Annotated in this window: 60 protein-coding genes (2 of these 60 only partly in view); 32 read left to right on the top strand and 28 right to left on the bottom strand. The window is 69.6% G+C overall.

Going from position 1 to position 54,150, the window contains the following annotated elements:
- On the top strand, positions 1 to 177 hold the 3' portion of the coding sequence (locus tag ACLQ2O_RS09595; RefSeq protein WP_425829434.1) for a TetR/AcrR family transcriptional regulator. The gene continues 504 nt to the left of window position 1, outside the view; the window shows 177 of its 681 coding nt (coding positions 505–681); its start codon lies off the left edge, out of view; its stop codon occupies positions 175 to 177.
- On the opposite strand, the gene ACLQ2O_RS09600 is transcribed toward ACLQ2O_RS09595, so the two are convergent.
- Positions 178 to 651, bottom strand: a complete 474-nt coding sequence (locus ACLQ2O_RS09600) for a MarR family winged helix-turn-helix transcriptional regulator (RefSeq protein WP_425829436.1) — start codon at positions 649 to 651, stop codon at positions 178 to 180.
- A 79-nt stretch (positions 652 to 730) separates the two neighbouring features.
- Here ACLQ2O_RS09600 and ACLQ2O_RS09605 point away from each other — a divergent pair, with 79 nt between their 5' ends.
- Entirely contained in the window at positions 731 to 2,008 is a 1,278-nt protein-coding gene (locus tag ACLQ2O_RS09605; RefSeq protein ID WP_425829438.1) for an amidohydrolase family protein, read from the top strand.
- A gap of 198 nt (positions 2,009 to 2,206) precedes the next feature.
- On the opposite strand, the gene ACLQ2O_RS09610 is transcribed toward ACLQ2O_RS09605, so the two are convergent.
- Positions 2,207 to 3,475, bottom strand: coding sequence for an amidohydrolase family protein (locus tag ACLQ2O_RS09610; protein ID WP_425829440.1), 1,269 nt, complete (start codon positions 3,473 to 3,475; stop codon positions 2,207 to 2,209).
- Between the two features lie 141 nt (positions 3,476 to 3,616).
- Here ACLQ2O_RS09610 and ACLQ2O_RS09615 point away from each other — a divergent pair, with 141 nt between their 5' ends.
- From ACLQ2O_RS09615 to ACLQ2O_RS09630, 4 genes are all read left to right on the top strand, one after another.
- Complete coding sequence (locus tag ACLQ2O_RS09615) at positions 3,617 to 4,075, top strand: MarR family winged helix-turn-helix transcriptional regulator (protein ID WP_425829442.1); 459 nt, start codon at positions 3,617 to 3,619, stop codon at positions 4,073 to 4,075.
- 191 nt (positions 4,076 to 4,266) lie between these two features.
- Positions 4,267 to 5,136, top strand: coding sequence for a DUF4394 domain-containing protein (locus tag ACLQ2O_RS09620; protein ID WP_425829444.1), 870 nt, complete (start codon positions 4,267 to 4,269; stop codon positions 5,134 to 5,136).
- Complete coding sequence (locus ACLQ2O_RS09625) at positions 5,133 to 5,666, top strand: sigma-70 family RNA polymerase sigma factor (protein ID WP_425829446.1); 534 nt, start codon at positions 5,133 to 5,135, stop codon at positions 5,664 to 5,666. The genes ACLQ2O_RS09620 and ACLQ2O_RS09625 overlap by 4 nt, the downstream gene beginning before the upstream one ends.
- Entirely contained in the window at positions 5,663 to 6,319 is a 657-nt protein-coding gene (locus ACLQ2O_RS09630; protein ID WP_425829448.1) for a zf-HC2 domain-containing protein, read from the top strand. Before ACLQ2O_RS09625 ends, ACLQ2O_RS09630 begins: the two co-directional genes overlap by 4 nt.
- Positions 6,320 to 6,359: 40 nt before the next feature.
- Here the strand turns inward: ACLQ2O_RS09630 and ACLQ2O_RS09635 are convergent, their stop codons facing one another.
- Genes ACLQ2O_RS09635 through ACLQ2O_RS09655 form a run of 5 tightly spaced genes read right to left on the bottom strand, consistent with a single transcriptional unit; the run spans position 6,360 to position 11,239 of the window.
- Positions 6,360 to 6,965, bottom strand: coding sequence for an ABC transporter ATP-binding protein (locus ACLQ2O_RS09635; protein ID WP_425829450.1), 606 nt, complete (start codon positions 6,963 to 6,965; stop codon positions 6,360 to 6,362).
- A complete protein-coding gene (locus ACLQ2O_RS09640; RefSeq protein WP_425829452.1) occupies positions 6,959 to 7,759 on the bottom strand; it encodes an ATP-binding cassette domain-containing protein in 801 nt (266 codons plus the stop codon). Before ACLQ2O_RS09640 ends, ACLQ2O_RS09635 begins: the two co-directional genes overlap by 7 nt.
- On the bottom strand, positions 7,756 to 8,607 hold the full coding sequence (locus ACLQ2O_RS09645) for an ABC transporter permease (RefSeq protein WP_425829454.1): 852 nt from the start codon (positions 8,605 to 8,607) through the stop codon (positions 7,756 to 7,758). Before ACLQ2O_RS09645 ends, ACLQ2O_RS09640 begins: the two co-directional genes overlap by 4 nt.
- Positions 8,604 to 9,647, bottom strand: a complete 1,044-nt coding sequence (locus ACLQ2O_RS09650) for an ABC transporter permease (RefSeq protein ID WP_425829456.1) — start codon at positions 9,645 to 9,647, stop codon at positions 8,604 to 8,606. The genes ACLQ2O_RS09645 and ACLQ2O_RS09650 overlap by 4 nt, the downstream gene beginning before the upstream one ends.
- Positions 9,629 to 11,239, bottom strand: coding sequence for an ABC transporter substrate-binding protein (locus ACLQ2O_RS09655; RefSeq protein ID WP_425829458.1), 1,611 nt, complete (start codon positions 11,237 to 11,239; stop codon positions 9,629 to 9,631). The genes ACLQ2O_RS09650 and ACLQ2O_RS09655 overlap by 19 nt, the downstream gene beginning before the upstream one ends.
- A gap of 400 nt (positions 11,240 to 11,639) precedes the next feature.
- Here ACLQ2O_RS09655 and ACLQ2O_RS09660 point away from each other — a divergent pair, with 400 nt between their 5' ends.
- Positions 11,640 to 11,993 carry a hypothetical protein gene (locus ACLQ2O_RS09660; protein WP_425829460.1) on the top strand — a complete coding sequence of 118 codons (354 nt, stop codon included), beginning with the start codon at positions 11,640 to 11,642 and terminating at the stop codon, positions 11,991 to 11,993.
- 53 nt (positions 11,994 to 12,046) lie between these two features.
- Here the strand turns inward: ACLQ2O_RS09660 and ACLQ2O_RS09665 are convergent, their stop codons facing one another.
- Positions 12,047 to 12,343, bottom strand: a complete 297-nt coding sequence (locus ACLQ2O_RS09665) for a phosphotransferase (RefSeq protein WP_425829462.1) — start codon at positions 12,341 to 12,343, stop codon at positions 12,047 to 12,049.
- On the opposite strand from ACLQ2O_RS09665, the gene ACLQ2O_RS09670 reads away from it, so the two are divergent.
- Positions 12,342 to 12,860 carry an aspartate/glutamate racemase family protein gene (locus ACLQ2O_RS09670; RefSeq protein ID WP_425829464.1) on the top strand — a complete coding sequence of 173 codons (519 nt, stop codon included), beginning with the start codon at positions 12,342 to 12,344 and terminating at the stop codon, positions 12,858 to 12,860. The genes ACLQ2O_RS09665 and ACLQ2O_RS09670 overlap by 2 nt on opposite strands.
- On the opposite strand, the gene ACLQ2O_RS09675 is transcribed toward ACLQ2O_RS09670, so the two are convergent.
- Entirely contained in the window at positions 12,850 to 13,254 is a 405-nt protein-coding gene (locus ACLQ2O_RS09675; RefSeq protein ID WP_425829466.1) for a VOC family protein, read from the bottom strand. The genes ACLQ2O_RS09670 and ACLQ2O_RS09675 overlap by 11 nt on opposite strands.
- A gap of 83 nt (positions 13,255 to 13,337) precedes the next feature.
- Here ACLQ2O_RS09675 and ACLQ2O_RS09680 point away from each other — a divergent pair, with 83 nt between their 5' ends.
- A complete protein-coding gene (locus ACLQ2O_RS09680; protein ID WP_425829468.1) occupies positions 13,338 to 13,922 on the top strand; it encodes a TetR/AcrR family transcriptional regulator in 585 nt (194 codons plus the stop codon).
- A gap of 21 nt (positions 13,923 to 13,943) precedes the next feature.
- Here ACLQ2O_RS09680 and ACLQ2O_RS09685 read toward each other — a convergent pair whose 3' ends face one another.
- The gene (locus ACLQ2O_RS09685; protein ID WP_425829470.1) at positions 13,944 to 14,918 is read right to left on the bottom strand and encodes a GNAT family N-acetyltransferase; all 975 of its coding nucleotides are present in this window, start codon (positions 14,916 to 14,918) and stop codon (positions 13,944 to 13,946) included.
- Positions 14,919 to 15,056: 138 nt separating this feature from the next.
- On the opposite strand from ACLQ2O_RS09685, the gene ACLQ2O_RS09690 reads away from it, so the two are divergent.
- A complete protein-coding gene (locus ACLQ2O_RS09690; protein ID WP_425829472.1) occupies positions 15,057 to 17,258 on the top strand; it encodes a penicillin acylase family protein in 2,202 nt (733 codons plus the stop codon).
- 135 nt (positions 17,259 to 17,393) lie between these two features.
- On the top strand, positions 17,394 to 18,107 hold the full coding sequence (locus tag ACLQ2O_RS09695) for a hypothetical protein (RefSeq protein ID WP_425829474.1): 714 nt from the start codon (positions 17,394 to 17,396) through the stop codon (positions 18,105 to 18,107).
- 2 nt (positions 18,108 to 18,109) lie between these two features.
- Here the strand turns inward: ACLQ2O_RS09695 and ACLQ2O_RS09700 are convergent, their stop codons facing one another.
- Entirely contained in the window at positions 18,110 to 18,586 is a 477-nt protein-coding gene (locus ACLQ2O_RS09700) for a CGNR zinc finger domain-containing protein (RefSeq protein WP_425829476.1), read from the bottom strand.
- Between the two features lie 82 nt (positions 18,587 to 18,668).
- Here ACLQ2O_RS09700 and ACLQ2O_RS09705 point away from each other — a divergent pair, with 82 nt between their 5' ends.
- Positions 18,669 to 19,541: an alpha/beta fold hydrolase gene (locus ACLQ2O_RS09705; protein ID WP_425829478.1), complete on the top strand. Its 873-nt coding sequence runs from the start codon at positions 18,669 to 18,671 to the stop codon at positions 19,539 to 19,541.
- Here ACLQ2O_RS09705 and ACLQ2O_RS09710 read toward each other — a convergent pair.
- Positions 19,504 to 20,718 carry an MFS transporter gene (locus ACLQ2O_RS09710; protein WP_425829480.1) on the bottom strand — a complete coding sequence of 405 codons (1,215 nt, stop codon included), beginning with the start codon at positions 20,716 to 20,718 and terminating at the stop codon, positions 19,504 to 19,506. The two genes, ACLQ2O_RS09705 and ACLQ2O_RS09710, sit on opposite strands and share 38 nt — an antisense overlap.
- Positions 20,719 to 20,877: 159 nt before the next feature.
- Entirely contained in the window at positions 20,878 to 21,378 is a 501-nt protein-coding gene (locus ACLQ2O_RS09715) for a MarR family winged helix-turn-helix transcriptional regulator (RefSeq protein ID WP_425829482.1), read from the bottom strand.
- Between the two features lie 82 nt (positions 21,379 to 21,460).
- Here ACLQ2O_RS09715 and ACLQ2O_RS09720 point away from each other — a divergent pair, with 82 nt between their 5' ends.
- Entirely contained in the window at positions 21,461 to 21,901 is a 441-nt protein-coding gene (locus tag ACLQ2O_RS09720) for an ester cyclase (RefSeq protein WP_425829484.1), read from the top strand.
- A gap of 5 nt (positions 21,902 to 21,906) precedes the next feature.
- Here the strand turns inward: ACLQ2O_RS09720 and ACLQ2O_RS09725 are convergent, their stop codons facing one another.
- From ACLQ2O_RS09725 to snpA, 6 genes are all read right to left on the bottom strand, one after another.
- A complete protein-coding gene (locus ACLQ2O_RS09725) occupies positions 21,907 to 22,551 on the bottom strand; it encodes a LuxR C-terminal-related transcriptional regulator (RefSeq protein WP_425829486.1) in 645 nt (214 codons plus the stop codon).
- Positions 22,536 to 23,771: a histidine kinase gene (locus ACLQ2O_RS09730; RefSeq protein ID WP_425829488.1), complete on the bottom strand. Its 1,236-nt coding sequence runs from the start codon at positions 23,769 to 23,771 to the stop codon at positions 22,536 to 22,538. The genes ACLQ2O_RS09725 and ACLQ2O_RS09730 overlap by 16 nt, the downstream gene beginning before the upstream one ends.
- A gap of 144 nt (positions 23,772 to 23,915) precedes the next feature.
- On the bottom strand, positions 23,916 to 24,725 hold the full coding sequence (locus ACLQ2O_RS09735) for an amidase (RefSeq protein WP_425829490.1): 810 nt from the start codon (positions 24,723 to 24,725) through the stop codon (positions 23,916 to 23,918).
- Entirely contained in the window at positions 24,725 to 24,883 is a 159-nt protein-coding gene (locus tag ACLQ2O_RS09740; RefSeq protein WP_184795743.1) for a hypothetical protein, read from the bottom strand. Before ACLQ2O_RS09740 ends, ACLQ2O_RS09735 begins: the two co-directional genes overlap by 1 nt.
- 93 nt (positions 24,884 to 24,976) lie before the next feature.
- A complete protein-coding gene (locus ACLQ2O_RS09745; protein WP_425829492.1) occupies positions 24,977 to 25,729 on the bottom strand; it encodes a class I SAM-dependent methyltransferase in 753 nt (250 codons plus the stop codon).
- A 153-nt stretch (positions 25,730 to 25,882) separates the two neighbouring features.
- On the bottom strand, positions 25,883 to 26,521 hold the full coding sequence (snpA, locus tag ACLQ2O_RS09750) for a snapalysin (protein ID WP_425829494.1): 639 nt from the start codon (positions 26,519 to 26,521) through the stop codon (positions 25,883 to 25,885).
- 287 nt (positions 26,522 to 26,808) lie between these two features.
- Here snpA and ACLQ2O_RS09755 point away from each other — a divergent pair, with 287 nt between their 5' ends.
- From ACLQ2O_RS09755 to ACLQ2O_RS09765, 3 genes are read left to right on the top strand one after another with little or no spacing between them, the layout of a single operon-like run.
- Complete coding sequence (locus ACLQ2O_RS09755) at positions 26,809 to 28,245, top strand: GuaB1 family IMP dehydrogenase-related protein (RefSeq protein WP_425829496.1); 1,437 nt, start codon at positions 26,809 to 26,811, stop codon at positions 28,243 to 28,245.
- 44 nt (positions 28,246 to 28,289) lie between these two features.
- A complete protein-coding gene (locus ACLQ2O_RS09760; RefSeq protein WP_425829498.1) occupies positions 28,290 to 29,255 on the top strand; it encodes an iron-siderophore ABC transporter substrate-binding protein in 966 nt (321 codons plus the stop codon).
- Between the two features lie 4 nt (positions 29,256 to 29,259).
- Positions 29,260 to 30,276, top strand: coding sequence for a methyltransferase (locus tag ACLQ2O_RS09765; RefSeq protein ID WP_425829500.1), 1,017 nt, complete (start codon positions 29,260 to 29,262; stop codon positions 30,274 to 30,276).
- On the opposite strand, the gene ACLQ2O_RS09770 is transcribed toward ACLQ2O_RS09765, so the two are convergent.
- Positions 30,228 to 31,571, bottom strand: coding sequence for a TIGR01777 family oxidoreductase (locus tag ACLQ2O_RS09770; protein ID WP_425829502.1), 1,344 nt, complete (start codon positions 31,569 to 31,571; stop codon positions 30,228 to 30,230). The two genes, ACLQ2O_RS09765 and ACLQ2O_RS09770, sit on opposite strands and share 49 nt — an antisense overlap.
- Positions 31,572 to 31,712: 141 nt before the next feature.
- Here ACLQ2O_RS09770 and ACLQ2O_RS09775 point away from each other — a divergent pair, with 141 nt between their 5' ends.
- The 7 genes from ACLQ2O_RS09775 to ACLQ2O_RS09805 all read left to right on the top strand — a co-directional run bounded on the left by ACLQ2O_RS09775 (position 31,713) and on the right by ACLQ2O_RS09805 (position 36,869).
- Positions 31,713 to 32,540, top strand: a complete 828-nt coding sequence (locus ACLQ2O_RS09775; protein WP_425829504.1) for a DUF4397 domain-containing protein — start codon at positions 31,713 to 31,715, stop codon at positions 32,538 to 32,540.
- A 53-nt stretch (positions 32,541 to 32,593) separates the two neighbouring features.
- On the top strand, positions 32,594 to 33,121 hold the full coding sequence (locus ACLQ2O_RS09780) for a class F sortase (RefSeq protein ID WP_425829506.1): 528 nt from the start codon (positions 32,594 to 32,596) through the stop codon (positions 33,119 to 33,121).
- Between the two features lie 34 nt (positions 33,122 to 33,155).
- Complete coding sequence (locus ACLQ2O_RS09785) at positions 33,156 to 33,728, top strand: RNA polymerase sigma factor (protein WP_425829508.1); 573 nt, start codon at positions 33,156 to 33,158, stop codon at positions 33,726 to 33,728.
- A complete protein-coding gene (locus tag ACLQ2O_RS09790; protein ID WP_425829510.1) occupies positions 33,712 to 34,407 on the top strand; it encodes an anti-sigma factor domain-containing protein in 696 nt (231 codons plus the stop codon). The genes ACLQ2O_RS09785 and ACLQ2O_RS09790 overlap by 17 nt, the downstream gene beginning before the upstream one ends.
- 265 nt (positions 34,408 to 34,672) lie before the next feature.
- On the top strand, positions 34,673 to 35,269 hold the full coding sequence (locus ACLQ2O_RS09795) for a hypothetical protein (protein ID WP_425829512.1): 597 nt from the start codon (positions 34,673 to 34,675) through the stop codon (positions 35,267 to 35,269).
- A 63-nt stretch (positions 35,270 to 35,332) separates the two neighbouring features.
- Positions 35,333 to 35,941, top strand: coding sequence for a hypothetical protein (locus ACLQ2O_RS09800; protein ID WP_425829514.1), 609 nt, complete (start codon positions 35,333 to 35,335; stop codon positions 35,939 to 35,941).
- 289 nt (positions 35,942 to 36,230) lie between these two features.
- Positions 36,231 to 36,869, top strand: coding sequence for a hypothetical protein (locus ACLQ2O_RS09805; RefSeq protein WP_425829515.1), 639 nt, complete (start codon positions 36,231 to 36,233; stop codon positions 36,867 to 36,869).
- A 38-nt stretch (positions 36,870 to 36,907) separates the two neighbouring features.
- Here ACLQ2O_RS09805 and ACLQ2O_RS09810 read toward each other — a convergent pair whose 3' ends face one another.
- A complete protein-coding gene (locus ACLQ2O_RS09810) occupies positions 36,908 to 37,825 on the bottom strand; it encodes a serine/threonine-protein kinase (protein WP_425829517.1) in 918 nt (305 codons plus the stop codon).
- A gap of 272 nt (positions 37,826 to 38,097) precedes the next feature.
- Here ACLQ2O_RS09810 and ACLQ2O_RS09815 point away from each other — a divergent pair, with 272 nt between their 5' ends.
- The 7 genes from ACLQ2O_RS09815 (at position 38,098) to ACLQ2O_RS09845 (ending at position 45,839) form a co-directional block, all read left to right on the top strand.
- Entirely contained in the window at positions 38,098 to 38,751 is a 654-nt protein-coding gene (locus tag ACLQ2O_RS09815; RefSeq protein WP_425830933.1) for an HAD family hydrolase, read from the top strand.
- A gap of 105 nt (positions 38,752 to 38,856) precedes the next feature.
- Positions 38,857 to 39,669, top strand: a complete 813-nt coding sequence (locus tag ACLQ2O_RS09820) for a hypothetical protein (protein WP_425829519.1) — start codon at positions 38,857 to 38,859, stop codon at positions 39,667 to 39,669.
- Between the two features lie 238 nt (positions 39,670 to 39,907).
- A complete protein-coding gene (locus ACLQ2O_RS09825) occupies positions 39,908 to 41,482 on the top strand; it encodes a sugar ABC transporter substrate-binding protein (RefSeq protein ID WP_425829521.1) in 1,575 nt (524 codons plus the stop codon).
- 3 nt (positions 41,483 to 41,485) lie between these two features.
- Positions 41,486 to 42,484 (top strand): ABC transporter permease, encoded by a 999-nt coding sequence (locus ACLQ2O_RS09830; RefSeq protein WP_425829523.1) that lies wholly within the window; start codon positions 41,486 to 41,488, stop codon positions 42,482 to 42,484.
- Positions 42,481 to 43,377: a carbohydrate ABC transporter permease gene (locus tag ACLQ2O_RS09835; protein WP_425829525.1), complete on the top strand. Its 897-nt coding sequence runs from the start codon at positions 42,481 to 42,483 to the stop codon at positions 43,375 to 43,377. Before ACLQ2O_RS09830 ends, ACLQ2O_RS09835 begins: the two co-directional genes overlap by 4 nt.
- Before the next feature lie 15 nt (positions 43,378 to 43,392).
- Complete coding sequence (locus ACLQ2O_RS09840) at positions 43,393 to 44,376, top strand: LacI family DNA-binding transcriptional regulator (RefSeq protein ID WP_425829527.1); 984 nt, start codon at positions 43,393 to 43,395, stop codon at positions 44,374 to 44,376.
- Positions 44,343 to 45,839: an arylsulfatase gene (locus ACLQ2O_RS09845; RefSeq protein ID WP_425829529.1), complete on the top strand. Its 1,497-nt coding sequence runs from the start codon at positions 44,343 to 44,345 to the stop codon at positions 45,837 to 45,839. Before ACLQ2O_RS09840 ends, ACLQ2O_RS09845 begins: the two co-directional genes overlap by 34 nt.
- On the opposite strand, the gene ACLQ2O_RS09850 is transcribed toward ACLQ2O_RS09845, so the two are convergent.
- Together ACLQ2O_RS09850 and ACLQ2O_RS09855 are read right to left on the bottom strand one after the other, a co-directional pair.
- The gene (locus ACLQ2O_RS09850) at positions 45,832 to 46,536 is read right to left on the bottom strand and encodes a hypothetical protein (RefSeq protein WP_425829531.1); all 705 of its coding nucleotides are present in this window, start codon (positions 46,534 to 46,536) and stop codon (positions 45,832 to 45,834) included. The two genes, ACLQ2O_RS09845 and ACLQ2O_RS09850, sit on opposite strands and share 8 nt — an antisense overlap.
- A complete protein-coding gene (locus ACLQ2O_RS09855) occupies positions 46,536 to 47,048 on the bottom strand; it encodes a SigE family RNA polymerase sigma factor (RefSeq protein WP_425829533.1) in 513 nt (170 codons plus the stop codon). The genes ACLQ2O_RS09850 and ACLQ2O_RS09855 overlap by 1 nt, the downstream gene beginning before the upstream one ends.
- Before the next feature lie 151 nt (positions 47,049 to 47,199).
- Here ACLQ2O_RS09855 and ACLQ2O_RS09860 point away from each other — a divergent pair, with 151 nt between their 5' ends.
- On the top strand, positions 47,200 to 48,657 hold the full coding sequence (locus ACLQ2O_RS09860; protein ID WP_425829534.1) for a glycosyltransferase family 87 protein: 1,458 nt from the start codon (positions 47,200 to 47,202) through the stop codon (positions 48,655 to 48,657).
- Here the strand turns inward: ACLQ2O_RS09860 and ACLQ2O_RS09865 are convergent.
- The 5 genes from ACLQ2O_RS09865 to ACLQ2O_RS09885 are packed head-to-tail and all read right to left on the bottom strand — an operon-like array spanning position 48,654 to position 53,738.
- Positions 48,654 to 49,580 carry a threonine ammonia-lyase gene (locus tag ACLQ2O_RS09865; RefSeq protein ID WP_425829536.1) on the bottom strand — a complete coding sequence of 309 codons (927 nt, stop codon included), beginning with the start codon at positions 49,578 to 49,580 and terminating at the stop codon, positions 48,654 to 48,656. The two genes, ACLQ2O_RS09860 and ACLQ2O_RS09865, sit on opposite strands and share 4 nt — an antisense overlap.
- A gap of 21 nt (positions 49,581 to 49,601) precedes the next feature.
- A complete protein-coding gene (locus tag ACLQ2O_RS09870) occupies positions 49,602 to 50,483 on the bottom strand; it encodes an ATP-grasp domain-containing protein (RefSeq protein ID WP_425829538.1) in 882 nt (293 codons plus the stop codon).
- A 38-nt stretch (positions 50,484 to 50,521) separates the two neighbouring features.
- Positions 50,522 to 51,844 (bottom strand): glycosyltransferase 87 family protein, encoded by a 1,323-nt coding sequence (locus ACLQ2O_RS09875; protein WP_425829540.1) that lies wholly within the window; start codon positions 51,842 to 51,844, stop codon positions 50,522 to 50,524.
- Positions 51,841 to 53,082 (bottom strand): DUF2064 domain-containing protein, encoded by a 1,242-nt coding sequence (locus ACLQ2O_RS09880; RefSeq protein WP_425829542.1) that lies wholly within the window; start codon positions 53,080 to 53,082, stop codon positions 51,841 to 51,843. Before ACLQ2O_RS09880 ends, ACLQ2O_RS09875 begins: the two co-directional genes overlap by 4 nt.
- On the bottom strand, positions 53,079 to 53,738 hold the full coding sequence (locus tag ACLQ2O_RS09885) for a glycosyltransferase family 2 protein (protein ID WP_425829544.1): 660 nt from the start codon (positions 53,736 to 53,738) through the stop codon (positions 53,079 to 53,081). Before ACLQ2O_RS09885 ends, ACLQ2O_RS09880 begins: the two co-directional genes overlap by 4 nt.
- Positions 53,739 to 53,849: 111 nt before the next feature.
- Here ACLQ2O_RS09885 and ACLQ2O_RS09890 point away from each other — a divergent pair, with 111 nt between their 5' ends.
- Positions 53,850 to 54,150 carry the beginning of a response regulator transcription factor gene (locus tag ACLQ2O_RS09890; protein WP_425829546.1) on the top strand. 398 nt of this gene lie beyond the right edge of the window, so only the first 301 of its 699 coding nucleotides appear in the window; it begins with the start codon at positions 53,850 to 53,852; its stop codon lies beyond the right edge, outside the window.

Below are 54,150 nucleotides of genomic sequence, written 5' to 3' on the forward strand. Positions count from 1 at the left end.
GCGGAACGGGAGTGGGACCAACTCCGCCAGGCCCTGTCCGGAGCTGCCGGCGAGGTGCACCCGCACGTGAGCGCCCAAGCCGCCAATCTCGTCTCCGGTACGCCGGCCGAACGCCGCCGCTGGAGCTTCGAGACGCTCCTCAACGGAATCCTCGTCACCAGCCCGCACGTCGGGTAGTCAAGAGTGCTGGTGGCCGACCTCCGTGGTGCTGGTGGCGAGGTCTTCGTCCAGGTTGGTGACCAGCCGACCGAGGAGGTCGAGCAGGAGCTGGATCTCGCGGTCGCTGAAGCCTCTCAGTGCCTGATCGTTGGTGAGGAACAGCGCCGAGCGTACGTGCGGGACTTCTGCCAGCCCTGACTCGGTCAAGGAGATCAGGCTGACCCGGCCGTCGTCCGGGGAGGGTGATCGTCGAATCAGGCCGTCTCGCTCCATGCGGGCCAGGAGCTGGGCCATCGAGGGCTGCTCGATGCGGGCCACCGCCACGAGCTGCTTCTGCGAGAGCGCGTCGCCCTCGCCGAGCGCGGCCAGTACGGGCACCTGCGCGAAGGTCAGGCCCAGCGGGCGGAGCCGGCGGTCGTTGAGTCGGGTGAACACCCGGGCGGCGATGTTGATCAGCGCGGCGGGCGTCGAGTGGAAGCGGAGATCCCTCACGCCCAACAGCGTATAGGCTCCTATAGAATATTGAATAGGTACCTATGTTGTTTCCCTGAACTCGAGGTGGAGGTACGGCATGCGCATCCACAACGTGACCGTCATCGACGGCACGGACGCTGATCCACTGGCCGGCGCGGAGGTCGCTGTGACCGGCGGGCGGTTCAGCGCCGTCCGCCCGGCGGGATCGATCGATCGAGCCGTCGACGACGGTCCGGTGATCGACGGTCGTGGCGGCTACCTGGTCCCCGGCCTGTGGGAGAGCCACACTCATCTCACCGGGCAGGCCACCCTGAGGCCCGAGGGCGAGCGTCTTGGAGTCGTCTCCCGGCAACTGGCGGACTTCCTGGCGGTCGGGGTCACCAGCGTCGTCGACCTCGGGGGCCCGCTCGACCTCGAGCTCGGCGTCCGTGAGTTCCGCGCGAAGGCGACCGACCCGGCGGCCGAGCTGTTCTTCGCGGGGCCGGTCTTCACCGGGATCCAGGGGTGGCCGGTCATGGACAGTGCGGAACGAGCCTCCCTCGCCTACCAGACCGACAACGCCGACGAGGCCTACCGCCAGGCTCTGGCGCTGGCGGATCAGGTGGACTTCCTCAAGTGCATCTACGACGGTGAGCCGGACGCACCGGACAAGCTGCCCTTCGACGCGCTGAAAGCCGTCATCGCGGCCGCCCACGAGAAAGGCAAGAAGGTCCTCGTCCACGTTCACCACCGCACCGAACTGGTCGAGGCGGTGGAGGCCGGCGCGGACGGCATCGAGCACGCGTTCCTGCCCGATGAGCCGAGCAGTACCGCGGAGGCTGTGGACGTAGCGGCGCTGCTCGCCGATACCGGCACCTACTTCTGCCCGACGCTCGTCACCTGGGAACAGCTCGCACGCAACGGTGAGGACGCCTATCTGCAGGAGCTGGTCGACGACGGTTTCGCCACTGCGGCCGGAGCCGTGCAGGTCGCCGCCCGCCCGTTCTACGGCCGTGCGTTCCCCCGGCACTCCGCGGAGGAGTCCCGCATCCGGTTCGACTACGCCATGGAGACGCTGGCACTGACGCACGAAGCCGGGGTGAAGATCGTCGCGGGCAGCGACATCGCTCTGCTGCTTCCCTCGCCTCCGCCGGCCTTGCTGCGGGAGCTGTGGCTTCTCGCCAAGGCGGGTCTGCCGTTGCCCGCGGTCCTGGCCGCGGCCACGCGCCACGCGGCCGGAAAGATCGGTGAGGGCGCGGGGGCCGGAACCATCACCGTCGGCGCGGTCGCCGACGCGCTGCTGCTCGACGCGGACCCGCTGTCCGACATCACCCATCTCGTCGACCGTTCGCACCATGTCGGGACCTTGCGGCGCGGACAACCGAGCTGGAGCTGACCCGGGGCGGCTTTGCGGCTCGTCCAGCAGATCGAGCAGTGCCTGCGCGCCGAAGCTCGGGCACCGAGTGACGGAGATGGCCGCCACAAGATGGTGCGCCGACGAGGAGTTGTTGCTCCAGGCATCAATAAGCAGAGGGCCGGCGCGAACCGGCCCCCTGGTCGTACCTGCTGGCCCCGCTGGGAGCTCGCTGTGGTGTCAGGTGGTGGCGAGCCGGGCGCCGCGGCGCCAGATCGCGCGGGTGTTGAGGGTGTCGGAGATGGTGGTGGTCGGGTCGCCGTCCACCAGGAGCAGGTCGGCGCGCAGGCCCTCGGCGATGCGGCCACGGTCGTCCAGGCCGAAACGCTTCGCGGGCGTGACGGTCGCGGTCCGCAGTGCCTGCGGCGGGGTGAGGCCGGCCTCGACCAGGTACTGGAGCTCGTGGTGGACGCTGGCGCCGTGGGCCAGGCCGCCCAGGAACGGGAAAGGCACCGAAACGTCGGTACCGCAGAGGATGTCGACCTCGGCGTCGTGGAGCGCCTTGACCGAGGCCAGCACGTCCTTCAGGTTGCCCTGCGGATAGTGGTTGAAGCTGCTGCGCAACGTGACCGTCCAGTCCTCGTCCAGGCGGGACGCGACGCGCGGGTCGTCGGCCAGGGCGGCGCCGGTGATGCCCATCATGGAGGCGTTCAGGACCACGCACGGTACGACGAACACGCCGGCGTCCTTGATCAGCGCGATGATCTCGTCGGTGTGCGGCTGGTCCATGAACAGGTGGACCAGGCCGTCGATGCCCGCCTCGATCGCCATTCGGGTGGCGTCCACGGTGAGGGTGTGGGCGACGGTCATCTTCCCGAGCCGCTTGGCCTCTGCGACGCCGGCGTTCAAGGTGGCCTGGTCGAGCATGGGAAGGCCGGGGTGTCCCTCGACGCTGCCGTCGTCGACCATGAACTTGATGTAGTCGGAGCCGCGCTCGATCAGTTGCGGGATGAACGCGACGGCCTCCTCGGGAGTGGTCGAGAACGGCATCAACGGCGCTTCGCCGGCCGGACCGCCACCGCCCGGACCGCCACCGCCCGGCCGCCCGCCACCGCCCGGGCCGCCGCCTTGCGGGCGAGCGCCCTCGGGGAACAGTTCGCTGGGGTGTCCGCCGGGCGGAGTGATGCCGAAACCGGAGGAACGCACGTCGGCGACCCGGTCGTTCTCCCCGATCGCAGCCTGCTTGGCGCCGATGTTGGTGCCCTGCATCTCCAGCTGGGTCGTGACTCCGAACGTCAGGGCCAGCGCCAGTGCCTCTTCGCTGGTGTGGACGTGGGAGTCGAAGAGGCCGGGCAGCAGCGTTCCGCCCTGGGCGTCGACCACCTCCGCACCCTCGGGTACGTCGCCGCCGACGGTGACGATCCGTGCGCCGTCGATGACGACGACGTCCTGCGGCAGCACGCGCTCGCCGTCGAAAACACGCGCGTTGATGATGGCCGTGCTGGTCATGGCTGGCTCTCCTCGGGTTCGCGAACGGCTCCCTCGGGGGCGAGCGCAGCCGGTGTCTCGTTCATATGATACGAACCATACATGTGCACGACAGCATGCATATGTATGGCGCGGCCTCGGCCGGTCGCCTACGCTGACTCCGTGAGGTCAAAAAATGGTTCGAACAAGGACGCGGACACCCTGCTGGACGGCATCGGCCCTGCCTTCTCGCGGTTGCGCAGGCACGCACCGACCGGGCGCAAGGACTTCTCCCGCAACCTGATCCTCAACGTCGTGGCCGACGGAACCGCCGAGATGACGGTGGGGGCCGTCGCCGAGGAGCTCAAGGTCGACCCGTCGGTCGCCAGCCGCATGGTGTCGGACTGCATCGAGCAGGGATTGCTGCTGCGGGCCGCCTCGCAGACCGACGGCCGGCGGACGGTCCTGGAGATCACGCCCGAGGGTCAAGCCCTGCGCGACGAGTTCGCACGTCAGCAGCGCGAAGCGTTCGAGCGCATCACCGCCGACTGGGAACAGACCGAACGACTCCAGTTCGCCCGGCTGCTGCTCAAGTACACCGAAGCCAGCACCGCCTACCGCAAGCGTGAAGCCACTTCGTAGCCACTGCTGCGGAGGCCTGATCGAGAGCTCAGGTCACGCGGAGCAAGCACCGAGGGTTCAGGGACGCCCGACCCCTCAGTCGTTCGAGTCCCCATCCGGGACCGTCGTGAGACCGAACTCCTTCTCGATGAACGCGGGCGGGCGGTTCGCCGTACCCACCGGTGAACTGTCGTCGAGCAAGGAGCTGTCTGATGAGAAAGTTGCCCGCCGTACTTGTTTCGCTTGGGCTCGCCGCGACCACGGGGCTGGTCGCCGTACAGCCTGCTGCCGCCACGACGAAGTCGTCGCGCGCGTCGGTGTACCTGCTGGAGAGCAACGGCACGCTGAGCCTGCGGGACGCGAAGTTGCCGCTGCTGACCGAGCACCGCGTGAAGGTCCGCGGGCTGAAGTCCGGTGACCGCCTGGTGGGGATCGACACCCGGCCGGCCACGAAGGAGTTGTACGCCGTCGGCAAGTCCGGGCAGCTGTACAAGCTGAACGGCAGGACCGGGCACGCGACCGCGGTCGGCACGCCCGCCGCCGGAGCGGTCGGTACGGCGGTCGGCTTCGACTTCAACCCGACGGTCGACCGGATCCGGCTGGTCACCGAGGCCGGCCGCAACATCCGGCTTCACCCCGACACCGGAGCGGTCGCCGGTGTGGACACCCCGCTGGCCTTCGCTACGAGCAGCGCGAAGCCGCGCGTCGCGGCGTCGGCGTACACCGACAGCTTCGCCGGAGCGACCAGCACCGGGCTCTACGCCCTGGACGCCGGCAAGGACACGCTGGTCACCCAAGGCTCACTGCCCGGCCGTACGCCGGTCGTCTCGCCCAACACCGGTCAGCTGTTCACCGTCGGTCGCCTCGGCGTGGACGTGAGCTCGGTCAACGGCTTCGACATCGACGGCCGCTCCGCAGGCTCGTACGACGCGCGCAACTACACCGCGATCGCGGCCGTCCGGTCCACCGGGCTGCTCTCCGGCACCAAACTGGTCAAGGTCGACCTGCGCACCGGCCGCACGACGCCGCTGCTCGCGCTCGGGCTCGGTGAAGTGGTCGGGCTGACCTTCGCCGCGCGATGACCAGGACCGTGCACGACCTCAGCCGCGAGGACGGCATCCGGGCTGCCTACGCGGAGCACGGCGCCGAGCTCTACCGCTACGCGTTGCGGCAGCTCGACGACGAGGGCGCTGCACGGGACGTCGTCCAGGAAACGTTCCTGAGGGCCTGGCGGGCGGCGGACCGGTACGATCCGTCGCTGGCCAGCCTGCGGGTCTGGCTGTTCGCGATCACCCGCAACGTCGTGATCGACGAGGCGCGTCGCCGGTCGTTGCGGCCCGCGAGTCCGCAGCCGCTCGACGTACTGACTGCTCTCGGGCCGTCGACCGCGGGGGAGGATGATGCGACCGTCACGGGCTGGCTGATCGAGGAGGCGCTGCAACGCATCAGACCGGAGGCGCGCAGCGCGCTGGTGGAGACGTACCTGCGCGGGCGCCCGTACGCCGAGGTCGCGGCCGAGCAGGGAGTTCCGGTCGGAACGCTGCGCAGCCGGGTCTTCTACGGACTCAAGGCCCTGCGGTTGGCGATGGACGAGATGGGAGTCGAACTGTGAACCCCGAAGAGCACAGAGCGGTCAGGGAGTCACTCGGTGCCTTCGCTCTCGGCCAGCTGACGCCTGCCGAGGCGACCGCGCTCCAGGCCCACCTCGACGGGTGTGCCGCCTGCCGGGCCGAGCTGGCGTCGATCCAGCCGCTGGCCGGGCCGCTGCGACTGGTCGATCCGGATCGCTTGCAGTCCGTCCCCGTGCCCCCGCCTTCGTTGGAGGGCTCGATCCTCGATGCCATCAGCAACGAGCCGCGGTCCCGTCGTGCCTACGGGCGGCTGTTGATTGCCGCGGGCATCTTGATCGCCGTCGGCGCCGGGGGAGTCGGCCTGGGCTACCAGCTCGCACCCAAGCCGCCGGAGATCCCGCTCGAGCCGGTGGCCGTCGCCGTCGCCGTACCGGGGGTGCGTTCCACCGCCGACGTCGTACCGCACACCTGGGGGATGGAGATCAAACTCGCAGCCACGGGCTTCGCCGCCGGACACACCTACCGCGTCGTGGTCGTGACCGCCGACGGTCGTACGTCGCCGGCCGGCGAGTTCATCGGCACCGGTGCTCGCGAACTCCACTGCAACCTCAACTCCGCCGTACTCCGCCCGGATGCCACGGCCTTCCGCGTCGTGGACGACCAGGGAAGGAACGTCGCCTCGGCCACCTTGTGACGCCTCGGCGCCGGCCTCTCTTGCTCTTGCCATAGGCATCTCACCGCACAGCGTGGAGGTCGATCGTGCGGTCGGTGACGGCGGCCAGCAGGTCGTTGTCGTGCGAGATGGCGAGGACACCGATGCCCTCGGTCCGGGCCCGGTCCAGGAGCAGGTGCCAGACGCGAGCCTGGGTGACGGCGTCGAGGCTGGCGCTGATCTCGTCGGCGACGACGTAGCGGGGGTGGGACAGGAGTGCGCGGGCGAGGTTGACGCGTTGGAGCTCCCCGCCGCTGATCTCGTGCGGGAAGCGGTCGAGCCAGCCGGGGCGGACGAGTTCGGGGTCGATGCCGTCGAGCTCGGCGCGGGGGGCGCCGGACTCGGCGAGGATGTCGCGGACCCGCCAGTGCGGGTTCATCGCCCGTTCGGGATGCTGCAGGACGAGTTGGACGGGGTGCGCGTCCGTCCGCCGCTGGCCCTCGATCGAAATGTCGCCGCGGTCGGCTGTGAGCAGGCCGGCGAGCAGGCGTCCGAGGGTGCTCTTGCCCGATCCGCTGGGCCCGCAGAGGCCGACGATCTCGCCGGGGGCGATGGACAGTGACGTCCCGCGAACGACCCACGGCGTGTGGCGGTCGTACCGGTACCAAAGGTCCTTGGCGGTCAGCACGGCTGCTCCTCGGGCACAGTGAAGCCGTTCGTGGGCAGGGCCTGCCACAGCGCCTTGGTGTAGGGATGCCGCAGCCGGCCCTCGGTGAAGGCGGACGGCGTCGTGGTCTCGACGGTTCGGCCGTCCTGACAGATGACGACGGTGTCGGCGACCCCGAGCGCGCCGCGGAGCTCATGAGTGATCAGTACGACGGCGCGACCGCCGTCGGCCAGGGTCCGGAACTCCCGCAATACCCCGGTGACGTCGGCCTGCGGCAGCCCTGGTGTCGGTTCGTCGGCGAGGATCAGGTGCGGGTCGCCCATGGTGGCCATCGTGACGAGGACGCGGCGGATCATCCCGCCGGACAGTTCGTGCGGGTAGCGCTTCAGCACTTCGTCGCCGAGGCCACGCTCGGCCAGGGCGGTGGTCGCGACGCTCCTCGGGTTGGCGTGACCGGCGAGCTGCGCCGAACGGCGTACCTGGCGGCCGATCGTGGCGACCGGGTCGAGGTAGTCGACCGATTGGGGGAGCAGCACGATGTCACGGCCGGCGAGGCGCCGGCGCGTGGTCGCGTCGACCGGCCGGCCGTCGTACGTGATCCGGCCGGTCTGCGTGGCGTTCGGTGGAAGCATTCCCAGTACGGCGTGGGCGAGCAGTGTCTTGCCCGCGCCGGATGCGCCGACGAGCGCGACGACCTGACCGCGGTCTGCCGTCAGGGCCATGCCGGCCAGCGCGACGATCTCGCGCCGTCGCAGGCCCCGCTCGTACTGGGTGAACGAGACGGTCAGTTGCTCGATGCTCAGGAGTGGGCTCACAGGTGGTGGCTCCTCGGGTCGAGCAGGGCGCGGGTGTTCTCGCCGATGGCGTCGACGAGTTTGACGACGACGAGCAGGCACAGGCCGGGCAGTACGGCGAGCCACCAGACGCCGGCGGACAGGAACCGCATCGACTCGGCCAGCAGGACACCGATGGACGGCTCGGCCGGGTCCACGCCGAGCCCGAGGAACGACAGCGCGGCTTCGTGCAGGATCGCGTGCGGGAACAGCAGGACCGTGCCGACCAGGAAGTGCCCGACCAGTTGTGGCGCGACGTGGCGGCGGGCGATCCACCAGCGACTCCGGCCGAGCTGACGGGAGACCGCGATGTAGTCCGAGGACATCACTTGCCGTGCGTGCCCCCGGAGCACCCGGGTGAGCGTGGGCCAGTGCGTCACGGCGACAGCGATGATCACCGCACGGGTTCCCCCACCGAGCGCGAAGGCGAGCAGGATGAGCAGCACCAGGTGGGGGAGGGCGAGGAAGAGGTCGACGAGCCACGTGACGGCCCGGTCGACGAGGCGTCCGCCGACAGCCGCGGCACAGGCCATCAGCAGGGCGAGCACACCTGACACGAGGGCGGCACTGACGCCGACGACCAGGCTCAGGCGAAGTCCGGAGAGGACTCGCGCGAGCAGGTCCCGGCCGAGCCGGTCGGTGCCGAACAGGTGGTTCCAGGACGGGCCGAGGTTGCGGTCGGTCAGGTGCGTCGTACCGGCGGCGTCGACCGAGAGGGTGCCGAAGACAACGACTCCGACGACGACGACCAGGGACACCACGAGGTACGCGATCGTACGGCGGCGCCGGTCGCCCCGCCTGAGGTTGCTCTCGGCAACGAGATCGGTCATCGGGCCGCCTCCAGCCGGCGGGTCCTCGGGTCGAGCCAGCGGTGCAGGAGGTCGCCGAGCTGGTTGCCGGTGTAGACGAACAGCGTGGTGAACAAGGCGATCCCGAGCAGGAGCGGCACGTCCTGGCCGAGCGCGGCAGCGGTCGTCGCGGCACCGAGACCGGGGTAGGAGAACACCTGCTCGGCGAGCAGCGAGCCGCCGAACAGTTCACCGAGCGCGCTGAACTGCAGGAGCAGGGCCGGCCCGGCGGCGTTGCGTAGTACGCGATGAATCACCAGCCCCGTGGTGGTCTCGCCCTGGGCCCGGGCGAAGGCGACGTAGTCGCTGGCCATCGCGACGGCGACCGCCTGCCGGGTGTGCAGCACGATCGGCGCGATGCCGACCAGGCTCAGCGTGACCGCGGGCAGCAGAAGGTGGTGCAGGCGATCGAGCAGGCTGACCTCGCTCGCCACCTGGCCGACCGGTACGGCGCAGCAGACCGGTGTCCACTGCAACGCGACCGAGAACGCGTACAGGAGCAGCAGCCCGACCCAGAACGTCGGCGCGGACGCCAGCGTGTAGGCCCACCAGGTGATCACGCGATCGGCGAGCCGGCCGCGCTTCAGACCGGCGATCAGTCCGAGGCCGAAGCCGATCACTCCGGACAGGCTCCACGCCACGGCCATCAGTGCGAGGCTGGTGAGGAACTTGCCGGCGATGACGTCGGCGACGGGCTGGTTGAAGGTGTGCGACTGGCCGAGGTCTCCGCGGACGATGTGGGACAACCAGGTGGCGAAGCGCTCGACCGGCGAATCGTTCAGGCCCCAGCGCTCGGCGATCTGCGCCCGCTGCTCCGGGCCGATCGCGGCGATGTCGGCCCCGACGTACGCGTCGACCGGATCCACCGGCGAGCCCAGCATCAACGCGAACGACGCGACCGCGACGGCGAGGAGCAGCAGGCCGAGCCGGACCAGGCGGCCGGCGACCGTCGCTGCCAGGCCACGCCCGCGGACCGCGCTGCCGACGGGTTCCTCGGTCGTGCTCAGCAACTCCAGCGCCATCCGGTGATGCCGGCCGTCACCGGCCAGCCGTGCCCGTGCGGCTCCATCCGCGGTGGACCGATGTCGAGGCAGTCGCTGACGAAGTACGTGTGCTGGAGGTTCACCAGCCAGGCCCAGGCAGCGTCACCCGACGGTCCGAAGCCGGTGCCGCTCGCGTCGCGCTGCGCCGCCTTCCAGTACTTCGTGGCCTGGTTCTGGTCGGTCGCGCTGAGCGCCGCGTCGAGGTTCTTCTGCACCGTCGGGTTCGCGTAGTAGCCGGCGTTCCAGTACCCGGTCCCGGCCTGCGTGGACGAGTACAGGTTGTACATCTCGGTCGGGTCGTGGCTGCCCCAGCCGAACAGGATGGCGTCGGCGTGCTTGCGCTTGTCGATCACGTCCCAGCTGACGCCCTTGGCAACGATCTGTACGCCGATCGGCTTGATCATGTCCACCACGCTGAGCGCGAGCCCCTGCCGCAGGGTGTCGTCGGCCGGGTAGAGCAGGTCGAACGACGCCTTGACGCCGTTGCGCTCGCGGATCCCGTCGCCGTTGCCGTCGGTCCAGCCGGCCGCCTCGAGCAGTGCCTTCGCCTTGGCCGGGTCGCTGCTCTGGATCGCCGACGACGGCTCGTACCAGGGCATGCCGTCCACCGGCCCGGTCGCGGGGGAGCCGAAGCCTTCCAGTACGCCGTCCACGAGCGCGTCCCGGTTCACGGCGTGGTTGACCGCCTGCCGGATCGCCCGGTCCGCGGTCACGGTGTTGCCGATCGGCAACCCGTCCTTCGACTTCCGACCGGTGTCCGCGACGTACGGGAACAGGATGCCGCGGTTGTCGACCGACCGTACCGGGACGAGCTTCATCCCGTTGACGGTGGTCTTGGCCAGGCCGGACGGTACGGCGGCCATCGAGACCTGACCGGCCTTGGCGGCCGCCAGGGTCGCGTCCTCGCCGGTGAAGGTGAACACCACCCGCTCGAACGCGGGTCTGGTGCCGTAGTAGTTGTCGTTGCGCTGCACGATCAGCTGCTGGCCTTCGTCCCACTGGACCAGCGTGAACGGCCCGGAACCGATCGGCTTGCGCGCGTAGTCTTTGCCGTGGGCGTGCTTCGGCACGATGCCGAGCGACACCAGCCGGTTGATGAAGGTGCTCTGCGGACGGGTCAGGTGCAGCTCGACGGTGTCCTTGTCGACGGCAACCGCCTTGGCCAGCGCGGTGACGTCGGTCAGACCGCCGCTCTTGCTCGCGGTGGTGAACGTGTAGGCGACGTCGTCCGCCGTGACCGGTCGCCCGTCGCTGAACTTCGCATCGGTGCGCAGGTCGACCGTCCACACCTTGCCGTCGGCACTGACCGAGTGCTTGGTCGCCAGGTCGTTGACCACGTTCAGGTCGGGGTCCCGGGCCAGCAATGTCGACTGGAACAGCGGCGAGCCGTACCGGCCCCACCCCAGCGTCGGGTCGTAGCCGTCCTCGGACTCCCCACCGATCGCCAGACGCAGCTCCTTTGGCGCCCCTCCATCGGTGGTGCTCGCCGAGTCGACACCCGCCGTACACGCGGCCAGTACCGACGCTGTGCAAAGTGCCGCCACCGCGGTCACCGCTCGCCTCAACCCCACGGGATCCTCCAGGTCTATCTGCGACTCGATCGCAGTTAGGACGAGAATCTAGGGGCCGATCGCCTGGTTGGCAAAGTCAGGTGCCACACAGTGGACCCGTCCGATCGGCGTAGGTGTCGAAAGTAGTAGGGGTCTTCCCGGATGGTTCTGCCGATGAGTTGCCCTGACACTGGTGTCATGTGGTGGTTGAACTTGGAGGCAGGCTGTGGGCGGGCACTCAGAGTGCGGCACGGCGTACGGATCGAGATGCCTGAGCCGCCGGACAGTCGTTGGCTCGGGCATCGGGCACTGGTCGTCGAGGCGGCTGACTCTTTGCTTCCCGAGTCCGACGTGCAGTCCCTTCCCGAGATCGCACGATCTGAGCTGAGGTCTTACCGGCTCGCTGCGGCAGAACATCGCGGTGATCGAACCCGATGATCCAGGCCTGGTGGAGCTCCGCGATGCCCTGGTCGAAGAGTTGGGCGGGGCGGCCGACGTCTCCGGAGCGATCGACTTGACCGATCGGGTGTACCTGGGGCGCGTCGTGCAGGACCAGGTCCCACCGATCGTCACAGCTCACTGCATCTGGTGGTACGGCTCCTGGCGGCTCGCCAACCAAGGACCGTCGCTGGCCATGGCCGAGGCGATGCGGCTTCTGGCGCAGAGTTGGCTGGACCAGCCGGACAGGCGCCAGGAGATCGACGGCGCCATCCGAGCCAAGGCGCGGGACGCGATCGGCGAGGACCCCGCCCCACTCCTCGAGCTCGCCGTCTAGCCGGCCCTTGAAGTAGCTGGAACCCGGCTCGGCTGCTGGGGAAGACCTCGCTGTCAGTCGGCGGTGAACAGGTCGGCGAAGACCCCGGCCAGGTCGCGGGTCAGCAGGGCGAGGTCCTGATGGCGATCGGCGCGGCCCAGCCGCGGGACATCGATGAGAGTGACCGTCAGTCCGTCGACGATGATGGTGTCCAGACACAGGTCTCCGTGGGTCACCACGAGATCCTCGTACTGCGCGCGGGTGCTGTGCAGCTTGTTCACCAGCTGGTCCGCCGTGAGACCGGCGTTCTCGGCATCGAGGTCGGCAAGGTCCATATGCCCTTCCCGTACGGCGCTCTCGGCCTCAGCCATGGTCACCTCGAGCGACCGGTCGAACGGGCACTCCCCGACGTCGAGGCGATGGCGGACCGGCTGGGCTGGGCCGGGGTTGCACATCGCCGAGGTGGTGGCCGCGGAGGTTGCCGCGGCCGGTTACCGAACTGTCGGCATCCTCGGCACGCGCTGGACCATGGAGTCCGATCTGTACCCGAGAGCGTTCGCTGACCACGGGATCGCTCCGCGAGTACCGGACGAGGAGGCCAGGATCATGATTCAGGACCTCACGTTCAAGGAACTGACCAACGGCGTTCTCACCGACGACACCCGCCGGCGTTTCACCGACGTCATCTCCGATCTCGCCGACGACGGCTGCGATGCGGTGGCGCTCGTCTGCACCGAGTTCCCCCTTCTCCTGCCGCCTTCCAGTTCACCCTTGCCCACTCTCGAGTCAACGGTTCTGCTCGCCAACGCCGCGGCTGATCTGGCGATGGACGACACCGGGAGTCTGCCTGTCTGGCGGGGCGGCCGAGCTGAAGCAGTTACTGGGTGAAGGCCTGGGCGAACTCCTCGGTCGGGGGGATCTCGGTGATGACGTCGATCAGTACGCCGCTGGGGTCGGCGACGATGAAGTGGCGCTGGCCGAAGTCCTCGCTGCGGATCGCGAGCTCGGGGTCGAGGCCCTGCTCGATCACCAGGCGCTGCCACTCGGCGTCGACGTCGTCGACCTCGAAGTTGAGCAGCAGGCCCTGCACCGGCCGGCGGTAGCCCTCGGGGATGGTCGGGTGGGTCGGGTCGAGCAGGGCGAGCTCGTAGCCGGGGCGCTTGAGGCTGACGTACCAGTCGGCCTCGAAGGCGGTCTCGAACCCGAACAGCCGGGTGTAGAAGTCCTGCGACTCGCGCAGCCGCGCGGTCGCGATGACGGGGTAGAAGCTGGACAGGTTCATGCGCACTCCTCGATTGACATACCAACGGTATGTGAAAACGCTAGTGGCGTACCATCGGTATGTCAATCGAGGAGCGGGCGGGCGTGGGACTCAGAGCAGAGCAACGGGAACGCACCAGGTCGGTGCTGCTGGAGGTGAGCCGGCGGCTGTTCGCGTCCCGCGGGTACGCCGCGGTCGGACTGGCCGACCTGGTTGCGGCGGCCGGCGTCACCAAGGGAGCGCTGTACCACCACTTCGAGGGAGGCAAGACCGACCTCTTCCGGGCGGTGCTGGAGCAGGTGCACGAAGAGATCGGTACGACGGTCGCCGCGACCGCCGATGCCGAGAGCGATCCCTGGGACCAGCTGACGGCAGGCTGTCGCGCGTTTCTCGTCGCGGCCACCGATCCCGCCGTACGGCGGATCCTGCTGATCGACGGGCCCGCGGTGCTCGGCTGGCGCGACTGGCGTGCGATCGACGACGCGCAGTCGGCCAGTCACCTCGCCGAGTCGCTGGAACTGCTCGTCGAGACCGGCGTGATCAGTCGTCAGCCGGTCGCGCCGCTCGCCCGGCTGCTCTCCGGCGCGATGAACGAGGCCGCGCTCTGGCTCGCCGAGACCGAGGATCCGGGTGCGCTGGACGACGTGACCTCGGCCTTGTTCCGCATGCTCGGTGCCCTGCGGGCGTAGAGGTCGACGCGCCCTGCGGACCTAGAAGTCGATCCGTACGACGGCCCGGCGGTTCCCCGGCCGGCTCACCTCGGCATAACCGGCGTCGGTGAACATGGCGAGCGTGCCAACGGATCCGCCGTCCACGAAGTCCGGGTAACCCTCGATGGCGCGAGCGCCACGATCACGGGCGAAGCCGACGGTCGCGCGAGCGAGCGCGGCGCCGATGCCGCGGCGCCGATAGCCGGCGCGGGGGACGAAGCACGTCACCGCCCAGACGGTGCCGTCGGCCTTGTCCTCGTCGCGCCCGAGCCAGGGCACGCGGTGGTCGCGGCGCAGCCTCGGGTGGTCCGCTCGCGGGGCGACGGCGCACCAGCCGACGGGTTCACCCCGCGGAGCCTCCCGACCACCTCGGAACAGATCGCCTTCGTCGAGGTACGCGATCAGCCCGCTCGTCGCCTCGGCCTCAGGATTTCCGCAGGCCGTCTGGTCCCGCAGCCGGGCGGCGAGCTCCTCGGGTCCTTCGGAGGCCCAGGACTCCTTCGGCAGCATGCGGAACCGCTGGCACGAACAGCGCGCCGGGTCGCCCGTACCGAAGATCGTCTCGAGGTCCGCCGCGGTCGCCTGGTTGGCCGGAACGATCGTGAGCTGCTCGTCGGTGACCGGTTCGCGTGAGCCCGTCGTACGGGGGACTGGAACTCGTCGGGCCTTCGTGGGTCGGCGGGCCGGTGCGTCGAACGTGAGCCGAAGGTCCACCGCGTCGCCCGCGTCCAGTCCTTCGGGCTTGCGGACCGCGTCCTTCAGCGGGAGCCAGTAGCCGCCGTCCTTCGACCACAGCGACGTCTTCCACTCCGTACTGCCGAGCCGGGCGCGGATCGGCAGCATGCCCCAGCTGTTGTAGCCCGCCGTCGAGGCCGCCGCCCGCAGTGCGGCACTCTCCCGCGAGGGAACGGGCACGAAGTAGTACGGCGCGGGCCCGCGCCACTCGATGATCTCGCCGCTGAACTCCTGGTCCATGGCCCGATGCTAGGCCTGAACCAGGACATCCCACTTCCGGAATCACCGTCTGAATGTTGTATACGTCAGGTGTTGTGTTCATCACGGACGGCATCTAGCGTGGCTGCGGTCCTGGTCCCGAGAGCGACGGAGTGACGCGTGGAGAACGACGGAGTCAGTCGGCGCCTGGTGCTGGGAGGCGCGGCGGTCGGCGCGGTAGCTCTCGGACTGCCGGCCGGTACGGCGAACGCCGGGACCGAGACAGCGCGCTGGCAGGACCAGGCCCGCCGGATCCGGATCACCCGCGACGACTGGGGTGTCGGGCACGTGGCCGGGAAGACCGACGCGGACGCGGTGTTCGGGATGATGTACGCCCAGGCCGAGGACGACTTCAACCGGATCGAGAACAACTACCTGATCAGCCTCGGCCGGCTTGCCGAGGCGCAGGGAGAGAGCGCGATCTGGCAGGACCTGCGGCAGCGGCTGTTCGCCGACCACGACGTGCTGAAGCGCGACTACGCGAAAAGCCCGGCCTGGTTGCGGACCCTGATGCGCGCCTGGGCCGACGGCCTGAACTACTTCCTCGCGACGCACCCCGACGTCAAGCCGCGGGTGATCACCCGGTTCGAGCCGTGGATGGCGCTGAGCTTCTCCGAGGGCAGCATCGGTGGCGACATCGAGCGCGTGCCGCTCAGCCAGCTCGAGGCGTTCTACGGGATGCGCGACGTACCGATGACCGACGACGAACGTGGGCTGCTGTTCAAGGAGCCCAAGGGCTCGAACGGGATGGCGATCGCGCCGAGCCACACCCGCGACGGCCGGGCGCTGCTGCTGATCAACCCGCACACGAGCTTCTTCTTCCGCGCCGAGCAGCACGTCACCAGCGACGAGGGCCTGAACGCGTACGGCGCCGCGACCTGGGGCCAGTTCTTCATCTACCAGGGCTTCAACCCGAACGCCGGGTGGATGCACACCTCGAGCGGTGTCGACAACGTCGACGAGTTCGCCGAGACGATCGTGACCGGTGCCGGAGGCAAGCATTCGTACCGGCACGGCGGTGCGCTGCGCCCGGTGACGACCAAGCGCATCACGCTGTCCTACCGCACGTCCGACGGCCGGACGGCGCAGCGCGCGTTCACGACGTACGCGACGCACCACGGCCCGATCGTCCGCGAGGCGGACGGCAAGTGGATCGCCTTCGCGCTGATGAACCGGCCGGTCGAGGCGTTGCAGCAGAGCTTCCTGCGCACCAAGGCGCGGAGCTACCAGGAGTTCATCGACGTCGCCGGCTTCAAGGCGAACAGCTCGAACAACACGCTCTTCGCCGACTCGCGGGGCAACATCGCGTTCCTGATGCCGCAGTTCATGCCGGTCCGCAACAACCGGTTCGACTACCGCAAGCCGGTCGACGGCAGCAACCCGGCGACCGACTGGCGCGGCGAGCACAGCCTGCGCAGCCTCCCGCAGGCGGTGAACCCGAAGAACGGCTGGGCGTTCAACTCCAACAACTGGCCGTGGACCGCGGCCGGCGCCGACAGCCCGAAGGCGTCCGACTTTCCGAAGTACTTCGACCAGGCCGGTGAGAACCCGCGCGGCCCGCAGGCGATCCGCGTGCTGAGCGCCGAGCGCCGCTTCACCCCCGAGAAGCTGATCGACGCGGCGTTCGACACGTACTTGACGGCGTTCGCGCGTCTCGTACCGGGGCTGGTCGCGGCGTGGGACAAGCTGCCCGATCGTCAAGCGCAGAAGGCGAAACTCGCCGGTCCGATCCGCCTGCTCCGCCGCTGGAACTACCGGTGGGGCGCGGACTCGACGGCGACTTCGCTGGCGGTCTTCTGGGGCGAGGCGCTGTGGGCGCCGCTGGCCCAGGCCGCTCAGGCCGCCGGAATGTCGATGTGGGACTACCTCGCCGAGCGGGCGACCGACGCGCAACGACTGACCGCGCTCGAGGAAGCCCAGCTGCGCCTCACCCAGGACTTCGGCAGCTGGCAGGTCCCGTGGGGCCAGATCAACCGCTTCCAGCGCAACGACGCGGCGATCACGCAGACGTTCGACGACAGCAAGCCGAGCAGTCCGGTGCCGTTCACCTCAGCTCAGTGGGGTTCGCTGGCCTCGTTCGGTGCCAAGCGCTACCCGGGAACCAAGCGCTACTACGGCACCAGCGGCAACAGCTTCGTCGCGGTCGTCGAGTTCGGCCCGAAGCTCCGCGCCTGGGCCGTGACCGCCGGCGGCGTCAGCGGCGATCCCGCGTCGGAACACTTCGACGACCAGGTCAAGCGCTACGCCAGCGGCAACCTGCGGCGCGTCTACTTCTACCCCGACGACCTCAAGGGCCACGTCGAAAGCATCTACCACCCCTAGTACTTCCGATCGAACACACCTGGCGTGAGCAGTAGTGATGCACCCTCAAGGAGAGCCATGACAGGAATCAGGCGCAGGTTGGGTACCTTCGCTGTCGGAGTCCTGGCCTGTGCGGTTGGGCTCGGAGGGAGCGTCGTGCATCCGCTGGACGGGAGCGCTGCCGTCGCCGACCCGGACGCGTTCGACGTCACCCTCAAGAACGAGTCCGGCAACGTCTACACGATCGGTTGCCGGTACGACGATGCGCGGCCGAACTCGTACGGGTCCGACATCACGACGACGAGGTCACCCGACCTGTGGTACCCCGTTGACGGCGGAACCGTGCAGAGGTGGCGAATCGGGTTCCACCGCACCAACGCCACCGCCGCCGAAGGTGGTCGCTGCACGACCGCAACGACGACGACGTTGCGTGGTTCCGGAGACTTCTCGGCGCATGTCTACATCCACAGCAACGTGGCCGACTCCGTCGGCGTCTTCACCGTGGCCATGCTGCCGGAGGTGTTCACGGTGGAGGAGGAACTCGACCTGTTCGTCGCCAACCTGGTGGAGAACGGGGTCAAGAAGGTGAAGATGGGCACCCCGGGGAGTTCCGTGGGTGTGCCGCTCGCGGACGTCGAACAGCAGTGGATCACCGCGCGTCTCAAGAAGCGCGGCGAGTGGTGCCAGTTCTCCATCGACAAGGCCGACGGGAGGACTGTGAGCCTCGGGACCAGCCCGTGTCACAACTCTCCGACAACCGGCCGGGTCGTGGTGAACGCCCGAGCGAGGAACGGCAGTAGCGTCAGCTCGAGTTTCGTGACGCTCGATGAGGTCCGGTGGGTCAAGAAGGACCCGAGCGACCCCTTCTAGTACTAGCCGCGGGTCTTCGCCTGGTAGTGCCGCCGGGCCTTCATGCGGTTGCCGCAGGAGGACATCGAGCACCAGCGCGCCGTATTCGCCTTGCTGCGGTCGAGCAGGAAGAGGTGGCACTCGGCGTTCTCGCACGGGCGGAGCCGGCCGGGCCTGGTCGTGGTCAACTCGCTCCAGGCGAGCACAGCGCGGATCGCCGTACGGCGTGCTGGTGGTGCTTCGAGCGTCCAGGTGACGCCGTCGGCGGTGATGGCCGGGACCTGACGGACGCCGCGAAGGAACGGCTCCAGGGCAGCCGGCGACTCTTCACCGCGTACGACGTTCTGCAGCGCCGACCGTGCTGCGACCAGCGTTGCCCGGTCGTCCGCGCCCAGCGCTTCCGCCCAGGCCGCGGTCTCCTCCAGCCGGTCCTGCTCGACACCCGCCATCAGCGGCGTGCTGTTCAGCAGGTCGAGCAGCAGTTGGTCGTCCGTCGTCATTGCCTAACTCCCATGGCCATGTTGACAGGTTACACGATCTGCGCTTTCATCTAACCATCTTAACCGTTCAAAGGAGTTAGAGATGGCGATCGTGCACCACCGGTACCTCGAGGTCGACGGCCGGCAGTTGTTCTACCGCGAGGCCGGCCCGAAGGACGCGCCCGCGATCGTGTTGCTGCACGGCTTCCCGACGAGCTCGTACATGTTCCGCGACCTGATCCCGCGGCTGGCCGGCCAGTACCGGGTGATCGCGCCTGACCTGCTCGGCTTCGGGCTGTCGGACTCGCCGTCGGTGGACGAGTTCGACTACACCTTCGACGCGCTGGCCGCGCTGACCGACGGTCTGCTGGAGGCGATCGGCGTCGACAAGTACGCGATCTACGTGCAGGACTACGGCGCCCCGATCGGCTGGCGGCTCGCGCTGAAGGACTCGTCGCCGGTGACCGCGATCGTCACGCAGAACGGCAACGGGTACGACGCGGGCTTCGTCGAGGGCTTCTGGCAGGGCGTGTGGGACTACCAGAAGGAGCAGAACGAGGAGACCGAGGCAGGGGTTCGCGGGGCGCTGTCGCTGGAGGGGGTCAAGTGGCAGTACGTCACCGGCGTCGACGACGAGACCGTGGTCAGCCCGGACACCTGGCACCACGACCTGCAAAAACTGGCGCGACCGGGCAACGACCTGGTGCAGCTGAAGCTGTTCCGCGACTACGTGACCAACCCGGCGCTCTACCCGAAGCTGCACGAGTACTTGCGGGCGTCGCAGGTGCCCGTACTCGCGGTGTGGGGGAAGAACGACCCGATCTTCGCGCCCGCCGGTGCGGAGGCGTTCGCGAACGACGTGCAGGACGCGGAGATCCACCTGCTGGACGGTGGGCACTTCCTGCTGGAGAGCCACCTGGATGAGGCCAGTGAGCTGATCAGCAAGTTCCTTGATCGGCGGGTCGGCTCGAAGTAGCGGCGTGCCCGATCGTGGCGATGGCGGCCGACACGATCAGTACGGCGCCGGCGACGAGGAACGTCGCCCGGAGCGTGGTGGAGTCGACGAGGAGACCGCCGAGGGCAGAACCGGCAGCGATGGAGAGTTGCATGGTGGCGACGGCGACGGAGGCCGCCGCCTCCTGGGTCCGCGGTGCGGCCTTGAGCAGGTAGATCTGGGCGGCCAGCGGGATCACGCCCCAGATGAGGCCCCAGGCAACGATGAGGATGCCGACGGCAACGGGTGCCGGGTCGAGCAGAGGTAGCGCAAGGACGATGATGCCGACCAGGGCCGCGGCGCCGGTGAGGCTGCCGATGACGCTGCGGGCGACGAGTGAGCCGCCGATCAGGGTGCCGAGGATGCCGCCGACGCCGTACAGGAGGAAGACCAGGCTGACGGTGCCGGTGGTCAGGTGGGAGAAGTCCTCGAGGAACGGGGTCAGGTACGTCGAGGCGGCGAACTGGCCGATGAACGCGATCGCGGTGACGGCGATGCCGAGCTGCGCGGCCTTGGTGCGCAGGACCCGGCCGAGGTCGCGGGCCCGGGTCGCGGCGGCTGGGCGCAGGTCCGGCAGGAAGACGATCTGCGCGGCGACGACGAGCGCGCTGACGGCGGCCGCGACGGCGAAGGTGGTGCGCCAGCCGACGGCGTTGCCGAGGAACTGCCCGGCCGGCAGGCCGACGACGGTGCCGGCCGAGACTCCGGCGATGATGATCGCGGTCGCTCGGGTGCCGAGGCGTTCGCCGACGAGCTGCGGGGCCAGTGGGGGGACGACGGTCCAGAAGCCGGCGATCGCGATGCCGAGCAGGACCCTTGCCAGCAGGATCTCGGTGAGGTTGGTGGCGAACGGGGGAATGAGGTTCGCGATCACGACGAGCAGGCCGAGCGCGGCGATCAGCCGGCGGCGGCTGTGGCTGCGGGCGCCCAGGTAGAGCAGGGGTGCCGCGAGGGCCGCGGTCAGGGCGGGGACGAGCACCATCAGTCCGCCGAGGCCGAGGGAGACGTGCAGGGAGTCGGTGATGTTGGGGAGGAGGCCGACCGGGATGAACTCCGAGGTCACGATGACGAACGCGACCAAGGCCAGGGAGGTGACGGCGAGCCAGGCTCTGAGCGGGGTCTGCTGGGCGGTGGCAGCCGTGGGCACGGTCGAGGACATCGAGGCTCCAGAACGGTAGATATTTGTCGGTGCAAACAAATACTACGCGATAGTGAGAGGGGCCTCGGGCGAGAGGGGCGGCGTGCCGGGGAGGGGGTGAGGAGTGGCGTGCCCGGGGAGGTCGGGAGGGGTGGTGCCCGGGGAGGAAGGGCCCGGGGGTCAGGAGCCGGCCGTGCGGCGTACCGGTGGGCCGAGGTCGGTGGAGGCGATGGCGGTGAGGGCCTTGGCGAGCTTGGTCAGGTCCAGGCCGTCCAGGTGGTCGACGACGTTGCGGCGGACGCTGGCGAGGTGGACGGGCCAGGCTTTCTTGAGGCGGGCCAGACCTTCGGTCGTCAGTACGGCGACCTGGCCGCGGCCGTCGGAGGAGGCGCGGACGCGCTCGACCAGGCCCTGGCGTTCGAGGCGTTCGACGACACGGGTGAGGCCGCTGACCGTGATCGAGACGTAGTTGGCCAGTTCACTCATCCGCAGCGACCGTTCGGGCGCCTCGGACAGGTTCATCAGCACGTTGTACTCGGTGACGTTGAGCCCCTCGTTCTGCAGTAGGTCCGCGTCGAGCACGCGGGGGATCACCAGGACGGCCCGCGCGAGCGCTCGCCAGGCGGCCTCCTCGTCGGCGGTCAGCGGGGGAGTCGTTGCTGCTTTCGCGCGTCGGGCCACCGGCTCAGGCTACGGCGTACTTGCTTGTGGCAGCAACGAGTCCTAGCATTGCTTGCGCAAACAAATAATTGAGGAGTCCGGGATGAGCAGCAGCACGATCGGGGACGCGGCGATCGCCGTGGTCCGCCGCAACACCGAAGAGGTTCAGGGCAAGGGCGACTGGGCCGTCTTCGACGAGCTGTGGTCCGACGCGGCGGTCGACCACACGCCGCAGCCCGGCGCCGGCGACGACAAGGCCGGGGTGAAGGGCCTGTACGTCGCGCTGCGCGCGGCGTTCCCGGACTTCACGCCGGAGATCCACTTCCAGATCGTCGCCGAGGACAACCTGGTCACGACGTACAAGACCTACCACGGGACGCACCAGGGGGAGTTCCTCGGGATCGCGCCGACCGGGAAGCGGATCAGCTTCTACTCCGTGGACGTGATCAAGGTCGTCGACGGCAAGATCACCGACCACTGGGGTGTCGGCACGCTGCTCGACCTGATGCAGCAGCTGGGTGCCGTCCCGCGCTTCGGAGGCTGACGGGCTCACTCGTTCAGATAGGCCAGTACGGCGAGCACGCGGCGGTTGCTCGAGTCGTCGTCGGTGAGGCCGAGCTTGGCGAACAACGCCGTGGTGTGCTTGCTGATCGCGCTCTCGCTGAGGAACAGGCGCTTGCCGATCGCCTGGTTGGACAGACCTTCGGCCATCAGGGCGAGCACCTCGCGCTCGCGCTCGGTCAGCGGGTCGAGCCGCTTGGTCGAGGAGCCGCTCGACAGCAGCTTGGCGATGACGGCCGGGTCCATCGCCGTACCGCCGGCGGCCACGCGTTCGAGGGCGTCGATGAACTGGTCGGCGGCGAACACGCTCTCCTTGAGCAGGTAGCCGATCCCGCCGGTGCCGTCGGCCAGGAGCTCGCGGGCGTAGAGCTGCTCCACGTGCTGGGAGAGGATGAGCACCGGCAGTCCGGGGAGCTCGTGGCGGGCGGTGAGGGCGGCGCGCAGGCCTTCGTCCGACTGGGTCGGAGGCATGCGGACGTCGATGACGGAGACGTCGGGCTTCAGCGTGAGCAGCGCTTCGAGGGTCTCCGGTCCGGTCGACGCGGTGGCGACGACCTGGTGGCCGTAAGCCTCGATCAGGCGGACCAGGCCGTCGCGCAGCAGGTACAGGTCTTCGGCTACGAGGATTCGCATGGCACCGTCATCTTCACACGGGTCGGTCCACCGGCCGGGCTGGCCACCTCGAGCGTGCCGTCGAAGGCCGCGAGCCGACGCTGCAGCCCCTCCAGTCCGCCACCCGGCCGTACGGCGGCACCGCCGCGACCGTTGTCCTCGACAACGATGACGAGGGCAACTTTCTCGCGGGCGATCGAGATCGAGGCGCTCCCGGCCTCGGCGTGCCGGATCGCGTTGGTGACCAGCTCGACGACCGCGAAGTAGGCGGCGGACTCGATCGGCGGGTCCAGCGTCAGCGGTTCGGCGTCGACGGTGAGCTCGAGTGGACTGTCGAGCGCGAAGGCGCGCACGGCGTCGACGAGTCCGCGTTCGTTCAGGACGGGCGGATTGATGCCCTGGACAAGTTCCCGCAGCTCGGTCAACGAGGTCGCGGCCCCGGTGCGAGCCTCCTGCAGCAACGCCTTGGCCTGCGCGGGATCAGTGTCCATCAGCTTCTCCGCGGTCGCGAGTGAGAGGCCGAGGGCAACCAAGCGCGCTTGAGCTCCGTCGTGCAGGTCGCGCTCGATCCGCCGGATCTCCGCGGCCTGTGCGATCGTCGTGTCCGCGCGCTGAGCGGTCAACTCGGACACGCGATCTGCCAGCGTGGTCGCCGCCGGCGGACGCAGGAACCGTACGGCGACAGGCGCGAGCAGCCGCCATCCGTACGGCGCAGTGCCGATCCCCACCAGCAGACCGGCCACGCCCGCGACGTACGACGAGGTCGCGAACCCCAGCGCCGCAAGGGCAATCCCGGCCAACGGAACCAGGGCGGCAACACCGGCAGTGAGTGCCACGATCTCCACGAACCGCAGGTCCCGCCAGGTCGCCGGGTCACGCAGCTTGTGCCGCCACTCCTGCTCCTCGCGTGCCTGCTTGGCGCTCTTCGCGTAGGTGTACCCGTTCCACCAGAACCCGGTCGACAGCTGGGTCACCGGCGGCGGCTCCTGGTACCCGGGCGGAATCTCGGTACCGGTCCATCGCGCGACCAGTGCACGAACCCACCGGCAGACCGGCCGGGACAGTCCCAGCGTCCCGACGGCCGGCAGCACGAACAGCGGGATCCACGTCCACGGACTCCCCACCCACCACACCGCCAGTACGACGGCCGCGGCCCACAACGCCGGCACGGCCATCGTCGTCGCGGCCACGGCGCCCGCGCGCCACAGCCCGGTTCCTGCACCAACGATCCAACGCGTCATCGAGTTCATGGTCCCACCGTGCACGCTCGAGAGCCTGGAGCAGAGCGGTTCAGACCAGAAGTGGGTCCAGGCCTACCGATCTGTGGGTCCAGCCGCAGCCGGAGGTGAATCCCCTGCTGGTAACACGATTCGGCGCGTGGTGCTCTAGCAGTTGGGGATGCCGGGGAGTTGGGCGGCCGGGTGGTCGATGTAGATGTTGCTGACGTAGCCGCCCTGGTCGCGCAGGCGGGACCACCAGTTGTTGGTGTGTCCTTCGGCGGTGACGGTGTCGCCCTGTTTCTGGCACTGGACGAAGACCTGCGTCGGGCCGGTCAGCGTGGTGACGATCGGGGCGTTCAGGCGGGCGTCCGCGCGGACGTTGACGCCGGCGCCGTACGTGCTGAAGTTGTACGTCGGGGGCGGCGTGCCGCCGAGGATCGCGGCGACCTCGCCGCGCATCGTGTCGAGGTTGACGCCGTACGGGTCGATCTTGCCCGTCGTGCTGGTCTCGCGGTGGCCGCGCGCGAACGACGCGTCCTTGCCGAGCTGGCGCAGGACGGCGGCGGTCGCCTTGAGCGAGGCCTGGTACTGCGCCGGGCTCATCGTCTGGCTGACGCCGTTGTAGTCGATCTCCCAGCCGATCAGCATCGTGTTGCCGTCGCCGGCCGGGATCGGGCCGCTGACCCGCGCGGCGCCGGCGTGGTTGCAGCGGCCGGCCGAGATGAGGTGGAAGACGCCGTTGTAGTCGACCAGCGCCTGGGCCAGCGGACCCTGCAGGTCGGGGCGGCCGTTGATGACGATGTTGAGCGCCGGGTGCGGGTTGCTCGGGCTCGTGGTGGACGACGCGGTGTGGTGCCAGAGCACGCCGATCGGGTTGAACGAGCCGCTCACCGCGCGGCCCAGCCAGTTGCCTTCTTCAACGACCTCGACACCGGCCGCGCGCAGGACGTCGGCCAGCCACGGGATGGTGGCCATCAGCGGGCCTGGAGCAGGTCGGCGACGCACTCGATCACGTGCGGCTGGTTCCCGGCGGCCGTCGCGGCCCGGGGGGCGAGGGTCGCGGCGGCCACAACAGCCGGTACGCCGAGCAGTAGGCGACGACGGGCGACCAGGTGGGGGCGGGTGTTCCTCATGGAACTCTCCTTCAGGGGGCGGACTGGGGAGGAGTAGTCAGTCAAACCCCTTCGGCAGCGGCTGTCCAACCCCTTCGGTCCTGGTGAAAACTTCTAACGCCTGAGCGCGTGCACGAGTTGGGTGCTCACCTGGCCGGTCGAGAGCAGGTGGTTCATCCGCCGCCCCTGCTCCTCGGACTCCTGGTACGCCTTGTCGTCGGCGTGCTCCTCGCGGATCAGGCGGTCGACCTCGTCGGTCCGCCGGGTCCAGGTCGCTGGGGTGTTGCCGGGATCGTCGATCTGCTCGACGAGCTCGAAACCGGCATGGTCCAGTACGGCGGTGAGCTCGGCCTGGACCGGGAACGCGTTGCCTTCCGGCACGGGATCGAGGTCCGTGGTCTCGGCGACCAGGACCAGCAGGCCGAGGTGCCCGCCGGGTCTGACCATCCGGTGCAGCTCGTCGAGCAGTGCGCGCTTGTCGGTGACCGTGCAGAGCACGCCGAGGCACCAGGCGGCGTCGATCGATGCCGTGCGCAACGGAACGGACAGTCCGTCGGCGGCGACGACGGGCAGACCGAAGAGGTGTGCGGCGGAACGGCAGGCGCCGGGCATCGGGTCCACCAGGATCGGGCGTACGCCGTACCGGAGGTGTGCCCAGGCGGCCGGACCGCCGACGCCGGCGCCGAGGTCGAGCAGGGTCGTGCCGGGGGAGAGGCCGCAGGACTCGGCGAGCCACGCGAGGGCGGAGGGGCTCGCGCTGCCGCGGCAGGCCGCGGGGATCGCGTACTCGGCGCCCAGGCGGTCGACGGCCGCGGCGGTCCAGCCGGCGACGTCGTCGAACTCGGCGTCCATCTTGTTGTTGGTCATTTGGCCAGCCGGTACCCCGCCGGAATCAGGACCGCCCGCGCCGGCGGGCGGCCGGCGCGGGCGGGTGCTGCGGTGGAGCTTGCGATCGGGCCGGGTGATCAGGCCGGCCCGGTCAGGACGTGCTCAGGTCAGGACGCGCTCAGGTCGGGCGGCTCAGCGGGCGGTGGTGAAGCTCGCGGAGGTGAAGCCGTTGGCCCAGAGCTGGTTGACGCGGGAGCGCTCTGCGGAGTTGGGCTGCGAGTTGGTGCACGACGTACCGGGGCCGCCGCCGGACATCAGCTCGCTGCAGGGGCCGGAGTAGTGGTCGGGCAGGCCGAGCACGTGGCCGGTCTCGTGGGCGGTGACGCGGGTCGAGTCGTACTGCTGGTTCTGGCGGTAGTCCAGGAAGATGTAGCCCTGGCCGTGGCCGTTGGTGGACGCGTACGACCCACGCGAGTCGTTGCCCTCGCGGTAGTAGAAGTCGTAGTTGCTACCCGAGACCAGCCGCACGTTGGCGACGGCGTTGTTCCAGATCTGCGCGCTGCGGGAGATCTGCGACGCGAACCGCGGGGCACGGCTGGCGTTGTAGACGACCGTGACAGCGGCGGTCTTGTCCGGGTTCTTGGCCTGCTTGGCCCGGGCGGACTTCATCACCGCGTCGTAGAAGGCCTTGGTCTCGGCCTCCTCCTGCACGGTTCCGACGTACGCCGAGGTGGCGGTCTCGGCGGCCGGCGCGGCCGGGGCCGGGGCGGCGGTGGACGTGGTTGCTGCCAGTGCGGGGACGGCCAAGGCGGCCGCTGCGACAGCGGTCAAAGCGGAGATCAAACGGCGGGACATAGGAGCCTCACTCCCTAGTCGGGGCGGAAAGCGATCAGTTGACTACTGACCGCGACGCCACGGATCGTGACACCCCGCCGGGAAATCCGCATCAGGACGGCGAAAACCTGGGGGTTAACCTTCGCTACCCCCAGGTTTCCCCTCAGGACACACGTTGTAGATGCGCACCCAGTCGAAGGTCTCGGATCACCTCTGACCGGAAGAGGTCACGTAGCCTCGGGTACTGAGCTTGTCCGGGCGAGGATTGTGCGAGGTGGTCGGTAGTGCGCTTCATCCAGGGACCGGTACCAGGGCAGGACCTGACGTTCAACGACGTGTTCCTGGTGCCGAACCGGTCGGCGGTGGCCTCGCGGCTGGACGTCGACCTGTCGACCAACGACGGCAGCGGGACGTCGATCCCGATCGTCGCGGCGAACATGACGGCGGTCTCCGGCCGCCGGATGGCCGAGACGATCGCGCGCTGCGGCGGACTGGCGGTGATCCCGCAGGACACCCCCGTCCAGGTGGTCACCGAGGTCGTCTCCTGGATCAAGGAACGCCACACCATCTACGACACCCCGCTGGTGATGACGCCCGGCGACACCGTCGGTGAGGCGCTGAACCTGCTGCCCAAGCGCGGCCACGGCGCGGTGATCGTGATCGACCAGGGCCGGGCCGTCGGGGTGGTGACCGACGCCGACTGCCAGCGCGTCGACCGGTTCACCCAGCTCGAGAACGTGATGTCGCGCGAGCTGCTCACGTTGCCGGCCGGGATCGACGCCGAGGCCGCGTTCGACCAGCTGTACGACGGGCGCCACCGGCTCGCTCCGGTGGTCGACGGCGACGGGCGGATCGTCGGCATCCTGACGCGGCAGCGCGCCGTCCGGGCGACGCTGTACGAGCCGGCGCTGGACGGCAACGGCAAGCTGCGGGTCGCCGCCGCGATCGGGATCAACGGCGACGCCGAGCAGAAGGCGAAGGCGCTGCTCGACGCCGGCATCGACGTGCTCGTGATCGACACCGCGCACGGTCATCAGGAGCGCATGCTCGACGTACTGCGGACCGTGCGGGCGCTCGATCCGCAGGTCCCGCTGGTCGCCGGGAACGTGGTCACCGCCGACGGCGTGTCCGACCTGGTCGAGGCCGGGGCCGACATCGTGAAGGTCGGGGTCGGGCCGGGCGCGATGTGCACGACGCGGATGCAGACCGCGGTCGGGCGGCCGCAGTTCTCCGCCGTACTGGACTGTGCCGCGCGGGCGCGGGAGCTCGGCAAGCACGTGTGGGCCGACGGCGGCGTCCGGCACCCGCGCGATGTCGCGCTGGCGCTGGCCGCGGGGGCGTCGAGCGTGATGATCGGGTCGTGGTTCGCCGGGACGTACGAGTCGCCGGGGGACCCGCACCACGACAGCGACGGGCGGATCTACAAGGAGAGCTTCGGGATGGCGTCCGCGCGGGCGGTCGCGTCCCGGACCGCTGAGGACTCGCCGTTCCAGCGGGCCCGGAAGAGCTTCTTCGGCGAGGGCATCTCGACCGCCCGGATGTATCTCGACCCGGAGCGCCCGAGCGTCGAGGACCTGCTCGACTCGATCGTGTCGGGGGTGCGCAGTTCCTGCACGTACGTCGGGGCGGGCACGCTCGAGGAGTTCCACGAGCGCGCTGTCGTGGGGATCCAGACCGCGTCCGGGTACGCCGAGGGAGAGCCGCTCGACAAGAGCTGGTGAGGGCGCCACAGCGACTGGAATTAGGGCAGCCTATCCTTAGCGGCATGCGCAGACTCGTTGCTTTCCTGCTGGTTGCTGTGGTCGGTGGTTCGCTGGTGGCGTGCGGGAGTGACTCCGACGCCGCGGCCGGCGGCTCGGCGCCGTACGCGAAGGTGGCGACGAAGTTCGGTGAGGTGAGCGTTCCGGCGGAGCCGAAGCGCGTGGTGGCGCTGGGGTGGGGCGACGCGGAGACCGCGCTGGCGCTCGGGGTGCAGCCGGTCGGGGCGAGCGACTGGCTCGCCTTCGGCGGCGAGGGCGTCGGGGTGTGGGCCAAGGGCAAGTACCAGCAGGCGCCGCAGATCATCGGGACGCTGGAACCGGAGTACGAGAAGATCGCGGCGCTGAAGCCGGACCTGATTCTCGACACGAAGTCGAGCGGCGACCAGGGCCGGTACGACACGCTGAAGGCGATCGCGCCGACGGTCGGCGTACCGGCCGGTGGTGAGTCGTACAAGGTCTCGTGGGAGCAGCAGACCGAGATGGTGGCCGCCGCGCTCGGAAAGGTTGACCAGGGCAAGGAACTGATGGCCGCGACCCAGCAGAAGTTCGAGCAGGCGGTGGCCGCGCACCCCGAGTTCGCGGGGAAGACGATCACGCTCGGGGCGAAGACCGGTGAGGGGTACGGCGCGTACGTCAGCGGGACCGGGCGGGTGAACTTCGTCGAGCGGCTGGGCTTCGAGAACAACCCGACGATCCAGGCGAAGGCGACGGAGAAGTTCTCCGTCCCGGTGTCGCGGGAGAACCTCGACCAGCTGAACGCCGACCTGGTCGTGGTGGCGCCGATCGGGGTGAAGGCGCAGGACATCACCGGCGACCCGCTGTTCCGGGCGGTGCCGGCGGTGCAGGCGGGCCACTCGGTGGTGTTCGACGACAAGACGATCAGCTCCGCGTTCGCGACCGACTCGGTCCTGTCCACCGGCTATGCGTTGGACAAGGTGGTTCCCCTGTTCGCGGCGGCTCTGAAAGGCTGACCGCATGACGCGGACGCCGGAAGAGACCGAGCAGGCCCTGCAGGAGATCCGCCGAGCGGTGGATCTCACGACGCCGTACGCGATCCGGGCGGCGGTGACGCTCGATCTCGCGTCGCACGTCGGCGGTGGTGTCGGCGGTGGCGTCGCGGTCGCCGAGTTGGCCGCGGCCGTCGGTGCTCAGGTGGATGGGGTGCGGAAGCTGGTCAGGTTGCTGGCCAGGGACGAGTACTTCACGCTGACCGATGACCAGGTGGCGTTGGGATCGCGCGGCTGGGTGCTGCTGGAGGACGCGGTGCGTTCCCGGCTCGATCACGGCCGGGGGTACGCACGGGTGGACGACGCGTGGCCTGGGCTGCTGGACGCGCTCCGGACCGGCGGATCCGGGTACGAGGTGGCGCGGGGCAGGTCGTTCTACAGCGAGCTGGGTGCCGACGAGCAGTTGGTGTCGTCGTTCGACGGGCAGTTGGCGGAGTGGTCCGGGCACTGGACCGGGCGGCTGGTCGAGGCGCTCGGGCTCGGCGATGAGCACGTAGTGGATGTCGGTGGCGGGACGGGGGCGCTGCTTGGTGCCGTCTTGCTGGCGTACCCCGGGACTCGGGGAACGCTGGTCGAGCTGCCGTCGACGGCTGAACGCGCCGGGCAGTTCTTCGCCGAGCAGGGCGTGAGCGGGCGGGTCGCGGTCGCCACCCAGAGCTTCTTCGAACCGCTGCCCGCGGGGGCCGATCTCTACCTGATCGCGCAGGTCCTCCACAACTGGCCCGACGCAGAAGCTGTGAGCATTCTCAAGCGTCTCGCCGACGCGGCGGGCGACGCGCCGATCGTGATCGTCGAGCGGCTGACCGGCGGTGCGGAGAACGACGCCGACCTGGCCTCCGACCTGTTGATGTACGCCGTGTTCGGCGCCGGCGAGCGGTCCGCGGCCGAGTTCGCGGCGCTGGCCGGGGAGGCCGGGCTCGAACTGGTCGCGACGCGTCAGGTGCTCGGGGCGCTGTCCACGCTGGAGTTGCGCCCGAGGAGATGACGCAGCGCGGGCTCGAGCTCCGGGTAGCGGAACGTGTGGCCGACCTGGTCGAGCACGGCGGGGACGACGCGTTGGGAGGCCTCGGCGAGCTCCTTCGCGCCTTCGGGGCCCAGCAGGAGGCGCGGGCCGAACGACGGGACGCGAAAGAGCGCCGGGCGGTGGACGACGTGCGCCAGCGCGGCCGTGTACTCGCGGTTGCGGACCGGGTTGGGGCCGACGCCGTTGACCGGGCCGGACAGCTGGTCGTCGTACAGGGCTCGGTGGTAGATGTCGAGCAGGTCGTCGAGGCCGATCCACGGTTGCCACTGGTTGCCGTCGGCAAGTGGTCCGCCGAGGCCGGCGGCGAACATCGGGTACTGGAGGCGGAGGATCCCGCCGGCCGGTGTCTGCACCAGGCCGGTCCGGATGTTGACGACCCGGACGCCGCCGTCGCGGGCGGGGTTGGTGGCGCGTTCCCAGTTCTCGACCAGGTCGGCGAGGAAGCCGGTGCCGCGCTCGCTGTGCTCGGTGAGCAGCTCGTCGCCGCGGTTGGCGCCGTACCAGCCGATCGCCGAGGCGCAGGCGAAGATCGTCGGGTCACTGGCGGCGGCGAGGGTCGCAAGGGCGGTGGTCGGGCCGATCCGGGACTCGACGATCGCGTGCCGGTGGGCGTCGGTGAACCGCCCGGCGATCGAGGCACCGGCGAGGTGGACGACAGCGTCGACGCCTTGCAGCAGGTCGTCGGCGGGGTTGTCAGGGTTCCACTGGCGCTCTGACGGGGTCGACGGCTTGCCGCGGACGAGCTTGACGACCGTGTGGCCCGCCGTACCGAGCAGTGCGACCAGGGCCCGGCCGATCGTGCCGTGGGTGCCGGTGATCGCGACGGTCAGCGGCCGGGCCTGCGCGCGGCGCTGGGCGGCCAGGTCGTCGGCGAGTTGCTGGTGCCGGTAGGTGAGCATCGAGCGGAGCAGGAAGCCGGGCACGTTGCTGTCGATCCGGTCGGTGACCCGGGTCTTGTCGTTGCCGACGGCATCGAACTGGTGGGTGTGCCGCCAGTTCACCGCCCAGCGCAGCGGTGCGGAGGTCAGCTCGTCGACGAAGTGGTCGGGCGGTTCCAGGTCGCTGTGCTGCGCGACCCAGTCGATGCCGAGCGGGAAGCCGAGCACCGCGCGGCCGGCGCCGAGGTCGTCGGTCTCCTGCTTGATCCGGACCGGCATCCACGGCGGTGTCAGCCGTTCGATCGCCCCCGGCCGCTGGTGCCAGGCGAAGACCTCGTCGCGCGGCGCGGGGACGATGCTGCTCAGGCTCAGACCCACGGGTGTCTCCTTCGCTCGCTGTCCGGTGTCCAGCATCCCACCGCGTCAGTTTTGCATAAGTTTCCCTGCGCATCCGGTGCATCCGCGGCGCGGCCCGGCGCGGAACAGACAGGCACAAGACCGCCGACCCAGGAGGGTTCCATGTCTGTACGACGAATTACCGCGCTCGCCGCCGCGGGCCTGCTCGCCGCGACGCTGCCCGTCGCGGCCGCCACCACCGCGCAGGCCCGGCCGACGGCGAACGCGACGGTCTCGGTGCTGCACGCCGTACCGGGAGCGACCGTCGACGTGTACGCCAACGGGAAGGCGTTGCTGACCGACTTCAAGCCCGGGACGCTGACCGATCCGCTGAAGCTGCCGGAGGGTTCGTACGACCTGAAGGTCACCGCTGCCGGAGCGGGTGCGGGTGGCGCGGCCGTGATCCAGGCCAACGACGTCGCCGTACCGGGTGGTGCGAACGTCACCGTCGTCGCGCACCTCGACGCCGCGGGGAAGCCGGTCCTGACGCCGTTCGTGAACGATGTGTCGAAGCTGGCCGCGGGCAAGGCCCGGCTGACCGTCCGGCACACCGCGGCCGCGCCGGCTGTCGACGTCCGGGCCGGTGGGGACCCCGTGTTCAAGGGACTGACGAACCCGAAGCAGGCGAAGGCCGATCTGCCGGCCGGGACGGTCAAGGCGGACGTCGTACTGGCTGGGACGTCGACGGTCGCGATCGGTCCGGCGGACGTGAACCTGAAGGAGGGGACGAACACGATCGTGTACGCGTGGGGGAGTGCGAGCGGCAAGAACCTGAAGCTGGCTGTGCAGACGATCTCCGGGCTGCACGGTGACCCGAGCGGAGTGCCGGGTGGGACCGGTGGTCAGGCGGCCGAGCAGAGTGGGGTGCCGGTGTGGCTCGGCCTGCTGTGTGGTGCGCTGGCGCTCGGTGTGATCGGTGTCGGTACGTCTGCGGTGCGCGCGCGGTCGTGAAAGTGCTCTTCAGCTTGCTGCTGGTGCTCTTGGTGAGTGCATGCGAGGGACCTGTGACATCTGAACCCGCTGATCCTTTGCCTGCAGCACCGTCGGTCCGGGCCCGGCCCGCGGAGTTGCCTTCGGCAACCGTCGTACCGGCGCCGGTGCGGGTGACGATCGCCTCGATCGGGCTCGAGCTGCCGGTCCGGGCGGTCGGTGTCGCCGCCGACGGGCAGATGGAGCTGCCGGCGAACCCGTCGGTGGTCGGGTGGTACCGGTTCGGTCCGGCGCCGGGGGACCGCGAGGGATCGGTGGTGCTCGGCGGGCACCTGGACAGCCGCGAGTACGGCGTGGGCCCGCTGGTCGGGTTGCGCAAGCTCCGGCCGGGAGCGGTGATCGAGGTCGCCGCCGCCAACGGGTCGAAGGTGCGGTACCGGGTGGAAGGAGTGCGCGATGTCGACAAGCAGCGACTGGCTGTCGGCGAGCTCTTCGCCCGGACCGGCCCCCGCCTGCTCCAGTTGGTCACCTGCGGTGGACCGTACGACGCGAACGGCGGTGGGTACCGCGACAACCTCGTCGTCACCGCGTCTGAGCAGTGACAGCACCCGCCCCCTCGCGGTTAGAGTGCCGCTCGTGACCAGCGCGGAGCAGGGTGGACCCGCTCCGGCCGAGATCGCGAAGGGATTCGCCGACGGCCGGGAGGACAGCCTTGCCGACGCCTACCGGCGGTGGTCGGGCCTGGTCTTCACGCTCTGCCTGCGGGCGCTCGGCGACCGGGCCGACGCCGAGGACGTCACCCAGCAGGTGTTCGTGTCCGCTTGGCGCGGGCGCGGCAGCTTCGATCCCGCGGTCGGGGAGCTGGGCGCCTGGCTGGCCGGCGTGGCCCGGCACCGCATCGCCGACCGGCTGGCCGAGCGGTACCGGGTGCAGCGTTCCCAGGCTGCGGCCGAGAGCATGGTCGAACTGGAGGCCGAGCCCGGTCACGACCAGTTGCTGGTCGACCGGGTGATGATCGCCGACGAACTGGACCGGATCGACGAGCCGCGGCGAACCATCCTTCGGCTCGCCTTCTACGAAGACCAGACGTACCCGCAGATCGCGGACCGGCTCGCTCTACCGTTGGGAACGGTCAAGAGCCACGTACGGCGTGGCCTGCTGCACCTGCGCGACCGGCTGAAGGAGGTGAAGGGTGACGACGCATCTTGACGAGGAACTGCTGGCCCAGTGGGCCTTCGAGCAGGTCGAGCCCGACGCCGAGGCCGCTGAGCACCTGCGGACGTGTGCCGAGTGCGCTGCGCGGCTGGCCGAGCTGCGGGAGTTGATGGTGGCGGTCGACGGTCTTCCCGCCGTGGAGGCGCCGCCGACCGAGGTGTGGCAGCGGGTCACCGCAGAGCTTGGTCTTTCGGGTGAAAGTGCCTCCAGCTCCCTGGACGCCCGGGGAGCTGGAGGCGTGCCCGGCGGGTGGACGCGGCGGGCCGTCGCGCTGGCCGCCGGAGTTGCCGTGATCGTAGGGATCGGGATCGGCGTCGGTGGAACGCTGTTGCTGGGGTCGGACGACGAGCCGCAGGCCGTCGTACAGCTGAATCCGTTGGCGGGGAAGACCGGCAGCGGTACGGCGGGGCTGGTGGACGACGAGCAGCAGCTGAAGGTTTCGGCGTCCGGGCTCGCCGCTGGTGGCGGGTACTACGAGGTCTGGCTGATCAACGAGGACGGCAAGCGGATGGTCTCGCTCGGCGTCCTGGCGGGCGGCCACGACGGCACCTTCCAGCTCCCCGGCGACCTCCCGGCGCAGGGCTACCGAGTCGTCGACGTCTCGCTGGAACCGGACGACGGCAACCCGGCCCACTCGCTGGACAGTGTCATCCGCGGGACACTGCCGAGCTGACTTTCTGTCGCCGGTGAACGAAACGGAATCGTTTGCGCAAACGGTTCCGCACTTCACGGTGATGTTGCGGTCGCTTTACGTGTCCGTCTCCGACCGGGTCGCCGGAAATCGTTGTCCACCGCGTGATGCGGCGAAATAAAGGGTGACTAGGCAACTAAATGCGCTCAGACGAGCGGTCTGGAACCTGTCCGAGCGGGCACATGTCCCGCCGACGAGCTGAACCGCTCGCCAACCGTCCATCAGGTCGATGTTGGAGTTGAGTCAGATGCGCAAGGCAACCGCCCTGGCCGGAGTCGCCACCTTGGGAATCTCGGGCCTGCTGTCCGTCCCGTCCGCCGAGTCAGCCGCACCGCCGTCCGCCCAGCACTGCGTGGGGAGCTTCAGCAGCGGGGCCCAGCAGTGCTTCGCCACCTTCACCGAAGCGATCAGTACGGCGACGCACGGCGCGGTGACGTCAGCGCCGGCCCAGGTCCCGGACGCGGCCGGCAAGGCCGCGCTGGATCGTCAGATCCAGCAGGCCGCCGGGCAGAAGAGTGCCTTGGGCAACAGAGCCGGCCGGGACGCCGCCGCCGGTGAGGTCATCCAGGGCACGTTCTTCGACAACCGCGACTTCGGCGGCGGCTCCTTCACCGTCACCGGTGCCGGCCTGTGTGACGGCTCCGACGGGGTGATCAACTACGAGTTCACCTTCCCCGGCGACTGGTTCAACCGGATCAGCTCGGTCCAGCCGTGGGCCAGCTGCAAGATCTGGCTCTACCCCGACGCCAACCTGACCGGCGACCGGGACGGGCCGTTCACCGAGAACACCGGCTGGATCGGCACGTTCATGGACGACCGGACCGACTCGGTCGGCTTCAGCTGAGCAGCAGTTCCCCCTTCCCCTGCGACGGTTTCGCCCCAACCCACCAAGTGAGGAAGTAGAACCATGTCGAAACGAATGATCGCCCTGACCGGTGCCGCGTTCCTCTGCGCGGCGACCACCCTGACCGCTTCGTCGGCGTACGCCGCGGACGGACCGACCGGCCGGGAGTTGCTGGACAAGTGCAACAATGGGACCGACAGCTGCGTGTTCCACCCGTACGGGCCGCCGGAGACCTTCCGCGGTGACATCCACCAGGTCGGTGACACGGTCTTCAACTGCACGGCCGACCTGCAGCGCTCGACGGTGAAATGGTCCGAGACGACCGGTGAGTCGAACAGCTTCGGGGTCTCGCTGTCGGCCGAGTACGGCTTCTCCGACGTGTTCAAGGTGTCGATCGAGACGTCGTACCAGCACACCTGGGAGAGCTCGAGCACGGTCGGCCAGGACGACAGCATCGACGTCAACCCGGGCGAGAAGGGCTGGGTCGAGCGGTCCACGGAGATGAACCGGGTCAAGGGTCAGTACGAGATGCACTTCCCGGACCGGTTCTACGACCACTACATCTGGTACCAGGAGTTCGAGGCGGTCGGCCCGGTCAAGGACGCGCCCGGTCTGGTCACGAAGAAGACCGCCGTGATGAGCCCGGAGGAGAAGAGCCAACACTGTGGTTGATTTGGCGGCGACTTCGTCGCCGCGGGTTTTGGGGCTTTGCCTCCCGTCCTTCCCTCGTCGTTCGGTCGCTGCGCTCCCTCTCTCCTCAGTCCAGGACGGGAGGCCCCAAAACCTCGGGGGAGACGTGGCGGGGCAGGGGACTGAGCGGATTAGATGACTGAACGGTGTCGATTTCTCTCAAGGGCTTGCAGAATCCCTGCTGGAATCGATACCTTCCTTTCCGGCTCGACCTGGCCGTTCCCCCCGTGACGGCCAGGCCGAGCCCCTCTACGTCCAGTACCGTCGGCGGATGCGGATCCTGTACGTCGGCAACAGCTTCACCTCACGCAACAACCTCCCCGGCACGCTCGCGGCGATGGCGTCGGCGCGGGGGATCGAGGTCACTCATCAGTTGATCTCCGCCGGCGGGGCGTCGCTGCGGCAGCACCTGAACGCGGGGAAGGCGCTCGCGGAGATCGCTTCCGGTGCGTACGACGTCGTCGTCCTGCAGGAGCAGAGCACGCTCCCGGTGAAGAGTCCCGCGCGGATGCGTGAGAGCGTCCGCGACTTCCACGCGGCGATCGAGGCAGCCGGCGCGCGTACTGCCCTCTACCTGACCTGGGCCCGGCGCAACCAACCCGAGGCGCAGCAAGCCCTCACCGCCGCGTACGCCGCCGGCGCGGCTGAGACCGGAGCCACCCTGATCCCGGTCGGGCTCGTGTGGGAGCGCTTCCTGGCGACGTACGAGGAGCCGGCTTTGCACGACGCCGACAACAGTCATCCCGCGTTGGCAGGGAGCTACCTCGCCGCGTGCGTCTTCCTGATCGCACTGCTGGAGGAGAGCCCGGTGGGCATCGACGGACCGGTCAAGGGGCTGGACGCCGAGACGGCGAACCTGATCAGGAACGCGACCTGGACCATCTGCGCCGACTTGGTCGAAGGGCGCTGAAGGCGAGGAGCGGGCGTCGGCGGGAAGTTCCGGGCGCGTTAGAGGGCCAGGTCGTTGAGCGCGGTGGGGTCGCCTGTGGGTGCGGCGGGGGCTGGGGCGGCGGCGGTGTCGGCCGGTTGGATGGTCGGGAGGGGGAGCCGGCGGGCTCGGCGGTGGGGGGATTTGAGGTAGGTGTGCCAGCACCAGGTGGCGACGTCGGTGGCGTCGGGGCGGTCTTCGGGATTCTTGGCGAGCATGCGGAGCAGGTAGCGGCGGAAGTTGCGGTGGACCTGGTCGGGTTGGGCGGGGCACTGGTGGACGTGCTGGCGGAGGACTCCGGTGGGGGTGTCGGCGACGAAGGGCGGGTCACCGGTGAGGAGTTGGTAGAGGACGCAGCCCAGGGAGTAGACGTCGGCGGCGGGGCCTGATGGTTGGGCGCTGGCTCGTTCGGGGGCGATGTAGTAGCTCGTGCCCAGGACGTGGCCCGCCGGAGTGTCCTCGGCGACGGGGTCGGCGACGAAGCGGGCGATGCCGAAGTCGGCGATCTTCACCGTGCGGTCGGCGGTGATCAGCAGGTTGCCGGGCTTGATGTCGCGGTGGACGACGCCTTCGTGGTGCGCCGCGGCGAGACCCTCGGCGACCTGGGCGGCGATCCACGCGGCGGTGGCCGGCTCGAAGCAGCCCTCGCGGCGGAGCTCGACCGCGAGGTTGTCGCCGTCGACCAGCTCCATCACCAGGTAGCAGCTGTCGCCGTACGGGCCGAAGTCGTGCACGCCGATCACGTGGGGGTTGTTCACCACGGCCCCGGCGTGCGCCTCGCGGCGGAAGCGTTCCATCGCGGGGGCGTCGGTGTGCTCCGGCGGGAGCAGCTTGATGGCGACCGGACGGCCGAGCAGCTCGTCGGTGGCGCGCCAGACCTCGCCCATCCCGCCCCGCCCGAGCACCGTTTCCAGCTGGTACCGATTCGCGATCCGCATCGTGGCCTCCCGCGTCCCCGTGGACACCTCAGGTACCCCGGGGCGTGACGAAGCATGCGCGGACCGCCATCTTGTGCGGAGGGTTGCCGGGCGAGGGGGCGGTTGGCAATGATTGGAAGCGGTCGCGCGCGCTGGTTGGTTCAACGCGCGCGACCTCGATGATTCGACTACCCGCGGGTCGTTCCAATCACCTGACCACTCGGTGCCCCGTCGCGGTGATCTCACACCTGCTCAGCGTGCGAACCTGCCGGCCTTCTAGGGTTACGGGTGTGATGAGGCTCAAGGTGTCGCACATCGTCTGGGACTGGAACGGGACGCTGCTCGACGACAACAAGGCGGTGCTGGCCGCGGCCAACGAGGTGTGCGCGGCCTTCGGGAGCGCCGCGATCACCTGGGACGAGTGGCGTGAGGTGTACGCGCGGCCGATGAAGCTGTCGTACGAGAAGATCCTCGGCCGCGAGCTCGGTGTCGAGGACTGGGCGCGGGTCGACAAGCTGTACCACGAGCGGTACGACCTGCTGCTGCACACGTGCGGCCTGGCGATCGGCGTACCGGACGGCCTGCGGACGTGGGGCGAGTCCGGGCGGACGCAGTCGCTGCTGTCGATGTGGTTCCACGCGCAGCTGGTCCCGACGATCGACGGCTTCGGGCTGACCGAGCTGTTCCAGCGCGTCGACGGCCTGCAGACCGCGGTCGGCGGCGGCTCGAAGGCCGAGCACCTGGCCCTCCACCTCGAGGCGCAGCAGCTGGACCCGGCGGACGTCGTACTGATCGGTGACGTGGTCGACGATGCCAACGCCGCCAAGGCCGTCGGCGCGCAGTGCGTCCTGGTGACCACCGGCGCAATGTCCCGTACGGCGCTGCAAGCCACCGGCTTCCCGGTCACCGACTCCGTCCCCGACGCCCTCTCACTCCTCGCCGACTGACAGCGGCCGACCACGACAGGCCGGCGACAGCGGCGTGTGAGGCCTCCTCCCGAGAATCGAAGCGGCTGGGGGAGCTGTTCCCTCGGCACTCGGGAGGGAACAGAAATGGCATTGGGCAGATTGCTGGGCGGGACCGTTCTCGCACTGGTCGGGCTGGGGGTGACCCCGCTCGCCGCGCAGGCGGCCGGTGGGCCGTCGAACGACGACTACGCGGGTGCGGTCGCGGTGGGGGTTCCGTCGGTTCACACCGTTGACACCACAGGGGCGACCCGTGGGGCCGATGACGAGCGGGCGGAGCAGGCGTGCTCGTGGATGCAGCCGATCTCGGCGTACAGGAGCGTCTGGTTCGAGTACAAGCCGACGAGCACCGAGCAGGGGCTGCGGATCTCGACCGCGGGGTCGGACCACGACGTGGAGATCGCGGTCTTCTCCGGGTTCGACCAGTCGGAGTTCACGCCGTACCCGTGGGTGTGCGGTGGCAGTACCCGCGACCTGCTGGCCAACGACGGAAACCGCAGCTACACCATCGTGGTCTTCTCGACGGACCCGCAGGCGGCCGGTGGCAAGGTCCGGCTCAGCGTCACCGAGTCGCCGGCTGCGGACATCTCGGTGGCTGTGGATGGCGCCGGCACGTTGAGCGCGGACGGCACGACGGTGGGCCTGAGCGGCACGGCGGAGTGCAACCAGGGCTGCATCTACCGGATGCGGGCCGACGTGACGCAGGCTCGGGCGACGGCCACCGGCAGGACGGGCGGGCAGTTGGCGATGGACACGCCGGCTGGGTGGGCGCTGCAGGCGACTGTGGTCAAGGGCGTCGTGCGGCCGGGACAGGTGAAGGTAAAGCTCACGGTCGAGGGCGAGGGGACTGCGGGGGTGTTCCAGCGGACTGTGACCCGGTGGGTGAGGTTGGCGCGGTGAGCTAGTCGCACGTTCAGCGGCGGCGGTCGGTCCCTTGGCGGACCGGTCGCCGTTTCCCCTTGCGCGGATCCTGGTTGGCGGTTTACGGTCCCGGTTAACGTTTAAGTGATCGTTGGTGAGCAGTACATGCGCCAAAAGATCAGAAACAGTCACCGAGGAGGCAGGGATGTCAGGTACGACGGAGCGCAGGTTAGGTCGGCGACGGTTCCTGGGGCTGAGTGCCGCCGCGGTGGGGTCGGTGGCGTTCGCGTCTGCCTGCGGCGACGGGGGTGCGCAGGCGGGCGGGGCGCAGGCGTCGGGGGACGTCGCGTTGCCGACGTACAAGCCGTTCGCCGGGTTGAAGCCGGACCTGCCGGGCGCCGAGACGGGGCTCGAGCCGGGCTTCCTGAAGTTCCCGGAGAACGCGATCGCGAGTGTGCAGTCGCCGCCGCTGAAGAACGCGGTGACCGCGCTCACCGAGACGTTCGCGACCCCGCCGCCGCCGATGGGCAGCAACCCGATGTGGCAGGCGCTGAACCGGGCGCTCGGCGCCGACCTGAAGCTGACGATCGGCACCGACCCGGGCTACCCGGAGAAGTTCGCGACGCTGCTGGCCGGCGACGCGCTGCCCGACCTGATGTGGCTGCCGCCGAACCAGGGCATCCCGAACGTCGGCCCGATGCTGGAGGCCAAGTTCCAGGACCTGACCAAGTACCTGGCCGGCGACGCCGTGCTGGAGTACCCGAACCTCGCCGCGCTGAAGCCGGCGTCGTGGCGGACCGCGGTGGTCAACGGCAAGATCTGGGGCGCGCCGATCCCGTCCACGCCGTTCGGCCAGGTGATGATGGGCAACCCGAAGACCTGGGCGAAGGTCGGCGGACTGCAGTGCGCGACCGCCGAGGAGTTCTTCGGCAAGTGCAAGGAGCTGACCAGCGGCACGAACTACGCGCTCGAGCCCGCGATCGTGAACATGCTGCACATGTTCGGCGAGTGGTTCGGCGCCCCGAACGGCTGGCGGGTCAACTCCGACCGCTCGCTGACCCATCTGTACGAGACCGAGAACTACAAGGCCGCCGTCGAGTACGCCGCCAAGCTCTGGGCCGCGAAGGTCTTCTACCCCGACCTCAACCTGGCCGACGCGACGCCGAAGACCGTGAACGGCCAGATCGCCGCCCAGGTCACCGTCGGTCCGCGGGCCACGTCGGACTTCCGGGCGCTCGACCCGTCGCTGTTCGTCGAGACGATGATCCCGTTCGGGCACGACGGCAAGGCCAAGCCGGTCTACGACATGGGCTACGGCACGGTCGGCTTCACGCCGTTCAAGAAGACCGACGAGGGCCGGATCCGCGAGCTGCTTGCCCTGGTCAACTACCTGTCCGCGCCGTTCGGGACCAAGGAGTTCCTGCAGAAGAACTTCGGTACGGCGGGCGAGCAGTACCAGCTGGACGGCCAGAAGAACCCGGTGCTGACCAAGTCCGGCACCCAGCAGGCGCCCGGGCTGGTCAGCGCGCTGCAGATCATGACCGCGCCGGAGAGCGTGATCTTCAACCCTGCGTTCCCCGACGACACCCGCAAGGTGCACACGACCGAGCAGCAGCTGCTCAAGTTCGCCCTGCGCAACCCGACCGCGGGCACCTACTCCGACACCAGCAGCAAGGCCGGCCCGAAGCTGACCGAGGCCTTCCGGGACACGATCATCGACATCGTCACCGGCCGGCAGAAGATGGACGCGTACGACGAGGCGCTCAAGCGGTTCAAGAGCGGCGGCGGTGACAAGATGCGCGGCGAGTTCGAGGCCGTGCTGCCCGCGAGCGTCCCGGTCACCGGGTCCTGATCGATGGAGACGCTCGTCGCGAAAGAGCGACCGGACACCACCCAGCCCGCTCCGCGTCCGCCGGACGTCCGGCGGACGGCGAAGCTGCCGTTCGCCGTCCGGTGGCGCCGGGACTGGCAGATGGTGCTGCTGATGATTCCGGGCGTGCTGTTCCTGCTGGTGTTCTTCTACCTGCCGGTGATCGGCAACGTGGTCGCCTTCCAGGACTTCCAGCCGTTCCTCGGGATCATGCACAGCGAGTGGAACGGCGTCCAGAACTTCGTCAACCTGTACGCCAACCCCGACTTCTGGGACGCGCTGCGCAACACGCTGATCCTCGCGCTGGCCCAGCTGGTGCTGTTCTTCCCGGTCCCGCTGGCGCTCGCGCTGATCGTGGACTCCCTGGTCAGCAACCGGATCCGCCGCGCGTTCCAGACCGTTGCCTACCTCCCGCACTTCCTGTCGTGGGTGCTGGTGGTCGCGCTCTTCCAGCAGTCGCTCGGCGGTGCCGGGTTCGTCAACAACCTGCTCCGCCAGGCCGGGCTCGACCCGATCCCGTTCATGACGAACCCGGACACCTTCCCGCTGCTGGTCGTCGCGCAGCTGATCTGGAAGGACGCGGGCTGGGCGATGATCATCTTCCTGGCGGCGCTGACCAGTGTCGACGTCGCCCTGTACGAGGCCGCGGCCGCGGACGGCGCCGGTCGTTGGCGGCGGCTGTGGCACATCACGCTGCCGTCGATGCGGACCGTCATCGTGCTGCTGCTGATCCTGCGGATCGGCGACGTGCTCAGCGTCGGCTTCGAGCAGTTCATCCTGCAACGCGACTCGGTCGGACCGGGCGCCGCGGAAGTGCTCGACACGTTCACGTACTACGCCGGGGTCGTCGGCGGTGACTGGAGCAGCGGTGCCGCGGCCGGTCTCGCCAAGGGCGTGATCAGCGCACTGCTGCTGTGGGGTGCGAACACGATCGCGCACAAGCTGGGCGAACCGGGCATCTTCCAGAAGAGAGGTCAGCAATGAGCATCGCCGCCTCCTCCCGCCGGCCGATCTGGAAGGAACGGCCGTCGCCGCTCTACCAGTCGGTGAAGACCCTCGTGCTCGGCGGGTTCGCGGTCGCGATCATCGTGCCGATCATGGTGGTGATCTCGACCTCGCTGGCCAGCGACCAGGACATCATCGACGCCGGCGGGTACGTGCTCTGGCCGTCGCACCCGACGGTCAAGGCGTACGAGACGCTGTTCAGCGGGGGCCTGATGGCCCGGGCGATCGGGGTCAGCGTGTTCGTCACGCTCGTCGGTACGGCGATCGCGCTGGCGACCACGATCGCCTTGGCCTACGCGACGTCGCGGCCGGTGCTGTTCGGCCGGCCGGTGCTGCTGATGGTGCTGTTCACGCTGCTGTTCGCGCCGGGCATCATCCCGATGTTCCTGGTGGTCAAGCAGCTCGGGCTGATCGACAGCCTGTGGTCGCTGATCCTGCCCGGGGCGCTGGGCGCGTTCAACTTCATCGTGCTGCGGACGTTCTTCATGAACGTGCCGGCCGAGCTGCTGGAGAGCGCGCGGATCGACGGCGCCAGCGACTTCACGATCCTGCGCCGGGTGGTGATGCCGCTGTCGAAGGCCGTGATCGCGGTGGTCGGGCTGTTCTACGCCGTCGGGTTCTGGAACGCCTTCTTCAACGCGTTGCTCTACCTGAACGACACCTCGAAGTGGCCGGTCCAGGTGATCCTGCGGACCTACGTGCTGCAGGGCAAGTCGCTGTCGGCCGATCAGCTCGGCGTCGAGCCGTTGCCGCAGCCGCAGTCGCTGCAGATGGCGGTCGTGGTGGTCGCGCTGGTCCCGATCGCGATGGTCTACCCGTTCCTGCAGCGACACTTCACGAAGGGCGTCATCACCGGAGCGGTCAAGGGTTAAGACACAATGTCACTTATGTCCGATCGACCGACTCTGCGCACGGTCGCGGCCGAGGCCGGTGTCTCGATCGCCACCGTCTCGTACGTGCTGTCCGGGCACGAGCGCGGCCGGACGATCTCCGCGACCACAGCGGACCGGGTGCGCGACGTCGCGACCCGGCTCGGGTACCGGCGCAACGACGCGGCGCGGGCGATCCGGACCGGCAAGTCGGACCTGGTCCTGCTCTCGCTGACCGTGCTCGCCGATCCCTGGTCGCAGGCGGTCGCGGCGACGGTCAACGAACGCGTCACGCCGCTCGGCAAGACCGCGCTGATCGTGGCCGACGGCGACTGGCGGACCGTGCTGGCCAACCGGACGCCGGACGTGATCTTCATCGACAACGTCGACCCCGCGCCGGAGGTGGTCGCCGAGCTGGAGCGCTTTGCGGAGCGTGGCGTGCAGATCGTCGCGTTCAGCGAGGTGCTCGAACCGCGCGGCTTCGACGTGATCCGGTCCGGCGCCGAACCGACCTGCCACCGCGCGGTCGAGCACCTGCTCGAGCGGCACACGCGGATCGGCGCGCTCACCTCCGAGGCACACCGCTCGACCCGCTTCACGGCGTACGCCGAAGGCCTGGCCGCGGCCGGCCTGCCGTACCGGGAGGACGACGTCGCGGTCTTCGAGCGGCACCCCGAAGGCGCGTACCGGGCGGCGATGTCGCTGCTGACCAAGGACGATCGGCCGACCGCGCTGTTCTGCACGACCGACTTCGCGGCGATCGCCGCCGTCCGGGCCGCGCACCGGCTGCGGCTCGACGTACCGGGTGATCTCGCGGTGATCGGCGTCGGCAACACCCCGGACGGCGAGCACCTCGACCCGTCGCTGTCGACGGTCGGACCGGTCGGTTTCAACGCCGCGCTGGCCGACATCCTGATCGGCCGGCTGACCGACCGGGAAGGGGCCCCGGGCAAGGTTTTCGACTTCCCGTGGCAGCTGATCGTCCGGGAGTCGACGCGATGAGCCGGCCGAACGTGATCCTGATCTGCGTCGACGAGTGGCGCGGCGACGCGCTGTCCTGCGCCGGGCACCCGTACGTCGAGACGCCGCACCTGGACGAGCTGGCGCGGTCCGGCGTCCGGTTCAGCAACGGGTACTCGGCGACGCCGACGTGCGTGCCGGCGCGGGTCGCGCTGTTCACCGGGCAGTCGCAGGAGGCGCACGGGCGGGTCGGGTACCAGGAGGGCGTGCCGTTCGAGGCCGCGCACCCGGTGACGGTGCAGGGCGAGTTCAAGCGGGCCGGCTACCACACGCAGGCGATCGGGAAGATGCACGTGTGGCCCGAGCGGGCGCGGCTCGGCTTCGACGACGTCGTGCTGCACGACGGGTTCCTGCACCACGCGCGGCGGACGCAGCGGCGCGAGTTCGGGTTCTTCGACGACTACGTGCCTTGGTTGCGCCGGCAGCACGGCGTGAGCCCGGACGCGGACTACTTCGATCACGGGGTGAACTGCAACTCGGTGGTCGCTCGGCCGTGGGACAAGGCGGAGGAGCTGCACCCGACGCACTGGATCGGGACGCAGGCCGTCGAGTGGATGTACCGGCGGGATCCGACCAAGCCGTTCTTCCTGTACCTGTCGTTCCACCGGCCGCACCCGCCGTACGACCCGCCGCGGTGGGCCTTCGAGCAGTACGACGCGTTGCCGCCGTACGAGCGGGTGCTGGGGGACTGGGAGAGCGACTGGGACGAGTTCCGGCGCGACGGGGACTACCAGGCCGCGATCGGTGAGCTGCCGGATCGGGTCGTGCATCGGGCGCGGGCCGGGTACTACGGGCTGATGGCGCAGATCGACCTGCAGGTGAACCGGATCCGTGAGTCGCTGATGGAGTTCGGGCTGCTGGACGACACCGTGATCGCGTTCACGTCGGATCACGGCGAGATGATGGGCGACCACCGGATGTTCCGGAAGTCGGTGCCGTACGAGGGGTCGGCGAAGGTGCCGTTCATCGTCGCCGGCGCCCGGTCGGACGCGTCCGCTGTGCGCGGGCGGGTGGTGGACCAGGTGGTCGAGCTGCGGGACCTGATGCCGACGCTGCTCGAGCTGGCGGGGTTGCCGGTGCCGGACTCGGTGGACGGGAAGTCGCTGGCGGCGTACGTGCGGGGTGATTCAGAGATGCCCGCCGTGCGGGAGTGGTTGCACGGGGAGCACGTGTACTGGGATCAGTCGCTGCAGTGGGTGACCGATGGCCGGGTGAAGTACGTGTGGGGGTCGGCGAAGGGTGTTGAGCAACTGTTCGACCTGGTGGAGGATCCGGGCGAGTTGCACAACCTGGTCGAGCAGGCGCCGGAGCTACGGGCGTTGTGGCGCGGGCGGTTGATCGAGGACCTCACCGGGCGCGAGGAGGGGTTCGTGGTCGATGGGGAGCTTGTGACCGGGCGCCCGGTGGTGACGATCCTGGAGCACACGCGGCAGCGGATCACTTGATGGTCGGTACCTCCGGATCGGTGACCAGCGCGACCAGGGTGTTCAGGTCGACGTCGGAGAAGAAGAGCCCGGCTCCCGTGTGGGGCGCGCTGGAGTCCTTGTCGAGCTGGGCGAGGACGATGGTTCCGTCCGAGCGGGACGTGCCGGCGAAGTAGGCCCGACCGTGACGCTGCCCGACGCGGACCTGTTGGCCGCCGACAGTGATCAGCGAGCAGGTCGTGAACGTCGACAGCTCGCCTGCGATCCCGCAGACCGCCGGGACGGGCGCCAGAGGCCGCTGGACGGTCACGCTCAGGATCGCGACGGTGCCGTCGCCGGCGGCGGACTTGATGCCGGTGTCGGACGCGCTGTAGACCACGGTGTCGTGCTGGTTCTCGGATGGACCGATGTGCTTCCTCATCACCGCCGACAGCACACCGAGGCTGCCGTGCGGCAACAGCACGGGGTCCTTGGTCCGCACCACGTCGGGCTGGTGGCCGGCCACCGGTGGCTGGTCTCCTGCGGTGGTGAGGCGGAGGCCGGTGAGGGTCACCGCGACGACGGCCGCGAGCATCAGGCCGGCGGAGGCAGCGAGGGTGACGCGGCGGTGGCGGACGCGGCGGCGGCCGGCCGTGATCAAGGTTTCCGGGTCGAGCTGGATCCGGTCGGCGCGGTGGGCGCTTTCGGTCAGGCGGTCGATCAGGTCCTGGTCTGACATCAGCACTTCTCCGTCAGCAGGGCGTAGCGGGAGCCGGACAGGTGGGTTCTGAGGTTCTGGAGGGCCTTGGCGCTCTGGCTCTTGACCGTGCTGGGCGTGACCTGGAGGTCGGCGGCGACCTCCTCGATCGGGAGGCCGAGCCAGTAGCGCAGTACGACGATGCGCCGCTGTTTCGGGGCCAGCAGGGCCAGCGCGGCGACGAGCTCGTCGCGGTCCTCGACGGGGAACTCAGGCGGCTCGGCGAACTCGGGCAGGTCCGCCGTACTGCGTTCGCGGCGCCAGGCGCGGCGGCTGGAGTCGATCGACGCGTTCACCAGGATCCGGCGGACGTAGGCGTCCTCGGCGCCGGAGCGCTGGACCCGCGGCCAGGCGACGTACAGCTTGGTCAGCGCGGTCTGGACCAGATCCTCGGCGGCGTGCAGGTCTCCGCAGAGGAGGTAGGCGGTGCCGAGCAGGCGGGACTGCCTGGTCAGCACGAATTCGGTGAACTCGCGGTCGCGGCGTTCTCCCATCGGCGTCCTGTTCTGCTCGTGGTGCCTGGTCAACGCTAGATACGGATCAGGTCAGGCCCAGGACGCCTCGGTGTCGGTTGCGCATGGGGGTGGGGTTCCTGGGTAACCTTGCGGGCGCCGCCCGGCCCGGCGGTCCATCGGATAGGAGACGATGTCCCCCGTGACCTCACGTGACGCCCAGGACGCGCAGGCCCGGCCGGCTCCGTCGGAGGCCGACCCGGCCGTTGCCGGTCTGACGGTGGGGCTCGGTGGCCCGGCCGGGCGGTTCGCCCGGTTGAGCTCGTCGTGGTGGACGCCGCTTCGGATCGCGCTGGCGGTCTGCACGATCACCTTCGCGCTCGGCGTGCTGCAGAAGGCGCCGTGCATGGAGGCCGGCTGGGACCGGCAGAGCTGGCGGCCGTTCAAGGCGCTGTGCTACTCCGACATCGGCTACCTGTACCAGGAGCGCGGCTTCGCCGAGGGCAACCGGCCGTTCCTCGACACCGGCAACTACCCGGTGCTGGAGTACCCGGTGCTGACCGGTGGGTTCATGGAGGTCGCGGCGAAGGCCACCTGGGTGATCACCGGCGACCCGAAGCAGGACGTCACGGTCGAGCAGAAGCGCGACACCGCCGGGGTCTTCTTCGTGGTGAACGTCGTGATGCTGTTCCTGTGCGCGCTGCTGCTGGTCGGGCTGACCATGGCGACGGCGCGCGGCGTCGCGTCACGCCCTGGCGCGGCCCGTGGGCAGCCACTGGACGCCCTGTACGTCGCGGCCGCGCCGGTGCTCGCGCTGACCTCGACGATCAACTGGGACCTGTTCGCCGTCGTACTGACCGCTGGTGCGATGTGGGCGTGGTCGCGGGGCAAACCGATCTGGTTCGGCATCCTGCTCGGACTCGGTACGGCAGCCAAGTTCTACCCGTTCCTGCTGCTCGGCCCGTTGCTGATCGTCTGCCTGCGGGGACGGAAGCTCTGGCCGTGGTTCCAGGCGACGGTCGCGGCGGTGGTCGCGTGGGGTGTGGTGAACGCGCCGATCTACCTGCTGGCCAAGAACGAGTGGATGTCGTTCTGGGTCTTCAACGACGAGCGTGAGAGCGACTACGGCTCGATCTGGTACGTGCTGAAGCTGGCCAACCACGAGGTCGCCGACGTCAACAAGCTGAACATCGTGATCTTCGCCGGGCTGTGCCTGTCGATCGCGATCCTCGGGCTGATGGCGCCGCGTCCACCGCGGTTCGCGCAGCTGGCGTTCCTGGTGGTCGCCGCGTTCCTGCTGATCAACAAGGTCTACTCACCGCAGTACGTGCTCTGGCTGCTGCCGCTGGTCGCCCTGGCCCGCCCGAAACTGCGCGACTGGCTGATCTGGCAGGCCTGCGAGTGCTTCTACTGGATGATGGTCTGGCTGCATCTGGCCCAGTACCTGGTGCCCGGGCAGCCGGACGCCCCGGACAAGATCTACTGGTTCTCCGTCGTCCTGCGGATGGCCGGCACGCTGTACCTGATGGTGGTCGTGGCCCGCGACATCCTGCTGCCGGAGAAGGACCCGGTACGGCAGGGGGAACTGGTCGACGACCCGGGCGACGGCGTCGTGTCGGACCTGCCGCCGCGGGAGCGCGTACCGGTCTAGTACAGCTTCGAGACGTCCAGGTTCCCGCCGCTGACGACGCTGGTGGTGGGACCGGTGAGGTGGAGCTTGCCTTCGAGCAGGGCCGCGAACGGCGCGGCCGCGGCGGGTTCGAGGGCGAGCTTGGTGCGGGACATGACCAGGCGGGTGGCCTCCAGCAGGGCCTCCTCGCTGACGCGGACCACCTCGTCGACGCAACGCTGGATGATGGCGAAGTTGTGGGTGCCGCAGACGGGTGCGGCGAGGCCGTCGGCGATGCTCCTGGCGGTCGGCAGCTTCTGCGGTGAGCCGGCCGCGAGGCTGCGGCTGACCACGTCGGCGTTCTCGGGCTCGACGCCGACGACGCGGACCGACGGGTCGAGCAGCTTGACCGCGAGGGCGACGCCGGAGATCAGTCCGCCGCCGCCGACCGGTACCAGCACGGTCCTGGTGCCCGGTGCGTCCTCGAGGATCTCGAGGCCGAGGCTGCCGTGGCCGGTGATCACGTCGAGGTCGTCGAACGGGTGGACGCCGGTCAGCTTCCGCTCGTCGCGGATGCGCTCGTACGCCGCGATCAGGTCGCCGTCGACGAGCTCGACCTGCGCGCCGTACGCGCGGGCGGCGTCGACCTTGGCCTGAACGGCGGTCTTCGCCATCACGACCGTCGCCGGGACCTGAGCGTTCTTGGCGGCCCACGCGAGCGCACCGGCCGCGTTGCCCGCGGACACCGTGATCACGCCGCGCTCGCGCTCCTCGGCGGTGAGCTGCAACGTCTTGTGGAGCAGGCCGCGGACCTTGAAGCTGCCGGTTTTCTGGAACAGCTCGGCCTTCAGCGTCAGCGGTCCACCGAACAACGCGTCGAGGGCGCTCGACGTGACGACGGGGGTGCGGTGGATCCGTCCGTCGAGCTGAGCGGCGGCACGGCGTACGTCCTCGAGAGTCGGCATGCCGCCGAGCCTAGTGCGCGTTCAGCGGTTCTCCTGAGAGACATCTGCTGGGGTCAGCTGAGCTGCGACCGCTTGGGCGAGAGCTGTGTACGACTCGGGGTGGTCGGGCAGGAAGAGGTAGGGCTCGATCAGCTCGAGCTCCATCAGCAGGAAGCGGCCGTTGACGACGATGCCGTCGACCCGCGCGTACGGCGCGGTGCCGGCGCCGGCAGCGGTGAGGGCGTCGGTGGCGCCGGCCAGGATCGCGGCGGAGGGCTCGGTGAGCTCGACGCTGCCACCGAACTCGTGCTGGACCCGGTAGTCGCCGGTGGTCGGCCGCTTCACCACGGCGTGGGAGTAGACGCCGCCGAAGTACATCAGCGACCACTCGCCGTCGGTCTGGATCTCCGGCTGGAACGGCTGGACCAGGTAGACGGTGTCGGGCAGGTCGTCCATCGCGCGGCTGAGCTCCTCGGAGCCGGCCAGACCGCGGACGGTGTGCAGCGCGCTGGCGCTCACCGTCGGCTTGATGACGACCTCGCTGCCGGACAGGCCGCCGACGACCTCGCGCAGGCAGTCGCCGGCCGCGACCTGGGACGGCACGATCGCGACGCCGCGCTCGCGCAGCTCGAGCAGGTAGGACTTGTCGGCGTTCCACCGGATCAGGGCCGAGTCGTTGAGCACCCGTACGCCGGCCTTGTCGAGCTGGCCGAGCCACTCCGTGAACTCCAGGTACCGGGTGTGGTAGTCCCAGACCGAGCGCAGCAGCACGGCGTCGTACGACGACCAGTCGACCGACGGGTCGGTCCAGACCTCGACGACGGGCTCGAGCCCGGCGGCCTGCAGCTCGGTGACGAGCGGGAGATCGTGCTCGTGCAGGTCCGGGTGCTCGGCGGAGGTCGCAAGAGCGATACGCACGGTCACGGTGGCGCCTTTCGGGTGCAGCCTTCAAGGCTCCGTGGCTACGGCGCCCGGATCAGTGTCCGAGCGGCGCGGCCAGAAATCAACCTGGAGAACGCGCTCGGATAGTGACGCAGTGTAATCGCCGCGACGACGATCAACAAGGCCGCGAGCTGGACCAGGCCTTGCCGGAGGTCGTGACCGTAGCTCGCGTAGGCCCAGTACGCAGCGAGCGGTACGGCGACCCACTCGATCCGCCCGGCGAGCACGGCCAGCGCGATCAACGGCAGGCCGTACCAGGGGTACGTCGGGGTCGCGACGAGCAGCGCGGCGCCGTACAGCCAGCAGCAGGTGACGGCGACCGGCTCGCGGCCGTGCCGGCGCAGGGCCAGCAGCGCGAGCCCCACCGCGAGGACCCCAGCGACGAGCTGACGGGCGTCAGGAGGCAGCACCAGCGCGAGAATCGCGAACCGGGAACTGCCGTCGGAGAAGCCCTCCTGGTTGAGGTAGCCGGGCAGGAAGCCCGCGACCAGCGTGCCGGCGACGAGCAGGTGCGGGACGTAGCTCGCCAAGAAGGTGCCGACAGCAACGAATTTCGGACGGAGCCGGGGGATCGCCGGAAGCAGGAGGAGCGGGAGGAGCTTGACGGCGCCGGCCGCGCCGAGGAGGAGGCCGAGGAGCCACGCGCGACGGCGGGTGAGCGCCGCGATGATGAGCAGCGCGGCGAGCACGTCGACGTGTGCGGCGCTGCTTGCCTCGAGCGCCACGATCGGTGACCAACCCCACAGCGCTGCCCAGCGCGGATCACGGCCGCGGCGCTTCAGTTCGACAGCGAGTAGCCAGGTGAGTCCAACGGCCACCAGCGCCGCGGCCAGTTGCAGGCCGAGGGTGCCCGCCGACCAGGGAGTGACCAGCGCGACCACGGTGAAGTACGCCTGGGCGACGGGTGGGTAGATGGTGGGGACCTGGGGGCGGTTGATCCGGGTGCGGGGGTCGTCGTCGACGGAGGCGTCGGCGGTCGGTGGCGCGGTGATGCCGGTGCGGTCCTGGGGCGTGAGGCCGGGGAAGAGGATGGGGTCGCGGAGCTTGGCCAGGGCGTCGTCGAGCGGGACGTGCGAGTACGGCGAGGAGCCGGAGAGCTGGACCCGGCCGTCCCAGACGTAGCGGTAGGCGTCGGTGCTGGTGATCGGGGCGTGGGTGAGGCCGGGCACCTGGCACAGGGCGGCGCCTGCGACCAGGAGCAGGACGGACTTGGTGCGGGCGAACTTGAGGAGGACGAGCAGGAGGACGGTGGTGCCGAGCAGAAGTGCGTTCGGGTACCAGCTGTGGGCGGCTGCGACGATCACCGCTGTGCTGCACGCGACCGCGACCAGGAGGAGCTTCATCTGCGGAAGGTGAGGAAGGCGCGGTGGCTGGTTCGCCAGTCCTCGGTCGGGTGCAGACCTGCGGCGTGGGCGTGCCGGAGGACGGCCCGGGTGCCGAGCCGGGCCCAGGGGAGCGGGTGGGACCGACGGCCGGTCGTCGTACGGAGGACGATCGGGTGGGTGTCGTCGAGGTCGTCGTCCGGGTCCACCTCGACCAGGACCATGCCGTCGGGTCGGATCAGTTCGGCGCAGCGGCGAAGCAAGGACTCAGGGCGACCGCCAATGCCGATGTTGCCGTCCATGAGCAGGACACTGCCCCACCGCCCCTCACCGGGCAGCGCGGCCTCGACCGGCCGGAGGAGGGCGGGCGCACCGCGCTTCGTCGTCAGCCGGACGGCCTGCTCGGAGATGTCCACGCCGAGTGCCGCGATGCCCTGCTCCGCAAGGGCTGTCACGATCCGGCCCGGCCCGCAGCCGATGTCCAGTACCGGCCCCTCGCAGCGGCTCAGCGCCAGCTGGTCCGCTTCGTCGGCCGGAGCTGTCCACCGGTCCATCTCGCTCAGCGACGGCACCATCTGCCCGTCGGTGCCGGTAGCAACAACCTCCAGGCCGTCCAGCGCCCGCTCGAACAGCAAAGCCGGGTGAGCCGATGTCTGCAGCCGCCGGTGCAGCCGCGACACCCGCAGTTCCGGGTACGCCGCGGCGATCACCGCGGCGTCCACCGGGGTGTCCATGTCGCGCAGGCTCGGCAGCAGCTTCACCTTGTAGCCCAGTGCCTCCAGCCGGGTCAGCTGGTCCTGTCCGGTGTGATCGGTGGACATCGGTACGCCGACCAGCGCCCACCGGTCAGGTGCACGCAGCCCGAGGCACCAGTAGCCGCCGTCCTCGGTCAATCCGAGGACGGCGTCGTGGCCCTCCCAGTCGACGTCCAGCAGCGCCGGAGTCAGCTGCGGCGTGTCCATGCCGACCAGGAGCATCGGCGTACCGTCGTACGCGTCCTCGAAGGCACCGGCGAGGCGCTCGTCGAGTCCGTTGCCGCGCTGGGCGACGACGGCGAAGTGGTCGGGCAGCCACGGGCCGGGATCGCCGTCCAGGGCCAAGACGTACCTGTGCGCAGGTGCCGCGCTGACGGCGGCCAGGGTGTCGGAGAGGGAGGCGCGGGCGAGAGCGGCCGCCTCCTTCGGGGTGAACTCGGACTGGAGCCGTGTCTTCACCTGGCCGGGCCGTGGTTCCTTGGCGATGACGATCAGCGTGTTCATCGGCCCAGCACCTTCGACATGTCCTTCACCGCGCGGGCCGCGCCCAGCGGGGTACCGGTGACCTTGGAGCGACCGGAGCGGGGCAGGTAGTCGACGTCGACCTCGGCGATCCGCCAGCCGGCGTCCGCAGCCTTCACCACTGTCTCCAGGGGGTAGCCCGACCGCCTGTCGACCAGCTCCAGTCCCAGCAGTGCCTCACGCCGGGCAGCACGCATCGGACCGAGATCGTGCAGCTGTACGGCGGTCCGGCGGCGGATGCGGCGGGACAGCTCGGCGTTGGCCAGCCGCAGGTGCCACGGCCAGACGTTGCGACCGACCGGCCGGCGCCGCCCGACCATCAGGTCGATGCGACCGGACAGAACGGGTGCGGTGACCCGGACCAGCTGCCGCGGGTCCAGCGACGCGTCGGCGTCCAGGAACGCGACCACGTCGGCAGTAGCCGCCTCCAGCCCGGTGTGGCAGGCCGCGCCGTACCCGCGGATCGCGCACGGGACCACGGTGGCTCCGAACTGCGCGGCGATCTCCGCGGAGCCGTCGGTGGAACCGTTGTCCACGACAACAGCTCGTACGCCGTCCGGCAGCCGCCCCAGCACCCAGGGGAGCGCGGCGGCCTCGTTGAGACACGGCAGGACCAGGTCGACCTCGGCAACAGACACCTCTCGACCGTAGGGAGAATTCCGCGACTTGCGGCGCACAGAGCGACTACAGGTCGCTTACGGCCCGTTCACGTGGCGGGAGCGGCGTGGCCGACGACTTAGGCTCTTACCGTGGCTACTCGTGTGCTCGTGGTGGACGACGACCCGACCGTGTCGAACGTCGTCTCGGCGTACCTGACCAAGGCCGGGTACGACGCCCGCGTGGTCGCGGACGGCGTGACGGCGGTCGAGGTCTGGCAGCAGTGGAAGCCGTCGGTCGTCGTACTGGACGTGATGCTGCCCGGGCTGTCCGGCCTGGAGGTGCTGCGCCGGCTGCGGGCCGCCGACGACGGTGCGGCGGTGATCATGCTGTCGGCCCGTGGCGAGGAGGAGGACCGCCTGGTCGGGCTGGAGTTCGGTGCGGACGACTACG

Source organism: Kribbella sp. DT2 (assembly GCF_049844575.1).
Lineage (GTDB): Bacteria > Actinomycetota > Actinomycetes > Propionibacteriales > Kribbellaceae > Kribbella.

Bases quoted from the DNA above. Each gene is read 5' to 3' on its own strand.
- ACLQ2O_RS09605 (WP_425829438.1), top strand. From the start codon at position 731: ATGCGCATCCACAACGTGACCGTCATCGACGGCACGGACGCTGATCCA.
- ACLQ2O_RS09610 (WP_425829440.1), bottom strand. From the start codon at position 3,475: ATGACCAGCACGGCCATCATCAACGCGCGTGTTTTCGACGGCGAGCGC.
- ACLQ2O_RS09620 (WP_425829444.1), top strand. From the start codon at position 4,267: ATGAGAAAGTTGCCCGCCGTACTTGTTTCGCTTGGGCTCGCCGCGACC.
- ACLQ2O_RS09625 (WP_425829446.1), top strand. From the start codon at position 5,133: ATGACCAGGACCGTGCACGACCTCAGCCGCGAGGACGGCATCCGGGCT.
- ACLQ2O_RS09645 (WP_425829454.1), bottom strand. From the start codon at position 8,607: ATGACCGATCTCGTTGCCGAGAGCAACCTCAGGCGGGGCGACCGGCGC.
- ACLQ2O_RS09650 (WP_425829456.1), bottom strand. From the start codon at position 9,647: ATGGCGCTGGAGTTGCTGAGCACGACCGAGGAACCCGTCGGCAGCGCG.
- ACLQ2O_RS09670 (WP_425829464.1), top strand. From the start codon at position 12,342: ATGGTCACCTCGAGCGACCGGTCGAACGGGCACTCCCCGACGTCGAGG.
- ACLQ2O_RS09665 (WP_425829462.1), bottom strand. From the start codon at position 12,343: ATGGCTGAGGCCGAGAGCGCCGTACGGGAAGGGCATATGGACCTTGCC.
- ACLQ2O_RS09675 (WP_425829466.1), bottom strand. From the start codon at position 13,254: ATGAACCTGTCCAGCTTCTACCCCGTCATCGCGACCGCGCGGCTGCGC.
- ACLQ2O_RS09685 (WP_425829470.1), bottom strand. From the start codon at position 14,918: ATGGACCAGGAGTTCAGCGGCGAGATCATCGAGTGGCGCGGGCCCGCG.
- ACLQ2O_RS09700 (WP_425829476.1), bottom strand. From the start codon at position 18,586: ATGACGACGGACGACCAACTGCTGCTCGACCTGCTGAACAGCACGCCG.
- ACLQ2O_RS09705 (WP_425829478.1), top strand. From the start codon at position 18,669: ATGGCGATCGTGCACCACCGGTACCTCGAGGTCGACGGCCGGCAGTTG.
- ACLQ2O_RS09710 (WP_425829480.1), bottom strand. From the start codon at position 20,718: ATGTCCTCGACCGTGCCCACGGCTGCCACCGCCCAGCAGACCCCGCTC.
- ACLQ2O_RS09720 (WP_425829484.1), top strand. From the start codon at position 21,461: ATGAGCAGCAGCACGATCGGGGACGCGGCGATCGCCGTGGTCCGCCGC.
- ACLQ2O_RS09725 (WP_425829486.1), bottom strand. From the start codon at position 22,551: ATGCGAATCCTCGTAGCCGAAGACCTGTACCTGCTGCGCGACGGCCTG.
- ACLQ2O_RS09730 (WP_425829488.1), bottom strand. From the start codon at position 23,771: ATGACGCGTTGGATCGTTGGTGCAGGAACCGGGCTGTGGCGCGCGGGC.
- ACLQ2O_RS09735 (WP_425829490.1), bottom strand. From the start codon at position 24,725: ATGGCCACCATCCCGTGGCTGGCCGACGTCCTGCGCGCGGCCGGTGTC.
- ACLQ2O_RS09740 (WP_184795743.1), bottom strand. From the start codon at position 24,883: ATGAGGAACACCCGCCCCCACCTGGTCGCCCGTCGTCGCCTACTGCTC.
- ACLQ2O_RS09745 (WP_425829492.1), bottom strand. From the start codon at position 25,729: ATGACCAACAACAAGATGGACGCCGAGTTCGACGACGTCGCCGGCTGG.
- ACLQ2O_RS09760 (WP_425829498.1), top strand. From the start codon at position 28,290: ATGCGCAGACTCGTTGCTTTCCTGCTGGTTGCTGTGGTCGGTGGTTCG.
- ACLQ2O_RS09765 (WP_425829500.1), top strand. From the start codon at position 29,260: ATGACGCGGACGCCGGAAGAGACCGAGCAGGCCCTGCAGGAGATCCGC.
- ACLQ2O_RS09775 (WP_425829504.1), top strand. From the start codon at position 31,713: ATGTCTGTACGACGAATTACCGCGCTCGCCGCCGCGGGCCTGCTCGCC.
- ACLQ2O_RS09795 (WP_425829512.1), top strand. From the start codon at position 34,673: ATGCGCAAGGCAACCGCCCTGGCCGGAGTCGCCACCTTGGGAATCTCG.
- ACLQ2O_RS09800 (WP_425829514.1), top strand. From the start codon at position 35,333: ATGTCGAAACGAATGATCGCCCTGACCGGTGCCGCGTTCCTCTGCGCG.
- ACLQ2O_RS09805 (WP_425829515.1), top strand. From the start codon at position 36,231: ATGCGGATCCTGTACGTCGGCAACAGCTTCACCTCACGCAACAACCTC.
- ACLQ2O_RS09810 (WP_425829517.1), bottom strand. From the start codon at position 37,825: ATGCGGATCGCGAATCGGTACCAGCTGGAAACGGTGCTCGGGCGGGGC.
- ACLQ2O_RS09815 (WP_425830933.1), top strand. From the start codon at position 38,098: ATGAGGCTCAAGGTGTCGCACATCGTCTGGGACTGGAACGGGACGCTG.
- ACLQ2O_RS09820 (WP_425829519.1), top strand. From the start codon at position 38,857: ATGGCATTGGGCAGATTGCTGGGCGGGACCGTTCTCGCACTGGTCGGG.
- ACLQ2O_RS09830 (WP_425829523.1), top strand. From the start codon at position 41,486: ATGGAGACGCTCGTCGCGAAAGAGCGACCGGACACCACCCAGCCCGCT.
- ACLQ2O_RS09835 (WP_425829525.1), top strand. From the start codon at position 42,481: ATGAGCATCGCCGCCTCCTCCCGCCGGCCGATCTGGAAGGAACGGCCG.
- ACLQ2O_RS09840 (WP_425829527.1), top strand. From the start codon at position 43,393: ATGTCCGATCGACCGACTCTGCGCACGGTCGCGGCCGAGGCCGGTGTC.
- ACLQ2O_RS09850 (WP_425829531.1), bottom strand. From the start codon at position 46,536: ATGTCAGACCAGGACCTGATCGACCGCCTGACCGAAAGCGCCCACCGC.
- ACLQ2O_RS09855 (WP_425829533.1), bottom strand. From the start codon at position 47,048: ATGGGAGAACGCCGCGACCGCGAGTTCACCGAATTCGTGCTGACCAGG.
- ACLQ2O_RS09860 (WP_425829534.1), top strand. From the start codon at position 47,200: ATGTCCCCCGTGACCTCACGTGACGCCCAGGACGCGCAGGCCCGGCCG.
- ACLQ2O_RS09865 (WP_425829536.1), bottom strand. From the start codon at position 49,580: ATGCCGACTCTCGAGGACGTACGCCGTGCCGCCGCTCAGCTCGACGGA.
- ACLQ2O_RS09875 (WP_425829540.1), bottom strand. From the start codon at position 51,844: ATGAAGCTCCTCCTGGTCGCGGTCGCGTGCAGCACAGCGGTGATCGTC.
- ACLQ2O_RS09880 (WP_425829542.1), bottom strand. From the start codon at position 53,082: ATGAACACGCTGATCGTCATCGCCAAGGAACCACGGCCCGGCCAGGTG.